This window comes from Chloroflexota bacterium (assembly GCA_020161265.1).
GTDB lineage: Bacteria > Chloroflexota > Chloroflexia > Chloroflexales > Herpetosiphonaceae > Herpetosiphon.
This window is the reverse complement of sequence record JAIUOC010000005.1, coordinates 1-57,671: the sequence shown is the minus strand read 5'-3', so window position 1 is coordinate 57,671 and position 57,671 is coordinate 1. Positions and strand designations below refer to the sequence as shown.

Annotated in this window: 48 protein-coding genes (1 of these 48 running past the window's edge); 31 read left to right on the top strand and 17 right to left on the bottom strand. The window is 50.5% G+C overall.

The annotated features are described in order from the left end of the window. Window positions 1–119: the final stretch of a hotdog fold thioesterase gene (locus tag LCH85_12415; GenBank protein MCA0352792.1), read on the top strand. The gene continues 301 nt to the left of window position 1, outside the view; only the last 119 of its 420 coding nucleotides appear in the window; its start codon lies beyond the left edge, outside the window; the stop codon is at window positions 117–119. Here the strand turns inward: LCH85_12415 and LCH85_12410 are convergent. Beyond that, entirely contained in the window at window positions 116–895 is a 780-nt protein-coding gene (locus LCH85_12410) for an HAD hydrolase-like protein (GenBank protein ID MCA0352791.1), read from the bottom strand. The genes LCH85_12415 and LCH85_12410 overlap by 4 nt on opposite strands. 124 nt (window positions 896–1,019) lie before the next feature. Between LCH85_12410 and LCH85_12405 the strand changes: the two genes are divergently transcribed. The 8 genes from LCH85_12405 (at window position 1,020) to fadH (ending at window position 8,462) form a co-directional block, all read left to right on the top strand. Beyond that, window positions 1,020–1,733, top strand: coding sequence for a site-2 protease family protein (locus tag LCH85_12405; protein MCA0352790.1), 714 nt, complete (start codon window positions 1,020–1,022; stop codon window positions 1,731–1,733). Between the two features lie 8 nt (window positions 1,734–1,741). Then, the gene (locus LCH85_12400; GenBank protein ID MCA0352789.1) at window positions 1,742–2,245 is read left to right on the top strand and encodes a hypothetical protein; all 504 of its coding nucleotides are present in this window, start codon (window positions 1,742–1,744) and stop codon (window positions 2,243–2,245) included. Between the two features lie 15 nt (window positions 2,246–2,260). After that, the gene (locus LCH85_12395; GenBank protein MCA0352788.1) at window positions 2,261–2,857 is read left to right on the top strand and encodes a LysE family translocator; all 597 of its coding nucleotides are present in this window, start codon (window positions 2,261–2,263) and stop codon (window positions 2,855–2,857) included. A gap of 133 nt (window positions 2,858–2,990) precedes the next feature. Further along, a complete protein-coding gene (locus tag LCH85_12390) occupies window positions 2,991–4,844 on the top strand; it encodes an SUMF1/EgtB/PvdO family nonheme iron enzyme (protein MCA0352787.1) in 1,854 nt (617 codons plus the stop codon). Continuing rightward, window positions 4,844–5,365 (top strand): cysteine hydrolase, encoded by a 522-nt coding sequence (locus LCH85_12385; protein ID MCA0352786.1) that lies wholly within the window; start codon window positions 4,844–4,846, stop codon window positions 5,363–5,365. Before LCH85_12390 ends, LCH85_12385 begins: the two co-directional genes overlap by 1 nt. Before the next feature lie 263 nt (window positions 5,366–5,628). Beyond that, window positions 5,629–6,297 (top strand): haloacid dehalogenase, encoded by a 669-nt coding sequence (locus tag LCH85_12380; protein MCA0352785.1) that lies wholly within the window; start codon window positions 5,629–5,631, stop codon window positions 6,295–6,297. Then, on the top strand, window positions 6,281–7,576 hold the full coding sequence (gene aroA, locus LCH85_12375) for a 3-phosphoshikimate 1-carboxyvinyltransferase (GenBank protein ID MCA0352784.1): 1,296 nt from the start codon (window positions 6,281–6,283) through the stop codon (window positions 7,574–7,576). Before LCH85_12380 ends, aroA begins: the two co-directional genes overlap by 17 nt. Window positions 7,577–7,607: 31 nt before the next feature. Further along, a complete protein-coding gene (gene fadH / locus LCH85_12370) occupies window positions 7,608–8,462 on the top strand; it encodes a 2,4-dienoyl-CoA reductase (GenBank protein ID MCA0352783.1) in 855 nt (284 codons plus the stop codon). Window positions 8,463–8,668: 206 nt separating this feature from the next. On the opposite strand, the gene sfsA is transcribed toward fadH, so the two are convergent. Continuing rightward, window positions 8,669–9,415, bottom strand: coding sequence for a DNA/RNA nuclease SfsA (gene sfsA, locus LCH85_12365; protein ID MCA0352782.1), 747 nt, complete (start codon window positions 9,413–9,415; stop codon window positions 8,669–8,671). Between the two features lie 115 nt (window positions 9,416–9,530). Here sfsA and LCH85_12360 point away from each other — a divergent pair, with 115 nt between their 5' ends. From LCH85_12360 to LCH85_12345, 4 genes are read left to right on the top strand one after another with little or no spacing between them, the layout of a single operon-like run. Further along, a complete protein-coding gene (locus tag LCH85_12360) occupies window positions 9,531–10,073 on the top strand; it encodes a dual specificity protein phosphatase family protein (GenBank protein ID MCA0352781.1) in 543 nt (180 codons plus the stop codon). After that, the gene (locus tag LCH85_12355; GenBank protein MCA0352780.1) at window positions 10,070–10,846 is read left to right on the top strand and encodes an SDR family oxidoreductase; all 777 of its coding nucleotides are present in this window, start codon (window positions 10,070–10,072) and stop codon (window positions 10,844–10,846) included. Before LCH85_12360 ends, LCH85_12355 begins: the two co-directional genes overlap by 4 nt. A 21-nt stretch (window positions 10,847–10,867) precedes the next feature. Further along, on the top strand, window positions 10,868–11,863 hold the full coding sequence (locus LCH85_12350) for a PfkB family carbohydrate kinase (GenBank protein MCA0352779.1): 996 nt from the start codon (window positions 10,868–10,870) through the stop codon (window positions 11,861–11,863). A 7-nt stretch (window positions 11,864–11,870) separates the two neighbouring features. Further along, window positions 11,871–12,365: an adenylyltransferase/cytidyltransferase family protein gene (locus tag LCH85_12345; GenBank protein ID MCA0352778.1), complete on the top strand. Its 495-nt coding sequence runs from the start codon at window positions 11,871–11,873 to the stop codon at window positions 12,363–12,365. A gap of 55 nt (window positions 12,366–12,420) precedes the next feature. On the opposite strand, the gene LCH85_12340 is transcribed toward LCH85_12345, so the two are convergent. The 5 genes from LCH85_12340 to LCH85_12320 form a co-directional block, all read right to left on the bottom strand. Next, on the bottom strand, window positions 12,421–14,157 hold the full coding sequence (locus LCH85_12340) for a hypothetical protein (GenBank protein ID MCA0352777.1): 1,737 nt from the start codon (window positions 14,155–14,157) through the stop codon (window positions 12,421–12,423). Window positions 14,158–14,795: 638 nt separating this feature from the next. Beyond that, the gene (locus tag LCH85_12335) at window positions 14,796–16,862 is read right to left on the bottom strand and encodes a hypothetical protein (protein ID MCA0352776.1); all 2,067 of its coding nucleotides are present in this window, start codon (window positions 16,860–16,862) and stop codon (window positions 14,796–14,798) included. Window positions 16,863–17,097: 235 nt separating this feature from the next. Further along, on the bottom strand, window positions 17,098–19,254 hold the full coding sequence (locus LCH85_12330; protein ID MCA0352775.1) for a hypothetical protein: 2,157 nt from the start codon (window positions 19,252–19,254) through the stop codon (window positions 17,098–17,100). Window positions 19,255–19,509: 255 nt separating this feature from the next. Beyond that, entirely contained in the window at window positions 19,510–21,387 is a 1,878-nt protein-coding gene (locus LCH85_12325) for an ABC transporter ATP-binding protein/permease (protein MCA0352774.1), read from the bottom strand. A 4-nt stretch (window positions 21,388–21,391) separates the two neighbouring features. Next, on the bottom strand, window positions 21,392–23,308 hold the full coding sequence (locus tag LCH85_12320; protein ID MCA0352773.1) for an ABC transporter ATP-binding protein/permease: 1,917 nt from the start codon (window positions 23,306–23,308) through the stop codon (window positions 21,392–21,394). 378 nt (window positions 23,309–23,686) lie between these two features. Between LCH85_12320 and LCH85_12315 the strand changes: the two genes are divergently transcribed. From LCH85_12315 to LCH85_12285, 7 genes are all read left to right on the top strand, one after another. Continuing rightward, window positions 23,687–26,086, top strand: a complete 2,400-nt coding sequence (locus LCH85_12315) for a tetratricopeptide repeat protein (protein ID MCA0352772.1) — start codon at window positions 23,687–23,689, stop codon at window positions 26,084–26,086. 77 nt (window positions 26,087–26,163) lie between these two features. Next, window positions 26,164–27,426: a phosphoribosylamine--glycine ligase gene (gene purD, locus LCH85_12310; GenBank protein ID MCA0352771.1), complete on the top strand. Its 1,263-nt coding sequence runs from the start codon at window positions 26,164–26,166 to the stop codon at window positions 27,424–27,426. Next, entirely contained in the window at window positions 27,423–28,043 is a 621-nt protein-coding gene (locus tag LCH85_12305) for a phosphoribosylglycinamide formyltransferase (GenBank protein MCA0352770.1), read from the top strand. The genes purD and LCH85_12305 overlap by 4 nt, the downstream gene beginning before the upstream one ends. A gap of 77 nt (window positions 28,044–28,120) precedes the next feature. Beyond that, complete coding sequence (locus LCH85_12300) at window positions 28,121–29,671, top strand: acyl-CoA carboxylase subunit beta (protein ID MCA0352769.1); 1,551 nt, start codon at window positions 28,121–28,123, stop codon at window positions 29,669–29,671. Window positions 29,672–30,095: 424 nt separating this feature from the next. After that, window positions 30,096–30,752, top strand: a complete 657-nt coding sequence (locus LCH85_12295; GenBank protein ID MCA0352768.1) for a TetR/AcrR family transcriptional regulator — start codon at window positions 30,096–30,098, stop codon at window positions 30,750–30,752. Window positions 30,753–30,782: 30 nt separating this feature from the next. Continuing rightward, window positions 30,783–32,021, top strand: coding sequence for a cytochrome P450 (locus tag LCH85_12290; GenBank protein ID MCA0352767.1), 1,239 nt, complete (start codon window positions 30,783–30,785; stop codon window positions 32,019–32,021). Between the two features lie 46 nt (window positions 32,022–32,067). After that, window positions 32,068–32,832, top strand: coding sequence for an SDR family oxidoreductase (locus LCH85_12285; protein ID MCA0352766.1), 765 nt, complete (start codon window positions 32,068–32,070; stop codon window positions 32,830–32,832). Between the two features lie 124 nt (window positions 32,833–32,956). Here LCH85_12285 and hppD read toward each other — a convergent pair whose 3' ends face one another. Together hppD and LCH85_12275 are read right to left on the bottom strand one after the other, a co-directional pair. Further along, window positions 32,957–34,078 (bottom strand): 4-hydroxyphenylpyruvate dioxygenase, encoded by a 1,122-nt coding sequence (gene hppD / locus LCH85_12280; protein MCA0352765.1) that lies wholly within the window; start codon window positions 34,076–34,078, stop codon window positions 32,957–32,959. A gap of 34 nt (window positions 34,079–34,112) precedes the next feature. Then, window positions 34,113–34,922 carry a TrmB family transcriptional regulator gene (locus tag LCH85_12275; GenBank protein ID MCA0352764.1) on the bottom strand — a complete coding sequence of 270 codons (810 nt, stop codon included), beginning with the start codon at window positions 34,920–34,922 and terminating at the stop codon, window positions 34,113–34,115. A gap of 287 nt (window positions 34,923–35,209) precedes the next feature. Here LCH85_12275 and LCH85_12270 point away from each other — a divergent pair, with 287 nt between their 5' ends. Continuing rightward, window positions 35,210–35,704 carry a hypothetical protein gene (locus LCH85_12270; GenBank protein ID MCA0352763.1) on the top strand — a complete coding sequence of 165 codons (495 nt, stop codon included), beginning with the start codon at window positions 35,210–35,212 and terminating at the stop codon, window positions 35,702–35,704. Here LCH85_12270 and LCH85_12265 read toward each other — a convergent pair. The 7 genes from LCH85_12265 to LCH85_12235 all read right to left on the bottom strand — a co-directional run bounded on the left by LCH85_12265 (window position 35,701) and on the right by LCH85_12235 (window position 44,421). Next, on the bottom strand, window positions 35,701–36,060 hold the full coding sequence (locus tag LCH85_12265; GenBank protein ID MCA0352762.1) for a response regulator: 360 nt from the start codon (window positions 36,058–36,060) through the stop codon (window positions 35,701–35,703). The two genes, LCH85_12270 and LCH85_12265, sit on opposite strands and share 4 nt — an antisense overlap. 126 nt (window positions 36,061–36,186) lie before the next feature. Next, the gene (locus LCH85_12260) at window positions 36,187–37,656 is read right to left on the bottom strand and encodes a PAS domain-containing protein (GenBank protein MCA0352761.1); all 1,470 of its coding nucleotides are present in this window, start codon (window positions 37,654–37,656) and stop codon (window positions 36,187–36,189) included. 45 nt (window positions 37,657–37,701) lie between these two features. Next, window positions 37,702–38,607: an NAD(P)-dependent oxidoreductase gene (locus tag LCH85_12255; GenBank protein ID MCA0352760.1), complete on the bottom strand. Its 906-nt coding sequence runs from the start codon at window positions 38,605–38,607 to the stop codon at window positions 37,702–37,704. Between the two features lie 25 nt (window positions 38,608–38,632). After that, window positions 38,633–39,175 (bottom strand): peroxidase-related enzyme, encoded by a 543-nt coding sequence (locus LCH85_12250; protein MCA0352759.1) that lies wholly within the window; start codon window positions 39,173–39,175, stop codon window positions 38,633–38,635. A gap of 118 nt (window positions 39,176–39,293) precedes the next feature. Then, a complete protein-coding gene (locus LCH85_12245; GenBank protein MCA0352758.1) occupies window positions 39,294–40,607 on the bottom strand; it encodes a hypothetical protein in 1,314 nt (437 codons plus the stop codon). A 10-nt stretch (window positions 40,608–40,617) separates the two neighbouring features. Continuing rightward, window positions 40,618–41,731, bottom strand: a protein-coding gene (gene prfB / locus LCH85_12240) for a peptide chain release factor 2 (GenBank protein ID MCA0352757.1) whose coding sequence is annotated in 2 segments (ribosomal slippage) — window positions 40,618–41,655 and window positions 41,657–41,731 — 1,113 coding nt in all. Because the reading frame shifts where the segments join, the coding sequence is not laid out codon by codon here. Between the two features lie 92 nt (window positions 41,732–41,823). Beyond that, window positions 41,824–44,421, bottom strand: a complete 2,598-nt coding sequence (locus LCH85_12235) for a right-handed parallel beta-helix repeat-containing protein (protein MCA0352756.1) — start codon at window positions 44,419–44,421, stop codon at window positions 41,824–41,826. A gap of 890 nt (window positions 44,422–45,311) precedes the next feature. On the opposite strand from LCH85_12235, the gene LCH85_12230 reads away from it, so the two are divergent. The 8 genes from LCH85_12230 (at window position 45,312) to LCH85_12195 (ending at window position 54,293) form a co-directional block, all read left to right on the top strand. Then, window positions 45,312–45,662, top strand: coding sequence for a molybdopterin oxidoreductase (locus tag LCH85_12230; GenBank protein ID MCA0352755.1), 351 nt, complete (start codon window positions 45,312–45,314; stop codon window positions 45,660–45,662). A gap of 7 nt (window positions 45,663–45,669) precedes the next feature. After that, window positions 45,670–46,605, top strand: a complete 936-nt coding sequence (locus LCH85_12225) for an AraC family transcriptional regulator (GenBank protein ID MCA0352754.1) — start codon at window positions 45,670–45,672, stop codon at window positions 46,603–46,605. After that, window positions 46,589–48,067 (top strand): ferredoxin--nitrite reductase, encoded by a 1,479-nt coding sequence (locus LCH85_12220; protein MCA0352753.1) that lies wholly within the window; start codon window positions 46,589–46,591, stop codon window positions 48,065–48,067. The genes LCH85_12225 and LCH85_12220 overlap by 17 nt, the downstream gene beginning before the upstream one ends. Window positions 48,068–48,072: 5 nt before the next feature. Then, window positions 48,073–50,223, top strand: coding sequence for a nitrate reductase (locus tag LCH85_12215; protein ID MCA0352752.1), 2,151 nt, complete (start codon window positions 48,073–48,075; stop codon window positions 50,221–50,223). Then, window positions 50,220–51,035 (top strand): uroporphyrinogen-III synthase, encoded by an 816-nt coding sequence (locus LCH85_12210; protein ID MCA0352751.1) that lies wholly within the window; start codon window positions 50,220–50,222, stop codon window positions 51,033–51,035. Before LCH85_12215 ends, LCH85_12210 begins: the two co-directional genes overlap by 4 nt. Before the next feature lie 256 nt (window positions 51,036–51,291). After that, window positions 51,292–52,515 (top strand): ABC transporter substrate-binding protein, encoded by a 1,224-nt coding sequence (locus tag LCH85_12205; protein ID MCA0352750.1) that lies wholly within the window; start codon window positions 51,292–51,294, stop codon window positions 52,513–52,515. Window positions 52,516–52,614: 99 nt separating this feature from the next. Beyond that, a complete protein-coding gene (gene ntrB / locus LCH85_12200; GenBank protein MCA0352749.1) occupies window positions 52,615–53,463 on the top strand; it encodes a nitrate ABC transporter permease in 849 nt (282 codons plus the stop codon). Continuing rightward, window positions 53,463–54,293 (top strand): ABC transporter ATP-binding protein, encoded by an 831-nt coding sequence (locus LCH85_12195; protein MCA0352748.1) that lies wholly within the window; start codon window positions 53,463–53,465, stop codon window positions 54,291–54,293. Before ntrB ends, LCH85_12195 begins: the two co-directional genes overlap by 1 nt. A 69-nt stretch (window positions 54,294–54,362) precedes the next feature. Here LCH85_12195 and LCH85_12190 read toward each other — a convergent pair whose 3' ends face one another. Continuing rightward, the gene (locus LCH85_12190; protein ID MCA0352747.1) at window positions 54,363–55,529 is read right to left on the bottom strand and encodes an FAD-dependent monooxygenase; all 1,167 of its coding nucleotides are present in this window, start codon (window positions 55,527–55,529) and stop codon (window positions 54,363–54,365) included. A 158-nt stretch (window positions 55,530–55,687) separates the two neighbouring features. Here LCH85_12190 and LCH85_12185 point away from each other — a divergent pair, with 158 nt between their 5' ends. Then, window positions 55,688–56,641, top strand: coding sequence for a ring-cleaving dioxygenase (locus LCH85_12185; protein ID MCA0352746.1), 954 nt, complete (start codon window positions 55,688–55,690; stop codon window positions 56,639–56,641). 115 nt (window positions 56,642–56,756) lie between these two features. Next, on the top strand, window positions 56,757–57,437 hold the full coding sequence (locus LCH85_12180; protein MCA0352745.1) for a pentapeptide repeat-containing protein: 681 nt from the start codon (window positions 56,757–56,759) through the stop codon (window positions 57,435–57,437). The last annotated feature ends 234 nt before the right edge of the window (window positions 57,438–57,671 follow it).

Sequence of the window (57,671 nt, the reverse complement as noted above, 5' to 3'; positions counted from 1 at the left end):
CCACACCACTGCATCGTGGGCGGCGCACCCAAGTTTGGGAAGTACGCATTAGCGATGAGCAAGATCGCTTGATCTGTGTGTCGCGCTGCACGGTGGCCGTGGTTGACGCTGAGGCTTAGCGATTAACTTCTGCCAAAAGTGCTGGTAATTCGGCAATACTCGCTAAAGTCCAGGTTGGTTGCGCCATGCTGGGGGTTAAGATTTGATCCTGACCCTTGCCTGTGCGCAACCATACACTTGCCATACCACTGTTTGCTGCCCCGACAATATCAGTCGTTAAGTCATCGCCGACCACCACAACTTCATCTGCCGACAGATTCAAGGCTTGCATGGCCTGCTCAAAAAAAGTTTTAGTGGGTTTGCCCAAAATTGTTGGTGCTATTTGGCTGGCATATTCCAGCAAGGCCGCAAACGCCCCAGTATCAAGGTTCAAACCCGTGTTGCTTAAATAATTGCGCCCAGGCTGACTGACTAAAAATTCTGCTCCCTGCAACAGATGCCGAAAGGCCACGTTGAGGCTTGCATAGCCATCGACCTCGCCACAATGCGCCAACACCACATGGCTCACAGGTTGATCAGGTTTGGCTGGATAGTGCTGTTCGAGCCATGTTTTAACGGTTTGCGGAGCCAAAATGTACAAATTAGGGTCGGCATCGGCCAAATAGGTGGCAATCGCTTGGAGCGGATTCATAATTTCATGGGCTTGGATCGGGATTTGGCGGGCTTGGAGTTTGGCAGCCAAAGTTTCGGGCAATTGGGAATCGGTGTTGGTTAAAAATAACAATTGATAGCCAGCTGCCCGTAACTGCTCGATTGCCGCCACCGCCCCCTCGATAAGCGTGCCAGCACTATAAATCGTGCCATCAAGATCAATTAAACATCCACGAATTGGCATTGTGCATTCCTTCGTTTCAAATAAATCTGACAGCAATTGTATCAGCATACCCAATCACATAGCTGAGGCCAATTCGTGGTAGGATACAGCCTGATAATGCTGTTGCTCGTGGGGAGAGCCTTGTATGCAGATTGATTTGAATACGTTTGTGATGCGCTTGGTGGCGATTGTTTTAGGCGTAACCATCCATGAATTTGCCCATGCCTTTGTGGCTTTTCGCTTAGGCGACCCAACTGCCGCCCAAGAAGGGCGAGTTTCACTCAATCCGGTGGTGCATTTTGATCCGCTGGGCGCATTTATGATGCTTTTTGTGATGCTGGGCTATGCCCCGATGGCCTGGGGTCGGCCTGTGCCGATCAATGTTTTTCGCATTCGCTGGGGGCGGCGAGGTTTTGCGCTTTCCTCACTAGCAGGCCCAACCAGCAACTTACTCTTAGCCTCAATCTTTGCCATCCCGCTCTATATTAATGGTGGTATGTGGCTTTCTGAGCAACTTTATACATTTCTCTATTATGTGATTATAACCAATATTGGCTTGGCGGCCTTTAATATGCTGCCCTTGCCACCACTTGATGGCTTTAATACCTTTGCTGGCTTGTTGCCACAAGGTTGGGCTACGCCAATGGAGCGTTTACGGCGGCCAGCTAATATTATTTTGATGATCTTAATTCTCTTGCCATGGATGATCAATCGGCTTAATCTTGGTCAGCTTGATCTTGACCCACGGATTTTAGATGCCATGATTGCCCCAATCTATCAATTATTTCAACGGATCGTTTTGCCATTTGCTGGTTGTTGCCATGCAGTTGGCCATAATCATGATCATGCTGAAGCCTAGGAGTTTTCATGAGTGCGTTGATGCGCTTAGGCCAACTCTGGGCGGCTTTACGCGCCAAGGTAACGCCCGCCGAACGTGCCTTAGTGCAACAACTTTTAGCCAGCCACGAGTATCCACTTTTTGAACGTATGCCACTGTATGATCAACGCCATTGCCTTGATGTATATACGACCTTGGTGACTGCGGGCGAGCAGGATGCCGAATTGCTACGGCTGGCGTTGTATCACGATACTGGTAAGGTTGATCGTCAAGGTCGGCCCGTATCGTTGATTTGGTATGGGATTGCGGTGGTGTGGAAGCAGCTCGCGCCACGATTCTATGCTTGGGCTGCGCAACAGCCGCGCTGGTGGTGTCGTTCAATTTATCGCTATGCCCATCATGGGCCGCTGGGAGCCGAGTTAGCGGCTGAGGCTGGCTGTTCGACCACAATTGTGGCCACAATTCGCCATTATCATGATGATGCACCAACTGGTTTGGCCGCCCGTTTGCGTTGGGCCGACGATCAGCATTAATTCAAGGAATCGGCTGTGATTGAATATCTGCTACAGGCGTTGGGCTTGGGACTAGCTGCTGGCCTCTTGCCTGGGCCAATGTTGGGCTTGGTGATTCGCGAAACCTTGGAGCATGGTCGCCGCGCCGGCTATTTGGTGGCCTGTGCCCCATTATTGACCGATGCGCCAATTATCTTGATCGCGCTGTTTGTAGCCAATGCCTTGCCAGCCAGCATTAATCGTTGGTTAGGTTTGGCTGGTGGGCTATTTTTGATTTGGATGGGTATTGATGCCTGGCGAGCCAAGCCCCCAGCCGAGGCAAGTGGCGCACCATGGGCTAGTTTATGGCGGGCACTAATCACCAACTGGCTTAACCCGCATCCATGGTTATTTTGGCTGCCAGTTGGCGGGCCATTGCTGATTAGCATTCAACGTCAGCATAGTTGGTTGGCGACTGTCAGTTTTTTGCTGGTGTTTTATCTTTTGTTGATTGGCAGCAAAATTTTCCTGTGCGAGATCGTCGCCCGTTCGCGGCGCTTTTTGCAAGGCGCGGCCTATCGTTGGGTTATGCGCGGCTGTAGTGTTTTATTGATTGGCTTGGGCATAGTACTTATAGCTGAATATCTAGGCTGATCGGCAATTGATCAGGTTAGGCATTATCCCCCATTCAGGTGGCAATAAAGCTTGACCTTGGTACACTCTTTGCTTGAGAGCATAATGCTATAATCGAACGAACCCAAGCTTTTAACCATAGATGAGTACTGTTATGAACGCATTAGCGTGTACAAATTGTCAGATGTTGCTAGCACCAGGTGCACGATTCTGCTCGCATTGTGGAACGGTTGCGCCAACGCCACAAGCTATCAACCTTCCACGCGAAGCAAGCGGCACGCTGCGGCGTGGGGTGATTCTCCAAGAGCGTTATAAAATTATGACCTTTATTGGAGCTGGTGGTTTTAGTCGGGTTTATGGTGCAATCGATTTGCGGCTCAAAACGCCCTGCGCCATCAAAGAAAACAATGAATTTGATCAATCGGCTCATGCCCAGTTTTTGGCCGAAGCTCAATTGCTGGCGCGTTTGCGTCACCCCAGCATGACCAAAGTCACCGATTATTTTACTGATCCCAGCGGGGCACAGTTTTTGGTGATGGAATATGCGCCTGGTAAAGATCTCGAAAAGATGATGGATGAAGCCGAAGAGATGGTTTCATGGCGCAAGGTGGCTGAATGGGGCCAAATTGTCTGTGATGTGTTGACCTATTTGCACACCCAAGAGCCGCCAATTATTCACCGCGACATTAAACCCGCTAATTTGCGTTTGACTCCCCACGGCGACTTGATGGTCATCGACTTGGGGATTGCCAAAGAATATCGCGATGGCTCAGCCACAACTCGCGCCGCCCAAGCCTATTCGGGTGGCTACTCACCAATTGAGCAATATTTGGGGCAAGGCACCGACCCACGTTCAGATTTATATGCCTTGGGTGCGACGTTGTATCATTTATTGGTTGGCAAGATGCCACCCGAAGCACCCAACCGCTTGCGCGGCATTTCGATGCAAACCGTTGAGCAAGCCCGCCCCGATATTCCAGTCTTGTTAGCGCGGGCAATCGATCGCGCGATGGCGATTGAGCCTGATCATCGCCCGCCGAGCGCTGCGGCCTTGCATATGGTCTTCGAACGGGTGCTTGAGCAAGATCAAGCGGTCAGCATCAGCCAACCTGCGGTGATTGCTCAAGCGGCAACAGCCCGAACTCTGCAAGCTGCGGCGCATGCAGTTGCTACGCCTGTGGCAATCAGCCAACCACGCATCGGCACGCAACCACGCTCAACCACCAATGCTGGCCAACCCAGTCGCCCATTGCATGTGCCAAGCGAACTGCGTGCTGAACGCTTGCCACATGGCATTATTTGGGAAGGCGATCGGCGCGAAATGGTGCGGGTTATGGCGGGGTCAATGCCAATGGGCAGCGAGGGCAATGATCCCGATGAAGTTCCAGTGCATCGGCTTGATCTCAAAACGTTTTTGATCGACCGCTTTCCGGTGACATGCGCCGATTATGCGCGTTTTGTACAAGAAACTGGAGCACCACCGCCACGTTATTGGGGTGGCCCATTGCCGCCGCATATGATCGAAGATCATCCAGTCGTCGAAATAACGCACGACGAAGCGCGAGCTTATGCACGTTGGGCGGGCAAACGCTTGCCAACCGAAGCCGAATGGGAAAAAGCTGCAACATGGGATGCCACAACTGGGCATAAGCGGGTTTATCCTTGGGGCGACCAATGGGATGAGCATCGCGCCAATGCGCGGGAAGGCGGAGCAGGCGGAACCGTGCCAATTGGCGCTTATTCACCACAAGGCGATAGCCCGTGTGGCGCAGCAGAAATGGCTGGCAATATTTGGGAGTGGACAGATACGGCCTATAAGCGCTATCCTTATGACCCAAGTGATGGCCGCGATTTCCCCAAGAATGCTGGCTTGCGCGTCACCCGTGGTGGGTCGTGGTCGTGTTCGCCGGATGCATTACGCGGAGCGAATCGCAACATAGCTGCTGCCAACGATGCTGATTTTGAGGTAGGCTTCCGTTGTGCCGCTGATGTACGCGAGGATTGGTGATGACACAAACGGCCTTAGTGTTGCTGGATGTTCAAGTCAATATGTTCGCACCCGAGGCAACGGTCTATGCTGGTGAACGTGTGTTGGAAGCAATTGCCAGATTAATTAGTGCTGCGCGGGAAAATAACGCAGCGGTAGTATATGTGCAGCATAATGGCGGCCCCGATGATCCTGATGCGCCAGGCAGCGCTGGTTGGCAATTGCATGAGGTTTGTAAGCTCCAAGCAGGCGATTTGGTTGTGCAAAAAGAAACACCTAATGCCTTTTTGCACACCGATTTGGCCGAAATGCTGCGCCAGCGCGAGATTAAACAGCTGGTTTTAGCGGGCTTTCAAACTGAATTGTGCATTGATACCACCTGTCGGGCAGCCTGGTCGCGCGGATTTCGCGTAAGCCTCGCCGCCGATGCTCATAGCACTTTCGATGGCGAAACCCTCAAAGCAGCCCAAATTATTGCCCACCATAATAGCGTGCTGCGCAATTTCGCCAAAGTCTATTCAACCACCAACATCACTTTTTAATCAGCAATGCCGATCGTTGGGTTTCCAGCGTGGGTGTGGCGGCTGGCCCTGATTCAGCCTGCCATCCCCCGCTGTCTAGACTATCCTCGTCCGTCTATGAGCCTCGTAAGCCCCTGCCCCTAAACTTAGCTTATCAAGTATCTTCACCCGTGGATACTAGCTCAATGGTTAGTTTTTGTAGCATTTGCGGCTTTGACTAATTGCGTCATGCCAAGTATGCTATGCGCAGTTTTACACCCAGAGAGTCTAACAAGGACAACGCTGTGAGTATTGAAACCACCAGCCTCATTAGCGAGTTAGAGGCGATTCATGCCACCCGCGAAATCGCGCTCAAATCGGCTCGCGAACTGATTCGCCAATGTGCCAACACGATTCGGGCGGTGCATCGCCACGAATGGGCTTTGGCCGAACCACTCTTGCAAGCAACGGCGGCAGCAGCTCAAAGCCTACGCGAACGCCTTCAGGATTATCCAGCCTTGCTCTATGCTGGCTATACCCAAGATGCTTTCAAAGAATATGCCGAAGCGGCTTTGACCTTGGCCTTGGTGCGCGGCGAAACCCTGCCAACCCATCATGCCTTGGGCGTTGAAGCAGCAGCCTATTTAAATGGTTTAGCTGAGGCCGCCAGCGAATTGCGGCGCTATATTCTCGATGGCCTGCGCCATGGCAAGGTCGATAGCGGCGAGCGTTTGCTCGATCAGATGGATGAGATCTATAGCTTCTTGGTGACTGTCGATTTCCCCGATGCGGTAACCAGTGGCTTACGCCGCACAACCGACGCACTGCGAGCTGTGCTTGAACGTACCCGTGGCGATCTAACCAGCGCTGTGCGCCAAGAACAATTGGTTGCCGCCCTCGCCCGCTTTGAACAGCATATGGGACTGCCCCCCGCTGCGCTACAGGAGTCAACGCCCGATGAAACAGACAGTTAGTCATGCCAAGCGCCTGCGCGGAGCAATTAGCGTCCCAGGTGACAAATCAATCTCGCATCGTTCGGTGTTGTTCAATGCTTTGGCTGAGGGCAATGCCGAAATTACGGGCTTCTTACCGGGCGCTGATTGTCTTTCGTCGATCGCCTGTTTGCGCCAAATGGGCGTTGAAATTGAACACAGCGACGATAAGGTGCGAGTGTTCGGGCGGGGTTTGCGTGGCCTGCGCGAGCCAAGCGACGTTTTAGATTGTGGTAATTCGGGCACAACCCTCCGATTGTTAGCAGGTTTGTTGGCTGGCCAGCCATTTTTGAGCGTGCTGACTGGCGATGCATCGTTGCGTTCACGCCCTCAGCGTCGCATCACCGAACCATTACGCCAACTAGGAGCCAAGCTCGATGGCCGCGATAACGGCAATCGTGCACCCTTGGTGATTCGTGGCACAACCATTCATGGTGGCAACTACGAATTGCCGATCGCCAGTGCCCAAGTTAAATCGGCCTTGCTTTTGGCTGGTTTAACTGGCGATGCGCCAATGCGTTTATCGGGCAAGATCGTTAGTCGCGACCATACTGAGCGCATGCTAATCGCGATGGGAGTTGATCTTACCGTTAAAGATGATGAGATTGTGCTCTATCCACCCAGTCATCCGGTTTTCCCCTATCCACTTTCGTTGCATGTTCCAGGCGATCCTTCGTCGGCAACCTTTTGGTGGGTAGCCGCAGCGATTCACCCTGATGCCGAAATTACCACCTTGGGCGTTGGATTAAACACGAGCCGCAGCGGAGCGCTCGATGTGCTCAAGGCCATGGGCGCTGATATTACGATCAGCAATGAGCGCAATGAAGGCGCAGAGCCTGTTGGCGATGTAACCGTGCGTGGCGGTGGATTACGAGGCACCCGCATCGATGGTGATTTAATTCCCCGTTTGATCGATGAAATTCCAGTGCTGGCGGTGGCGGCAGCCTGCGCAGTTGGCGAAACCGTGGTTGCCGATGCCGAAGAACTACGGGCCAAAGAAACCGATCGGGTAGCCACCGTGGTTAGCGAATTAACAGCCATGGGGGCGACCCTCGAAGCCACACCCGATGGCATGATCATCGCTGGTGGTGGTGAACTCCAAGGCGCTAACGTTCAATCGCATGGTGATCATCGTATCGCGATGGCCTTGGCGGTGGCTGGCTTAGTGGCCGAAGGCGAAACGATTATCGACGAAGCTGAAGCCGTGACCGTCTCGTACCCAACATTCTGGCACCATTACGCGCAGATCAAAGAAGCCTGATCGCGCCGATAGCCCAACAAGGAGGTTGTGCATGTTTCGTTCAGATCTGCTCAAAGACAAAGTGATCATCATCACTGGCGGGGGTTCGGGATTGGGGCGCTCAATGGGTGAGCGCTTCCTTGAGTTGGGGGCAAAGTTGGCAATTACCAGCCGCAATGCCGAGAAATTGAGCACTGCGGCCAGCGAAATGATGGCAGCCAAAGGCGGCGAAGTTTTTACCGTGCCCTGCGATGTGCGCGACCCCGAAGCGGTTGACCAGATGATCGAGGCCGTTTGGAACCATTTCGGCACAGTCGATATTTTGGTAAACAACGCTGCTGGCAACTTTATCAGCCCAACCGAGAAGCTTTCGCACCGCGCAGTTGATGCGGTTTTGGGGATTGTGCTGCATGGCACCTTCTACTGCACCTTGGCTTTAGGCAAAAAGTGGATCGAAGCTGGACGCGGTGGCCAATGTTTGAACATCGTTACAACCTATGCCTGGTCGGGCAGTGGCTTTGTTGTGCCATCGGCAGCAGCCAAAGCTGGGGTTTTGGCCCTGACCCGTTCGTTAGCGGTCGAATGGGCACGCTATGGCATTCGCATGAATGCGATCGCGCCTGGTCCGTTCCCAACTCAAGGCGCGTGGGAACGGCTTGCCCCAACACCCGAACTAGCTGAACAAGCGCTCAATCGTGTGCCATTACGCCGCGTTGGCGAACATATCGAACTGGCCAATTTAGCTGCCTATATGTTGGCCGACGAAGCCGGCTATATCAACGGCGAATGCATCACGATTGATGGCGGCGAGTGGCTGTATGGCGCTGGCCAATTCTCAGGGCTTGATCGCTTGCCCAACGAAATGTGGGATATGCTCTCCAAAATGACTAAGAAAAGTGGCAGCTAAGAACATAGAACATAGGGCAGGGATCAGGGGCTAGTTGTCAGGGGTCAGGTATTAAGCCAAAACATAATCAGTCAAATGCATGGCGAAACTGACCCCTAGGTCTTGATAACTTTCCATTGGTTCATGTCAGCTCTATAGATCGTCATCAAATACCAAACTCAAAACTTGGCCCTGATCCCTAGCCCCTGCCATCTGATCCCCAACTTCTACAATTCAACGGGCAATTGCTCGGCCAAGCGAATGCCAGCAAGGCTCAAGGGGCAACGATAGGCATAAATTTCAACACCACGGGTAGCTACTGCGGCTAAAGTTTCAGCAAAGGCTGGATCAATTTGGCGGTTGACGGCAACCCGCTGGGCATCGCCACGTTGCACAATAAAAACCACAGCGGTGCGCCGCCCTTGTTCATGCAATTCGGCCAATTCGAGCAAATGCCGTCGCCCACGCACGGTCGGCGCATCCGGAAATAACGCCAAACCATGCTCAGCATCGCCAACGCTTTTTACCTCGACCAACCATGGGCAATCGCCGCCATGACGTTTGGCTTTGCTTGGCGGAGCTGGAGCCAGCCCAAAATCAAAACGGCTTGCCCCAAGTTTGACTTCACGCTCAACATGGCGATATTCGGCAAACGGCGCTAGGGCTTGCGCTCGCAATGCCGCCTCAACCAAACGATTTGGCAAGCCTGTATCCAATGAAACCAGCTCGTTGGCCTGATACACTCCGGCCACTTGATAGGCGGTTTTGCGGCCTTCGGCTGGTTTGTGGCCGAGCACGAGTTGCGCTCCTGGCACGAGTTTGGTCAACAAACGGCCTCGATCAGCTAAATGTGCCTGCACAATCGAACCATCGGCCAATTGAGCCAGCACCAAAAAGCGATTTGGCCGCTCCAAAAAAGTGGCTTGCACCAACGGCGCACCACCAACTAAGCCAATTTGAATCGTTGTTTCCACAATCGCCCTTATCGCTAAAAAACGAAAGCCATTATAGCCTTAATCAGCTTGGTACAGCGTGGTACAATGGCTTGCGGTCGTTAATCACCGATAAAAACTGATAAAGGATTGAGGTATGCTGGCAGTTTTGCAGCATTGGTTTTATGTTTTGCGCTCACATTTAGTCATGGGAACTCGCCGACTCTATCGGCGGCTTGGTGGCAAGGTTAAGCCGCGAGTCAACCAAATTACCGAGCAACTGTACCTCGGCGGTTTTTTTGATCTCCACGATTGGCAGATTTTACACGCCCAAGGTGTGCGGGTTGTAGTCAATCTCCAATCCGAGCGCCAAGATCGTTTCGGCGATTTAGGCAACGAAGGCTACTTATGGCTACCAACCATGGATCGCCAAGCACCGAGTGCTGAGGCGCTGCAACAAGGCGTGGCTTTCGTGCAACAAGCCATCCAAACTGACCACAAAGTGTTGATCCATTGCCACGCAGGGATGAGCCGTTCGGCCACCTTATGTACAGCCGTGCTGATCGCCCAAGGCATGGATTTGGAAAGCGCATGGAATTTAGTTAAGGCGCGTCGCCCAATTGTTCACTTGCATCCCTGGCAACGCCGAGCTTTAGAGCAATTTGCCCGCGATTGGGCACAGCAAGGAGCAGAATTATGAGTTTTGCGGGCAAAACCGCCATTATCACCGGAGCATCATCGGGCATTGGCAAGTTGATCGCTGAAGGTTTGGCGCGTGGCGGGGCCAATGTGGTGCTGGCTGCCCGTTCCGCCGAGCAATTAAACGAGCTGGCGGCAGCTATCAACCAAACCGGAGCCAAAGCACTGGCGGTTGCTACCGATGTAAGTGATGCGCAGGCAGTGCAAGCCTTGGTCGAGCAAGCAATTGCTACGTTTGGTCGGGTCGATTTACTAATCAACAATGCTGGCTATGGGGTCTTCGATTCGATTGAGCAAATCGAATGGAAACATATCGAAGGCATGATCACGGTAAATTATTTTGGGGCAATGCATTGTATTCGGGCGGTCTTGCCTGTTATGCGCAAGCAAAATAGTGGCCATATTGTCAATGTGGCTTCGGTGGCAGGCTTGGTTTCAACCCACAACATGGGCAGTTATTCAGCCTCAAAACATGCCTTGATGGCGGCCTCAGAAGCCTTGCAAATTGAATTGCGTGGCACGCCGATCAAATGTTCGTTGGTTTGCCCCGCGCCGATCGCCACGCCCTTTTTTGAATCAGCCGACTTTAATAAGATGTCGCGTTTTGCTTCAATCTTTGGCATGCTCAAGCCCCACGATGTCACCGAGATCGTGCTGCATGTGGCGGCCAACCCCACCACCCAGCGGGTTATTCCGCGGATTTATCATGTGTTTGGGGTAGCATATCGGATCTTTCCAGCCTTCACTCGTTGGTTGGTGAAAATGGTTGGCTAATTTTGAATACTGAGAATGTGCATGATCACGGTTGAACATGTGGCCCAACTCGCCAATCGCCGCGTACTGGTGGTTGGCGATGTTGTGCTCGATGAATATTTGTATGGCAAGCCCGAACGGCTATCGCGCGAGGCGGCAATTCCAGTTTTAGAATTTGAGCAGCGGCGGATTATCCCTGGTGGTGCGGCCAATCCCGCTGCCAACATCACAGCGCTCGGCAGCAACGCTGGCATTGTGGCATTAATCGGCGCTGATCAGGCTGGCCAAGAATTAGCCAATGCCTTGCATAAACGCAAGGTAAGCACCGCTGGATTGCTGCGCGATGAGCAACGCCCAACTACCACCAAAACCCGTATTTTGGCCTCGGTGCAATTGACCGTAGCCCAACAAGTCGCACGGCTTGATAAAATTGATCGGCGGCCTGTTGATCCAGCTTTTGAAGATCAGGCGATCGAATTATTAGGCCAATTAATTCCCCAAGTCGATGCTGTATTATGCTCAGATTATCGGGTGGGCTGGCTTAGTGAGCGGCTTATTCAACACATCCAACAATTATGTCAACAATATCAAACCTTGCTCACAGTTGATAGCCAAGGTCGCTTTGAACCCTACGCCGGAGCTGATTTCCTTAAGTGTAATTTGGGCGAAGCTGAGGCCTGGCTTGGCCAGCGTTTAACCAATGATCAACAAGTTGAACAGGGCTTAGAACGCTTGCGTGATCAACTCAAATTGGCGGCGGTGGTGATTACCAGAGGCGGGGCGGGCTTTTCGCTACTCGATCCAGCAGGCATTCATCATATTCCAGCAGTGCCAATTGGCGAAGTTTTTGATGCAACCGGGGCAGGCGATACCTTTATTGCTACCGCAACCCTCAGTTTGTGTGCTGGTCATAGCCCACTAATTGCCGCCCAACTTGCTAATACTGCGGCAGCCTTGGTAGTACGACGAATTGGCGTGGCCACGGTTAGCCCCAACGAACTGCAAAGCGCATTAATTCAATTTGGCCAGATTGTATGAGGCTTTGATGAATTCACCATTTACTGATTTAGCCGATTTAGTGGCGCTCCGCCAGCAGTGGCGCGCACAGGGCTTGACTATGGTTTTTACCAATGGCGCGTTCGATTTAGTCCATGCTGGTCATGTAAACTACTTGCAAGCAGCCCGATCCTTGGGTGATCGGTTGATTGTTGGCTTGAATAGCGATGCTTCAGTCCGTGGCTACAAAGGCCCAACCCGCCCAATTGTGCCTGAACTTCAGCGCGGAATTGTGCTAGCAGCATTACGCTCGGTCGATTATGTCACGCTATTCGAATCGCTGACCGCTGAGCCATTAGTCAGTGCCTTACAACCGGATGTTTATGTTAAAGGCGGCGATTACGCCCATCCTGAGCAAGCTAGTGATGGCAAAGATTTACCTGAGGCACGTATTGTTTTAGCCTATGGCGGCAAGGTTGAACTGATTCAGTATCAAGCAGGATTATCGACCAGCAACCTGATTGCCAAAATTCGCAGCGAGTAAATCAAGCACAAACGAGCCTAGACGCTTGATGCAGAGCTAGGCTCGTCAAGTAGGCTTACTTATTCACAAATGGCAGATGATTCTTATAGGGATAATTTCTAACCCATCCCCCAAACCCAACCGCCGCTACATCGCCAGTTTGGCTAAACCATCCATGCATATATAAGCGCCTGCCAGAGAGAGACAAACTTTCAATCAGACCATTGGTACCGCCATCGACTGGTTGCCATGCACTACCATTCCAATAGCCAAGGTTATAGCAAACACAGCCAGGCAACTGATTGAACAGGCCGCCCACATACACATTATTGCCTTCAGCAGCAACCGAAGTAATCAGTACGGTTTGCGTATCAATAAACTGAAGCTGGGTTCCATCCCATTTAACCAAGTGATAAACCTGATCATTGTGATAAAACTGACCAGCGATATATAAACCATTGGCATTTGCCGAACTATCACTCAAGTAGCCTTCTAACACAATATTTTGGTTAATCCATTGGTTTCCATCACGGCGAAAAATTCGTAATAACGGTCGATTGTCAAGGCTACGCCCAGCCTCTGTTAATAGATGTAATTGTTGGTTATAGATAAATGGGTCAATCCAATGCCTGTAAGGATTTTGATAGGGTAAAGTAGTCTCAAAAACCCATTGTGTTCCATTCCATTTATAGATTGAATTTATAATAATCGCATAGAGTGTATTGCCATTGAGTACAAATAATTTAAGTATTTCACTTAAGCCTATTTCAATATCTGGCAAAATATTAACCCCATTTTGTCCTTGCTTATAATAATAGATATCATAATATTCGGTTGAATCATTCTGAATCAACAAATATACGCCTATATCAGTGGCTTTCATATCGATAAGCGTGTGGGTATTTGAAATTTGATAAACTACTTTCCACGTATTATCTTCCCAACTTCGTACATAATTGACTTCTTTATAAACATCATTGATTAACACTTTCTGAATTGAAGCAATATACACATCATCTTGATAGGTAACAATCTTCGCTGTATAGGGATAAGCCGATTTAACCACGAATTCTTGCCATTGATTATTGCTATAGTTCAATAGCGGTTTATGTTGCTCACTGGTCATAAATAATTGATTATTGACTAAATATAATGTATGTTCAGCATTACAATTACAAGTGGTTAGCGGTTGCCATTGTTGGTTATCATAGCGATAAAGGGCAAAACTTGCTCCATTTTGAGCTTCAGCATAAAATTGATCAGCATCAAAGGCAAAGTTATTGATAACAAACGGAATCGTATCGATCACAACACTCCAGGCTGATCCATCCCAGCGGACGAGGGCCGAACTATTCGCACTCAGTTTGCGGATTCCATACAACTGATTATCAATGATCTTAAGGCTATACGGGGATATCTCTGCTGATGCAATTGTTTGAAAATTCGTACCATCCCAAACTTGCACGGTATCAACTAATGACTCATTCACCCAGCGTTTACCAGCAATATACAAATTGGTTGAGCTAGCTTGCATAAACTCTATTTCATGGATATTCGTAGAAAGTTGGTTGATATTTGTGCCATCCCAACGCGCAAACGATCGGACAGCAACTCCGTTGAACTGTTCGAAGCTGCCAGCAAAAAACAATTCGTCATTGAATACCGCAATCTTGCTCACTGTGCCATATTGATCAAAACCACTGCCAGCCTGATGCCAAGTGCTACCATCCCAATACGCTAAATCAACATAGTCCAACCCACCGATACTCAGATTAGCTCCGCCCACATAGAGATCATCACCCCAAAAGGCCATTGTTGAAACTCGATAGTTCCAATTGGCCCAATCAGCTGCAACGGTTGATAGCGCCGACCAGGTTGTGCCATCCCAACGGGCAATATTGTTAACCGCAACCCCATCAACTTGGTTGAAATAGCCACCAACATACCAATTACCAGCAGTATCAGTAATTGCTGAGGTAATTGTGCCATTCGCAAATGAGAGATCGTTGAAGCCAGATTGCCAGGTACCGCTGATCAGACTAGTGGCACTGAGATTTCCTGATTGGTCTAGGATGGAAGGAACCTGTGCTTGCTCAGCAACCCTGAGTGATTGAGGCAATAGCGGTTGTGCGGCTTGAACAGGATTCACTGCCCGATTAAGCACGATTCCACTAACTAAAAACCATACAAGTAGAAAAATCCCAACGTTACTCCATCGTTGCATAGAGTCCTCCTTAGATCAAATCAATGCTCTCGAGCGTATTTAGCTAGCTATCGATTAAATGGGACTGATGCAGCCATCATCTCACATTTAATACCTAGGTTCTGCTAGGCTAAAAGTACTAAATTCCTGAAAGTGATCTGAGGCGAGGAACATCATTAGCTTAGGGCGAGGCTTGGATCTAAAAAGTGGCTCAGGATCAAAAGTGATCCTGAGCCACTGCAATTGAGTTACTTACGGGTGAACGGGAGATAGACGGTATAGGTGCTAGTAGGATTCCAAATCGCTAAACCCAAGGCGGTCGCATTGCCTGTTTGGCTGAACGAGCCATGCACAAACAGTTGCTGATTGGATAAAGCCAGATCTTCAACCCGACCATTCGTGCCACCGCCAACTGCTTGCCAAGTACTACCATTCCAATAGCCAAGGTTATAGCAAGCACAATCGCCAAGTTGGCTAAACCAGCCACCAACATACACCCCATCAGCAGTCGCAGCAACCTGATCAATAACCTTATTCGAGCTACTGATGAAGTTAAACTGATTGCCATCCCAATTGATTAATTGATAATCCTCTCCAGCATGTTCAAACTGTCCAGCCAAATACAGTCCATCAGCATTTGCATCAAGATCAACGGCAAATCCATCCACTGGCGCTGTTGGCTCAACCCAAGCCGTCCCATTCCAACGATAGATAACACTAGTAAAGCGCCCATCATTGATCGAAGCCACCAAGGCATACAATTGTTGATTGTAGCCAAACAGATCAATTCCAGGATTGAAATTATGTGGCGGCAAGGCCAAACTATCCCAACTCGTGCCATTCCAGCGATAAATCCCGGTATTTGTCCGCACCAACGGAGTTTGCCCATTGATCACGAAGAGTTCGCTGAGTGGGGTCGCTGGAATCGTGGGCAGCATTGTTACCTCAGCCGCGCCCTGCACATAGCGATACACAATCTGCTCATTTGCTTGATTATTGGCAATTACATACAACGAACGATCGTCGGCTGCTTGCATATCGTCTACAAGTGGATGGCTGGTTGGCTGGGGAATCGCCCGCCAAGTGTTATTTTCCCAACTTAATAGTTGATTACCAAGGATATAAGCAGCATCAGCACCAGTGGTTAAAGCTAAATCTGGGGCACGATACAGCGGAATCGCTTGCCATTGATTATTCACATAGGTCAACAATGAGCGATCGGTTGCGCTCGTCATAAAAAGCCGATTATGCGCCAAATAGAGGCGATAGGCATCAGTACATTCACAATCAGTTAAGGGCTGTAAAGCATTGCCTACATAACTGTACAGTTGGATTTGACCATTAACCTGTGCTTCCACATAGATCTGATCCGAATCAAGCGCATAATCCAAAATAATTCCAGGCACAGCATCCACCACTGTTACCCAAGCCGTCCCATTCCAGCGCTTCAAAACCGAGGTTTGATTATTAGATTGAGCGCCATATAGTTGATCGTTGAAAACCCTGATTGAACTGGCCTCAACCTCTAGCGGCAGGCTGGTAAAGCTTGTACCATCCCAATGCAACACGTGGTCAACAAGTAGATCATTTTGAAGATTGAAACCGCTGATATAGACCCCTGCCGAGGTAGCAACCATAACGTTCATCTGTTCAAGGATGGTGGTCATGGTGGTAACAGTCGTCCCATTCCAGCGCACAAGATCAGATGCACGAACCCCATTAAAGCTGGTAAAACTACCTAAGATATACAATTCATCAGCATATTGAGCAAGCTGCTCAATCCCACCTATCGAGCCCACGCCACTGCCAGTTGCATGCCAGGTTGCGCCATCCCAACGCGCAAGATCAAGCCCGGTATGACCACCAATGTTGGTCTTAGCGCTGCCAGCATAAAGATTGTCGTCAACAAATGCTAGCGATTGAAACGAAGGAAACCATGTCGTCCAATCAAATTGGGTCGAAGGCAATGCCGACCAAGTTGTGCCATCCCAGCGCACAATCCCATTCACATTGACCCCAGCAATTTGGGTAAAATTGCCCGCAAAATATAAATCACCATTTGGCCCAAGCGTTGCGGTCTTAATAAATCCATCATGCGGTTGAATATTGGCAACTTCAGTCTGCCATGTGCCAGTTAGCGCTTGGGTTTGCGCTAGTCCAGTGGGATGGATGGCCGTCGCTTGACTTTGAGACCGATCCCAATTCTGAAGATCAAGAGTTTGCGCTTGAACCGATGGATTTGCTGCTGGAATTCCAGCCCAAACGACCAACCCCGCCAATAACCAGCCTCGCCAACGGAAATTCGATTTCGCCATAAACATCACTCCCAGACCAAAACACCACACAACCTCTACCTAGCAATTCAGCTCCTTGGTTGAAGCCTGCTAAATCATCAATTTAACGATAATCTATGCATAGCTATAGATACCATATGAATTATCTAGTGATCAATAGGTAAAAAGTACTAGCAGGTCAGTAAGGAAGTTAACAAATATTAAATTAGCAGCAGGCCATGCCTTTAAAGTCGAAAGCACGGCCTGCAAGGCAGGTTTATTTATGTACAAATGCGAGATAGGTGCTGTTGTTATAGCCATGTTGACCCACGCGCAAGCCAATCCCAACCGCAGCGACAGTACCAGTTTGGCTAAACCAGCCTGTCAGATAAAGCTGTTCGCCCGTCAACAGCATACTTTTAATCCGGCCATTCGTGCCACCATTAACTGGCTGCCATAAAACGCCATTCCAATAGCCAAGGTTATAACAGACGCAACCAGGTAAGCGATTGAATAAACCCCCAACATACAAATTATTACCCTCAGCTGCCACCGCATCAACCACTGCCCCAAGTGTATTAATAAACCGCAGCTGCGTCCCATCCCAATGAACCAACCGATAAACTTGATTATTGTGATAAAACTCCCCAGTAATATACAAACCATTCAGATTTGCAGCGCTATCACTCAGGTAGCCTTCAAGCACAACATTTTGGTCAATCCATGCAGTACCATCGCGCCGAAAAATTCGCAATAGCGGGCGGTTATTAATGCTAAGCCCATAATTGGTTAAGAGATGTAATTGTTGCTGATAGCTAAATGGGTCAAGCCAATACCCTTCAGCATTTGGATATGGCAAGCCGCTACTCACCGCCCACTCCGTGCCATTCCAACGATAAATTGCACCAGGAATAATCGCATAGAGCTGATTTCCATTTAGCACAAATAATTTATAAATTTCACTAAACCCAATCCGTGGTAAAGTTATAACCGCATTTTGTCCCTGTTGATAATAATAGGTATCGTAATAGCCTAAAAATGTATCAAGTAACACAAAATACAATCCATTATCATTGGTGGCTTTCATATCAATAACTGATTGGCTAGCTGATAGCTGATAAATCGTTTTCCAAGCATTATTTTCCCAACTTCTCAAATGACGAAATTCTGTATAGGTGTTATTGATTACCCGTTTTTCTTTCGAGAAGAGATAGAGATCATCTTGATAGGCAGCAATTTTTGAAATATATGGATCAATCGCGATCTTAACCACAATTTCTTGCCATTGATTACCGACCAAGCTTAATAGGGGTTTATGTGCAGTACTTGCAATAAAGAGTCGATTAGCTGCCAAATAAACGGTATGGCTAGCATTGCTGCAACCACAATTGGTTAATGGCTGCCAAATTTGGTTGCTATAGCGATGCAGAGTTGTGTTTGTGCCATTCCATGATTCAGCATAAAATTGATCAGCATCAAAGGCAAAGCTGGTTATAACAAACGGAATCGCATTGATCTCAACAACCCATGTCGAGCCATTCCAGCGCATCAACGCTGAACTGGTAGCACTCAGTTTTTTAACTCCATATAGTTGATCATTAATTACTTTCAGGCTAAGCGGGTTAATCTCTCCCGATGCAATAATCTGAAAGGTAGTCCCATCCCAAGCTGCCACCGTGTCAACTTTAGATTCATTGACCCAACGCTTCCCACCAATATAGATCGTTTTGGATGCGGCTTGCATAAATTGCATTTCAACAATATTGGACGAAACTTGGCGGGTCGTTGTGCCATCCCAGCGGGCAAAACGCGTTACATTAACTCCATTGAATTGGCTAAATTCGCCAAACACAAATAACTCGTTGTTGAGCGCGGCAATATGACTGACAGTGCCAGCCTGATCAAAGCCGCTACCAGCCTGATGCCATATCGAGCCATCCCAATAGGCCAGATCAGCATAGTTGAGGCCGCCGATACTCATGTTGACTCCGCCAACATAGAGCTTATCGCCCCAAAAGGCCATCGTTGAAACTTGATAGTTCCAATTGGCCCAATCGGGTGTGCTGGTTGATAGCGCCGACCAGGTAGTGCCATCCCAACGGGCGATATTATTAACCGCAACCCCGCCAATTTGGCTGAAGTCGCCGCCAAAATACCAATTACCAGCCGTATCGCTAATCACTGTGGTAATTCTGCCATTCGAAAACGCGAGATCGTTAAAGCCTGTTTGCCACGTCCCAGTCAGTGCACGAGTTGTAGTCAAGTTTGTTGGCAGCCCAAGGCTCGAATTGACCTGCGCTTGCAATCCACCAGTTCCAGGTTGAAAAGCAGTTGGTTGAGCAGCCTGAGTTATCGTTGGAGCATCATTAAGCCACATACCACTGATCAATAGCCAAACGATCATGCCAACCCAAGCCTTACGAAATGGTTGCATACAGCTCTCCTAAAATCAGTTCAATGCGCTCGAGCAGGTTTAGCTAGCTATAGATTAATGGTTTCTTGCCATGATGATCTCACATTTAATACCTAGTCTCTGATAGTCTAAAAGTACTAACTATTTTAAAAGGGATCAGGTTTAAATAGGCTAAAAGCGCAAGCCGTGCCTCTCAATAGAAAGACACGACCTGCGCCATAGGTTTATTTAATTACAAAACGGAAGGAGCCAAAACGAAGATCGGCTATGGTTTTGCTAGGCCGCTACTTCCTCTTCGCGACGGAATTGGCTCATATACAAATCGTAGTACGCGCCGCGTTGCGCCAAGAGTTCGGTATGCGTGCCGCGCTCGATCACTGCGCCATCTTTGAGCATCAACACCAAATCGGCGTTGCGAATTGTACTCAAACGGTGGGCAATCACAAAGCTGGTTCGGCCTTGCAACAAGCTATCAAAGGCCTGCTGAATCAAGCGCTCGGTACGGGTATCAACACTCGAAGTCGCTTCATCCAAAATCAAAATACGTGGATTGGCCAGTGCAGCACGGGCAATCGCGATTAATTGACGTTGGCCTTGGCTCAAACCACCACCACGTTCGCCCAGCACAGTTTGGTAACCATCGCTTAAACGCTCGATAAAATCGTGAGCCGAGGCTAATTTTGCAGCTGCAATCACTTCTTCATCGCTGGCATCGAGCCTCCCATAGCGAATATTGTTGATCACCGTATCGGAGAACAAGAACGAATCTTGTAGCACGATGCCAATTTGGCGGCGCAAGCTAGCAGCTGTTACATCGCGCACATCAATTCCATCAATCTTGACTGCACCACCAGTGACATCATAAAAACGTGGCAGCAAGTTGATAATTGTGGTTTTGCCAGCTCCAGTCGGCCCAACAATCGCAATCGTTTGGCCTGGCTCAGCCGTAAAACTCACGCCACGCAACACTGGTTCGCCCTTTTTGTACTCAGCTTTAGCATCAACCAACTCAACTTTGCCCACAATCGCCGGCATTTCGCGGGCATCAGGCTTGTCGGTCACATCGGGAACTTCATCAAGCAAATTGAAAATCCGTTCGCCGCCAGCAATCGCATTTTGCACGTTTGTCCACATCACGGCAATTTGCTGAATTGGTTGGTTGAAGCGTTGGACATATTGCAAGAAAGCAAATACTAAGCCCAAGGAAATCGCAGTCGAGCCAAATAATGGTTGATCGCGCAAGACTGAAAGCCCACCAACCACCACCACAATTGCAATCGCCACATAGCCCAAGGCTTCAAGCACTGGATTGAGCGCACTAGTGAAGGTTGCAGCCCGCACGTTGGCATCGCGATTAGCGGCGTTGGTACGCACAAATTGGGCGATGCTTTCTTCTTCGCGATTGAACGCTTGTACTTCCCGCGCTCCCGCGATGCTTTCTTGCAAGCCAGCATTGACGCTACCCATTTGTTGACGGGTTTTACGGAAAGCTTTACGAGCTTGACTCGAAAAATAGAAGGTTGCAATCGCCATAAATGGCACAACGCTCAAGCTCAGCAAGGCATAGGGCACATTTTCTTGCAACATCTTGATCGCAACCCAGCCGATCAGCAAAATACCGCCAAGCACGTTGAGCAAGGCAAAGCCCAGCATCTGCTGAATCGTATCGGTATCGCTAGTGATGCGGCTCATAATGTTGCCAGCTTCGTTGCGTGAGTAAAAACCCAACGACAAGCGATGAATCTGGGCAAACAGATCTTCACGCATTTGGCGCAGAGCATGCTGGCCCGACCAGTTCATGGCATAAAAGGCCAAGCCCTGCAAAATCGATGTGCCGATGAACAAGCCACACAACAACAGCACCAACGAGCCAAGTCCGCTCAAACGATCAGCGTTGCTAATCTCGCTGTTGATCGTATCAAACCAGCAGGCGCTGGGGTTGGGCAGCAAATAGCAATCGATCGATTGGCCGATCAAATCGGGAGTCACAACTTGGCCCCACGTGCCGATAACAATTAATAGAATGGCAAAGGCAAAGCCAAACCATTTTTTGCGAAAGTAAAAGCCAAAGCGAGCCAGCGTCGCACCTAAGCGTTGGGGCTTCTGAGCTTCGGCTTCGAGTAAGTGGCGGGGACCGCCTAATCCACCCATCATAGCGCTAAGCCTCCTCAACGCTTGAGCTTTCAAGCGCTGCAATGTCGGCATCGCCGACCAGTTGTGAATTGTAAATTTCGGCGTAGATGGCGCTACTTTCCATTAATTCTTCATGGTTGCCACGCGCCACAACTTGGCCTTTTTCGAGCACCAAAATTTGGTCGGCATTCAAAACGGTACTAATCCGTTGGGCAATTACCACACTGGTGCGGCCTTGCATCAATTGATCAAGCGCCTTCTGAATCCGATATTCAGTCATCAAGTCCACGCTGCTGGTCGAATCATCCAAAATCAGCAGCCGTGGATTGAGCAACAACGCGCGGGCAATTGCGATCCGTTGCTTTTGACCACCAGACAAGGTTGCACCACGTTCGCCAACCGAGGTATCGTAGCCTTGCGGGAAAGTCATAATAAAATCGTGGGCAGATGCAGCTTTAGCGGCTGCCTCAACCTCTTCAAACGTCGCCTCAGGCCGCCCGAAAGCGATGTTATCGCGAATTGAGCCGCTAAACAGATTGGTTTCTTGCAGCACAATCCCAATCTGCGAGCGCAAGCTATCAAGTTTGACATCGCGCAAATCATGACCATCGATCAAGACTGCGCCTTCGCTGACATCGTAAAAGCGTGGCAGCAAGTTGATGATTGTCGATTTGCCGCTACCAGTTGCGCCGAGCAAGGCGATGGTTTGGCCTGGTTTGGCCTCGAAACTCACATCACGCAAAACTGGATCGCTGCTGCCAAAGTAGCGGAAGGTTACATTGCGAAATTCAACCTTACCTTGGATGGCTGGCAATTCTTGAGCATCAGGTTTGTCGGTAATTTCGCTCTTGGCATCGAGAATTTCGAAAATCCGTGAGGCCGAAGCACCAGCCTGAGCCATCAGCGAGATAATAAAACCAAGCTGACCCAAGGGAAAAAACACATAGACCAAGTACAAGCTGAATTTTTGATATTCACCTAAATCAAGCGTGCCACCCAAAATTTGGCGACCGCCGAAATAGAGAATTCCAGCTTGACCAAGTTGGGCCACCAAAAAGATTACCGGAAACAAAAACGAAAAGACTTTGCTAATTCGCAGTTGTTGGGCCATCAAATCGGTTGCGGCCAGATCAAAACGTTGTGATTCATATGGCTCGCGGGTAAACGCCTTGACAACTTTGATCCCCGCCAGGTTTTCTTGCAAAATCGTGTTAAGCGCCGAAAGTTTGCGTTGCACCACCCCAAACAAAGGCTGGCTGACCTTGCCAAAGATCATAAACATGACCATAGCGACGGGCAGCAAGGGCACAACCACCAATGAAAGTTTCCAATTGGTGAAGAACAAAATCACCAATGCGCCAACCAAGAGCAACAACGCTTGAGCAGTTAAAATCAAACCTTGGGCGATGAACGTTCGCACTTTTTCCACATCATCGGTCGCGCGAATCATCAATTGGCCAGTTTGATTTTGATCGTAATAGGAGAATGAAAGGCGTTGTACCCGCGCAAAAATCTGGTTACGCAGATCAAACGCCACACCTTGCGAGGTTTTTTCAGCCATATAGGCTTGCACAAACGAGAAAATTCCGCGCATAAACGCAAAAGCCACAATAATCAACGCCGCATTAATCAACAACGATTCAGCATTGGTTTGATCAAGCCGCAATTGTTCGATAGTCGTGCCCGCTTGTTGGGCGGCGGCAGCTTGCATAGGCTCAGGCACTTGCTTGAAAATAATTCGCGCAATTGAGCCGCTGGTTACCGCATCGATCATGTTTTGCACCAATTGCGGCACTGCCAATTGGGCTAAGGTTGCGAGTGCCAAGGCCACATAGGCCAGAATCGCCGATTTACGCTGTGCACCAAGGTAGGCGATCGCACGACCAAGCCCCCCCGATCCACCGCCAGCTTTCTGACCACGCTGTGCTTGGGGTTTTCCCATTTGTGCTTGCACGTTGCACATCCTTACAATTTCAATTAGTTAGCTGAACTAACTAATTGTACGCCTAGTTTCAAAAAGATCAATCATACTCTAGTACGAGAAAGTGGTATGGATGTGTTGATCCACGAAGGACACGAAGAGCACGAAGATGAGGCTATAGGCTATAGGCTTTTGGCGATCAGGAATTATTGACATACCACAAAATGTTCCGATAACTAAGATCCTTTCACCTTATATTCTGCTCCGCGCCCCCTGACCCCTTATTTCATCCCTCATCCCTCATCCCTCATCCCTTACTCGATCCTCTATGTTCTGCGGCAGGCTTGCACTATAATAGAGTTGTGAGGTGTGTTGTGCATCACTGATAGGATTACGCCGATGGGAATTCCACGCCATATTCCATTACCAGTTACACCGCTGCTTGGTCGCATCCAAGAAATGGCTCAACTTGAGCAGCTTTTGCCCGATCCCACAATTCGTCTTGTTACCTTGGTTGGGCCTGGTGGCGCGGGCAAGACGCGCTTAGCACTCGAAGCAGGCCGCACAGTCTGCGAGCAATTTGCCGATGGCGCGTTATTTGTCAGTTTGGCCCATGTCTATGATGTTGATCTGGTGCTACCAACCCTGGCCCAAGCCTTCAACCTCAGTCGGCTGGGCAATCAATCGCTCTTGGCCAGCGTTGGGGCGTGGCTAGCCGACCAAGAATTATTGCTGATTTTAGATAATTTGGAGCAGGTGATCGATGTTGCAGCTCTCTTGGTGCAGCTTTTAGCCTTGGCTCCCAAATTAACGTTGTTGGTCACCAGCCGCGAAGTATTAAATGTGCAAGGCGAATATCGCTTGCCAGTGCCGCCGCTCAGTTTGCCACCAAGCAGCCAACCCATGGCAATCGAGCAATTAAGTGAATTTAGCGCAACCCGCTTATTTATTGAACGAGCCAAAGCTGCCCGCCCCCACATTCCGCTGAATGCCAATGATGCCCAAAGTATCGCCACGATTTGTCAACGTCTCGATGGCTTGCCCTTGGCGATTGAGTTGGTTGCGGCCTATACCAAGGTTTTTACCCCACAAGAGTTATTAACCCGCTTCAGTTATAGCCTCGATGTACCTGTTGGCGGCGCACGCGATTTGCCCAACCGCCAGCAAACGTTGCGCCAATGCATCGATTGGAGCTACCAACGCTTGACCCCTGAGGAACAAACGGTTTTTTGCTATCTCAGCGTACTGGTCAGTAGTTGGACAATGGCCGCCGTTGAGCAGATTTGTGCAGGTCAGGCCAATGTGGTGGCAACCGTTTTGGCCTTAGTTAATAAAAGTTTGGTAGTCGAGCAAACGACCCACGATGGCCAAACTCGCTTTACCATGTTGCAAACCATTGCTGAATTTGCCCGTGAACAAGCTGTACTGCGCGAGGATTTCCAAACAATCTGTCAACACCATGCCAGCTATTATTTGCAGATGGTTGCCCAAGCCGCACCGCATTTGCGCGATCAGCAACAAGCGCTTTGGTTACGCCAACTTGATGCCGAGCAGGGCAATATTTACGCTGCTTTACAATGGACGCTTGATCATGCTGTGGTTGAATCGATTGAACTCTTTCCATCAATTAATCTGTGGATCACCTATCGTCGTCGTCATGGCGATGTTTGGTGGATCGAGCGCATGCTTGAGGCTAGCAGCAACATCCGCTCAGGCGCACGGGTCGAAACGCTTTCCACGGCGGGCTGGTTTATTCTCAATCAAGGCTTATTTGCCCAAGCTGAAACAATTTTCGAGCAAGCGTTGAGCCTCGCCCGCGATTTGCAAATTCCTATGAGCATTGGCTTGGCGCTGCATGGCGTTGGCGAAATTGCCTATCATCGCGGCGATTATGCCCAAGCAATCACGCTCTACGAGGAAAGTGTGCAAATTTTCGAGCAGCTTGATGATCATAATGAATTGGCTTGGTCGCTTGATCATTTGGGGCGGGCTTGTATTCAGCAAGGCCAATGGAAACGCGCTGCGCTGTTGTTTGCTCGTGCTCATCAGCTTTTTGCCCGCTTGGGTCATTTGTGGGGCGATGCCTTTGCGCTCAATCATTGTGGCATCGTCGCCGCCGCCCAACAAGATTACGATCAAGCTCAGCATTTTATCGAGGCCAGCATTGCCATCGCTGAGCAATTGCACGACCCATGGCATCGTGCCGAGGGCTTGCACCAATTAGGTTTGATTGCCCTAGCACGCCAGCAGCACGATCAAGCATTAACTGCCTTGTACGAAAGCTTCAGTCTGCGCCGCCAACACCAACTCTTACCGATGATCGCGAGTTCTCTCGAAGCCTTGGCCCGCGTCGCCCAAGCCCAACACCATTGGTCGTGGGCGGTGCAATTGAGTAGTCGTGCTGATAGTTTACGCTTGCAAAGTGGCGAGCCAATGCCAGCCACCGAACAGCGCATTCAACAACATGTCTTGGATGAAGCCAAAAAATTGTTGGGCGAGCCGCAATATCAACACGATTGGGAGCAAGGCCAACAGCTAGAATTGGATATGGTAACGTTACGCCAACCAACCCCGCAAACCCCAACCCCGCTGTTGACCAAACGCGAACATGAATTATTGACCTTGATTGCCCAAGGCAAAAGCAATAGCGAAATTGCCCTAGAATTGGTACTTAGCCCATTTACCGTCAACAATCATTTGCGGGCAATTTATCGTAAATTGGGCGTTTCGACGCGGAGTGCAGCGGCCTATATTGCCCGCGAACGTGGCTTGCTCGAAAGCCTCGAACAGCGTGTTTAGGCCTGATCCGCAACTGGCTGTTCTCGGATTATAATAGGGCTTGAACCCGTTACGAGCCTATTGAGGATAGCAACGCAATGCGAGTATTACTTGTTGGAGCCGGCGGGCGTGAACATGCCCTAGCATGGAAAATCGCCCAATCGCCATTATGCGAACACCTGTGGATCGTCCCTGGCAATCCCGGCACGGCAACGCTTGGTACAAACGTCGATTTAGCCGCAGACGATGCTGCTGGCATTGTGGGTTTAGCCACCCGCGAACAGATAGATTTGGTGGTTGTCGGGCCAGAAGCGCCCTTGGTTGCAGGCTTAGGCGAGGTCTGCGAGGCTGTTGATTTGGCCATGTTTGGGCCTTCGTCTGAGGCCGCCCAACTTGAGGGCAGCAAAGCCTTTGCCAAAATGATTATGCTTGAGGCGGGCGTGCCAACCGCAGCTGCCCATACCTTTGATGACTCCGCCGCTGCGATCGCCTTTGTTGAAGCCGATCAACAGGCTTGGGTGGTTAAAGCTGATGGTTTGGCCGCTGGCAAGGGTGTGATCGTGCCCGAAGATGGCGATGTTGCCGCCACGATCAGCGCCATTCGCGAATTGGCCGCGACCAATGCTGGCACGCGCTTGGTGCTCGAAGAAAAATTGACTGGCCCCGAAGTTTCGTTATTAGCCTTATGCGATGGCGAACGGGCGATTCCGCTGATCACCGCCCAAGACCACAAGCGTATCGGCGATAACGACACTGGCGGTAATACCGGCGGCATGGGATCATATGCGCCAGCCCCAATTTTGCCCTATGCCGAAGCGCAAGCCTTGGTTGATGTGATTTTCACGCCAGTGCTGCGCACCATGGCCGCTCGCCAAATTCCCTATCGTGGGGTGTTGTATGCGGGCTTGATGCTCACGTCCAACGGCGTAAAAGTTATCGAATTTAATGCCCGTTTTGGTGACCCCGAAACTCAAGCTTTGCTGCCCTTACTCAAAAGCGATTTGCTCGAACTGCTGCACAAGGTTGCCACCAGCAATTTGGCCGATGTCACAATCGAATGGCACGACGGCGCGGCGGTATGTGTAGTGCTGTCAGCGGCAGGCTACCCCGCCAAACCCCGCACTGGCGACGTAATCACCGGTTTAGATCGCTTGCCTAGCGATGTGTTGGCGTTCCAAGCGGGCACGGCAACCAATGCTCAAGGTGAGTTGGTGACCGCAGGCGGGCGGGTTTTGGGCATCACCGCAGTTGCGCCAACATTGCGCGAAGCCCGCGATAAAGCCTACGCAGCAACAGCATTAGTCGAATTTGCAGGCAAATATCAACGCAGCGATATCGCCGCACGGGGGTTAGCAGAATGATGCGGCTTGCCGTGATGGTATCGGGCAGTGGCTCCAATTTGCAAGCCTTGATCGATGCCCAAAAAGCTCAGCAGCTTAACGCCACAATCAATGTGGTGATTTGTGACCAACCCAAAGCCCAAGCAATCAGCCGCACCTTGGCGGCCCGCATTCCAGTCATTTGCGTGCCATTGGCCAAAAAAGCCAGCCGCGAGCAATGGGCCGCCCAAATTAGCGAATTACTGGCAGCCTTCAAGCCCGACTTAGTTGTGATGGCGGGCTGGATGCGGGTGATGCCGGCCTCGTTTGTTGAGCGCTGGACCCCGAATATTATCAATCAGCACCCAGCTTTGTTGCCCCACGATGGCGGCGAATGTTATACCCTCAGCGATGGCCGCCAAATTCCGGCGATTCGCGGGGCGCATGCTGTGCGCGATGCCTTGGCGCTAGGCGTGCCAGTTACTGGTTGCACTGTGCATCAAATTACGCCAATCGTTGATGTTGGCCCCGTTTTGGCGCAAGTTGAAGTTGTGGTCTTGCCCGACGATGATCAAGCCAGTTTGCACGAACGAATCAAACAAGCTGAACGACGGATTTTAGTTGAAGTAATTAACAATTTAGCCCAAACAGTTGCCTAAATTCCGCCCTAGCCGTAGTAATTTGCGCTGACACTCTTGCCTGCTACGGCTAGCGCTATTCTGTGGGAGATATGTCAATGACGACAACAGCAGAAAAAATCGCTGAGTTGCGGCGACGGCGTGAACAAGCAGCAACCACCGATCCCAAGGCCGCCGAAAAGCAACATGCCCGTGGCAAATTGACCGCGCGTGAGCGGATCGAACGCTTGCTTGACCCCGATTCGTTTGTCGAACTCGATGCCTTGGCCGTTCACCGCTCAACCGCTTTTGGCTTAGAGCACAAACGGATTCTTGGCGATGGCGTAATTACTGGCCATGGCACGATTGATGGTCGCCAAGTTTGTGTGTTTTCACAAGATTTCACCGTGCTTGGTGGTTCGTTGGGCGAAGTATTTGCCGAAAAAATCGTCAAAGTGATGGATTTGGCGATGCGTATGGGCGTGCCGCTGATTGGCATCAACGATAGTGGCGGCGCTCGCATTCAAGAGGGCGTGGTGGCGCTGGGTGGTTACGCCGAAATTTTCTATCGCAACGTCGTGGCTTCGGGCGTAATTCCCCAACTTTCGATTATTGCTGGGCCATGTGCTGGCGGTGCGGTCTACTCACCTGCCATGACCGACTTCATTCTCATGGTCAAAGGCACATCGCAAATGTTTATCACCGGACCAGATGTGATTAAAACCGTGACTGGCGAGGAAGTGACCCAAGAACAATTGGGCGGTGCGATGACCCACAACAGCAAATCGGGCGTGGCGCATTTTGCTGCCGACGATGAGGATGAATGTTTCGAGCAATTGCGCACGCTGCTTTCGTTCCTGCCGCTGAATAATATGGATGATGCGCCGATCAGCGAGCCAACCGACGATCCCAACCGTATGGATGATGCCTTGCAAAGCATTATTCCCGATCAGCCCAAAAAGCCCTACGATATGAAAGCCGTGATCGAATTGATCGTTGATGATGGCTTTTTCTTCGAAGTTCAGCCGCATTATGCTCCCAATTTGGTAATTGGTTTTGCGCGGCTTGATGGCATGCCGGTGGGCATTGTGGGCAATCAGCCTGCCGCCTTGGCCGGAACTTTAGATATTGATTCATCGGTGAAGGGTGCACGCTTTGTGCGTTTCTGCGATGCCTTCAATATTCCGTTGATCACCTTTGTTGATGTCCCAGGTTTCTTGCCAGGCACGCATCAGGAGTATGGTGGCATTATTCGCCACGGCGCAAAATTGCTGTATGCCTATTGTGAAGCGACTGTACCAAAACTAACCGTAATCACGCGCAAGGCCTATGGTGGAGCCTACGACGTGATGGCCTCGAAGCATATTCGCGCCGATTTCAACTTTGCTTGGCCCACCGCCGAAATCGCCGTGATGGGCGCAAGCGGCGCGGTGTCGATCATCTTCCGCAAAGAAATTGCTGAATCGACTGATCCTGTGGCAACCAACGCTGAACTGATTCACAATTACGAAGAGCGTTTTGCCAACCCCTATATTGCTGCCGAACGTGGCTATATTGATTCAGTGATCGAGCCACGCGAAACCCGCCCAGCCTTGATCAAAGCGCTGCATTTATCGCGTACCAAACGCCAAAGCCTGCCACCACGCAAACATGGCAATATGCCGTTGTAAGCTAGGGTCCAGGGGCTAGGAATCAGGGGTCAGAGTTTTTGACTATTGACTATTGGCTCTAGGCTTTTGGGATTGGGATCAGTAAATTGACCACTAAGAGCACGAAGGACACGAAGATCATGCTTCGCGTCCTTTGTGCTTTTAATGTTTAGCCACAGATTTACTTAACGATGGTTTATCGCTATTCATCCCTCATAATTCATCCTTCATCCCTTCATTCTCTGCGCCTCTACGTTAAAACTAAGTCCCTATGTTCTATGCTCTCTGCTCTATACGCTCAAATTCATCCCTCATAATTCATCCTTCATCCTTCGCTTTCCCCTCTTGACATTTTCTGAATCACTAGTATATTTATGACTAATGAGTCATTAAAATACTGGTTAGTCTAAAGGCTATCAGTAGAATGGTTAGAAGCAGGCAAGCTATGGCAGCGAATCAACCAAGCGATCATGCTAGTCCGGTGGTACGTCCATTGAAAGAACGCCAGCGTGAGCAACGCGAGGCCATGATTTTGGCCGCAGCCCATACGGTGTTCATTGCCAAGGGCTATCACGACGCTTCGATTGACGAGATTGCAGGCCAAGTTGGCATCTCCAAAGGCGCGATCTATCAACATTTTGCCAGTAAAGAGGATTTAGTTGAGGCCTTGATTGCCCAACAGATCAGCGATTTTCTGGGCATCTTGGATCGCTTGCTCGCAGAAACAACTTCGGTTTGCACTCGGCTTGAACATATTCTGTCCCACGCTTATGGTGGCTTGCAGGGCAAACACAGCGGTGTGCTGCTCGAATTGCACCATCGAATCGGCTTACCCAATGCCGTGATTGAAAAACGTCCTCAGCTTCAATCGCGAGTTGAACAAGCCATGAGCCGCCTCAGTCGCTTATTTGATGAGGGCAAAGTGACTGGCGAACTCAATTCATCCATTCCAACACCAATTATGGTGGCCACATTTATTGGTTTATTGTCGTTGCGTGGTTACGAGCAATTAATCGCGAGCGCCCAATTCAGCCCTGCCGACTTGATTCCCCATATTAGCCAGATCTTCTTTCGCGGCATTGTCGCACCAACTGGAAGTTAACGTTAATTGATAGCAAGGAATCATAGAACAATGACACAATCACAAGCGCACATATATGCCGATGATCCAACGGCCCAAATTTTTCAGCCCGACGCAATTGAAAATCCTTATCCATTGTTTGCTCAAATGCGGGCCAAAGCCGCAGTTCTGGCAGTTCCCTCGCCCTATGAATTTGTCAAAGCTGATGCTTGGCTGGTAACCCGCTATGCCGAAGCAGTGCAAGTATTAAAGGATAGCCGCTTCACAGTCGATGCGACAATCCTCAACCCTGAGGCTGGCGTATTTGGTCAAACTGCCTCGGAAGGAGCTGAAGATCGCAGCTTCTTGGGCGCAAAATCGATGGTTAGCGCCGATGGAGCCGAGCATTCGCGCTTGCGTAGTTTGGTGGCCAAAGCCTTTACCCCGCGCTATATCGAACAGCTGCGCCCACGCATCCAAGAGCTTGCCGACGAATTGCTTGATCAGGTTCAGGCTCAAGGCACGATGGATTTGGTGCAAGATTATGCCTATCCTTTGCCAATTAATGTAATCTCCGAAATGCTGGGCGTACCAGCTCATGAACGCGACCAGATGCGCCAGTGGTCGGATGCATTGACCAGCCATAGCCCCGAAAGCCAAGGCCAGTTGCGCGAATTTGCCATGTATGTGCAAAAACTGATCACTGATAAACGCCGCAAGCCGCAAGCCGATCTGATTAGCAAATTGGTCGAGTTAGAAGCGACTGGCGATGCCCTCAGCGAATCAGAATTATTGGCAACCGCAGGCTTGTTAATTTTTGCAGGCCACGAAACCACCTCGAATTTAATCAGCATTGGCTCGTTGATGTTGCTTGATCATCCTGAGCAACGCGCTCGCTTGCAAGCCGATCCAAGCCTCATTCCAACAGCTGTTGAAGAATTATTGCGCTTCAATGGGCCGATCTTCAGCCCTGCCCCACGTTTTGCACTCGAAGATGTGGAAATTGCTGGGCAGCCGATTCGCCGTGGCGATTTGGTGTTGGTGGCGCTTGGCTCGGCCAATCACGATCAAAGCGTTTTCAATGATCCTGAATCGTTGGATGTGGCACGTGAAATTAGCCGCCAACTCGCTTTTGGCCATGGCGTGCACTTCTGTTTGGGTGCGCCGCTCGCTCGCTTAGAAGCTGAAATCGCTTTCACCAGCTTATTGAAACGCATGCCCAACTTACAGCTAGCCGTACCACGCGAACACATCCAATGGCGCGATAACGTGAATTTACGGGGTCTCAAAGCCCTCCCTGTGATCTTCTAGATCACTTTTTCGATCAACCATTTTTTCTTACCACAGGAGTCGATCGATGCGTTTACACGACAACGTTGTCATTATTACTGGAGCCGCCTCAGGTATGGGTCTCGCGATGGCTACCCGCTTCGCTGCCGAAGGAGCTAAGTTGGTACTTGGCGATTGGAATGCGCAGCGGCTCGAAGCAGCAGTTGCCACGATTCAAGCCAGCGGAGCCGCCGTGGTTGGCGCACAGGGGAACATTGCCGATCAAGCGACTGCCGAAGCCTTGGTTGATTTAGCCATCAGTACCTACGGCCAACTTGATGTGCTCTGCAACAACGCCGGGGTGATGGATTCAATGCAAGGAGTTGCCGAAGTTTCTGATGACATGTGGCGGCGGGTTTTGGGCATCAATCTCGAAGGCCCGATGTTCACCAGTCGGCGGGCGCTCAAATATATGTTGGAGCGTGGCAGTGGCGTGATTGTCAATGTTGCTTCGACGGCGGGGATTCATGGTGGTTCAGCTGGAGCAGCCTATACCGCCTCGAAACATGCCTTGGTTGGGTTAACGCGTAACACCGCTTGGATTTACGCCAAACGCAACATTCGCTGTAACGCGATTTGCCCAGGCGGCACAATCACCAACATCGTCGAATCGATGGATCGCAACGCGATTACTCCAGCCGATGCAGCCCGCGTTGGTGAATTTACTGCCTTGGCTCCGGCCTACCTCGAACCCTCGGATATTGCCAATTTGGCCTTGTTTTTGGCTTCGGATGAGTCGCGGCATATCAATGGGGCGATTATTCCAGCTGATGCTGGCTGGGCTGCGGTTTAGTTGGATTGTGGCTTCGGCATCCATAAGCGCACTTCAGTAGCCTTTTGGTTGCTGCAAACATAAAAAAGGTCAAGCCCGTAGTGCCGAGTAGGGGCAGCACTGCGGGCTTGACGCTGGCGATTAATTACAAATTGCCACGTTTGGCTTGTTCGCGCTCAATCGCTTCAAATAGGGCTTTGAAATTTCCAGCACCAAAGCCACGGCTGCCTTTGCGTTGAATAATCTCGTAGAACACGGTTGGACGATCGCCAACTGGTTTGGTAAAGATTTGCAAGAGGTAGCCTTCATCGTCACGATCGACCAAAATCCCCAATTGTTGCAGGGTATTGTAGTCTTCGTCGATATGGCCAACTCGACCAGCCAAGGCCGAGTAGTAGGTATCCGGCGTGCGCAAAAATTCCACGCCATTATCACGCAGTTGTTGCACAGTTTTGATAATGTCAGGCGTGATCAAGGCGATATGTTGCGCCCCTGGGCCACGGTAATAGTCGAGATATTCATCAATCTGCGATTTTTTGCGGCCTTCGGCTGGCTCGTTGATTGGAAACTTGATCCGGCCTGTGCCGTTTTGCACAACTTTCGACATCAACGCGCTATATTCGGTTGAAATATCGTCGTCGGTAAATTGTTGCAATTGGCTAAAGCCAAGAATGCGGGCATAGAAATTGACCCATTCATCCATCTTGCCCAGCTCAACATTGCCCACAATATGATCAACGGCGGCCAAACCAGTTGGCTCAGCTTTGGCGGGATTTTTAACTTTGTTGTAGCCTGGCATAAACGTGCCAGTATAGCCGTCGCGCTCAACAAAGGTATGAACCGTATCGCCATAGGTGCGAATGGTCGCCTTGACCACTTTGCCCCACTTGCTTTCCAGCACGGTTGGCTCAAGCACAGCAGTTGCGCCGCGAGCAAGCGCAGCCTCAAACGCAGCAGTGGCGTTTTCAACTTCGAGCGCAATATCCTTAACCCCATCGCCATGCAATTTAACATGCTCAGCAATTGGCGAATCAGGATTGAGTGCCCCAGTCAAAACCAAGCGAATGTTGCGTTGTTGCATCACAAACGAAACGCGGTCGCGTGTGCCAGTTTCCAAGCCAGCATAGGCGACTGGCGTAAAACCAAAGGCCGTCCGATAGTAATGAGCTGCTTGGCGGGCATTACCAACATACATTTCGACATAATCGATGCCACGTAATGCTAAAGGATCATGGGCATTCGTGGTTTCTTGTTCTGCCATCGTCATTGATAGCCTCCTTTTGATGAAAACGCCGCAACGATTAATCGCTATAGGGCTGAGCTTGCGCCCAGAATGCCTCGAACGCCACCCGTAAGGTTTGCGCTAGCGATGGATGATTCATACATAACGCGGTAATTGAAGGCCGCCCCGTGATGGGATCTTGCAACGAAAGCAAGGCCACCCGACCATCAAACAAATTCATTTTGATTGGCAATTGTGGCACAAAGCGCAACTCTTGGCCTAAACTGCGAAACTGCGCCAACACTGGCCGCAATTGGTCATCTTCCAAGGCGCTTAGTTCATATAAAGCCCGATACTGCACGCCGCGCGAGCGTGGTTCGCGAACTTCAGCCACATTTTCTTCGAGGCTCGAAACTAACGGGCGTTTGAAACAGGCTAAAATTTCATGTTCAGCTTGTTGAGCCAACGTCCAAGCCCGAGCGCTAATCTGGCGTGGGTCAAGCAACACATCGATGTAATCCAATGGATTATCTTCGTTGCTGCCTTCGGTATAGATTGGCTGCATCGTGGCAACGAGGCCTTGAGCAATCGTCTGAGCTTCGCTTAATTCGCGTTCCATCACACTGCGCCGTTCGGCTAAGAGTGCCGGCAAAGCTTGTTCAGGTGCGACCGCCACAAAGGTACGCCGTGGCCCCATGCGCTCATGGGCAAGGCCTTTGCTAGCCAACGATTGCAACACATCGTAGATCCGCTGGCGCGGAATGCTGGTATGGGTTGCTAATTGCGCTGCCGAAAACGATTGCCGACCGAGTAGCCCCAAATAGGCGGTTGCTTCGTAGCGACTTAAGCCTAAATCGCTCAGTTGATCAATCAAAGATTCATCGTGCATTGGTGTCACCACTGCCTAGTGGTGCTATTGTAGCGAGTTGTCGAATGCTTGTCAATCATGCGAGCAAAGGCCACGCGCAGCACCGAAATCGAATATATTCCGTTAATGGGTCCGATCAAAAATGGGAGCGTTACCAAAACTAGCTGTAGCTTTGGTTCGCGAAGCCAAATTGTACTACGAAGTGGCAGCCACAGTTAAAATCAATTAACCACCTAGATTGCCTGTTGGTATCTTTTTTGCTATAGTGGCGGGTAATTTCTAAAAACTTGGTTAATTGAGGCAGGTATATGCGTACATTTGTGGTCTATTTATTGCTGATTATGCTAGCCGGTTGTGGTCAGCCCGATCAAGTTGCGACGACTCAACCAACTTTAGGGCTAATTCTGAGCAATCCAACGGCAACGCCCTTGGCAATTAGCCCAAGTGTGGCTCCTGCCAGCGGTGCAGTCAATCCAACTCAAATAGTGGCTAGCACACCAAGTATTGCTGCTGATGATTGGCAAAGCCAATATCGGGCTTGGATTGAAGAAGCTCGTCAGACCCATCCTTATAGCGAAAGCAGCGAGGTTATGTGGAATGTAATGATCTGCGAATCCAGCGGTAATCCCACGATTCAAGGCCCAGGCGAGCTGATTGGGCTATTTCAATATCAGCCAAGCACTTGGGCTGGAGCCTGGAACCCCTATCGTGATCAACCAATTACCGATGCCCGCGCCCAGATTTTTGCCACTGCCAAAGCTTGGCACGATGGTAACCAACAATGGTGGGGCGTGTGTCTCTAGTTCTGCATAATCGTTTCAATTGTGTCAAACAGAATATCCAAGGTAAAGGGTTTAAACAAAAATTGCCCATACAACTGGGTCTGATCACGGCAATCAACAGCACTCATAAACACAAATGGCGGCGAGGTTGCGCCAAATTCGCGCTGCACCAATTCGGCCATTTTGATTCCATCCATAAACGGCATCATCACATCGGTCAACACTAAGGCTGGCTGAATGCGCTGGGCCAATTCGAGGCCACGTCGCCCATCATAAGCCACATCGACCGTATAACCTTCATCTCGCAGCGCATCGGCGATCATGTCTGCGATTGAATCTTCATCATCAACGATTAATATATGTTTTCCAGCAACCACACAAAGACTCCTTTTATCGCCGTGGGACATTGCAACGCCAATGATCGCAGATCATCAGCGTTTGCTCCTCGGAACACTTTAAATACATAAACCAGACCACGCAGCAAGATCTAGGCCAATATCTATTTAGCGTAATTCGTTTGATTCAAGCGGAAGACTTAACGTAAAGCAACTGCCATGGCCTAGGCCTTCCGATTCAACGACAATACTGCCGCCATGCGCTCGCACAACAGCCCGAACAGTATACAAACCAAGACCTGTGCCACCAACCCGTTGGGTATGCCGACCACGAGTAAAGCGCTCGAAAATTCGCTCAAGATCTTGCGGATCGATACCTAAACCAGCATCGCGAATGCTTAACAGTGCTTGATCTTGCTCAAGCTCTAAGCGCACATCAATAGCTGTATCATCGCCACTATATTTCAAGGCATTATCGAGCAAATTCCAAATCACTCGCTCCATCCAAATTGGGTCAACGCGTACCAACGGCGCGGCAAGAAGCTCCAAGTTGATTCGTGGATTGGCCAAACCACCATTGATCGTGGTAATTAATTGACCAACCAACTCACCAAAATCCAATAAGCATGGGCTGATCAAGGTTTCGCCAGCGTTGATTCGGGCAACATCAACCAACAACGAAAGATAATCACGCATGCGATCGGATTGGGCGATAATTGATTGCAAACGATTTAACTCGCGTTCGCTGCGATTTTCAGTTTTAGCCCGCCGCAACAGCAAATCAGCACTGCCACGAATCGTCGTCAGTGGATTCTTCAAATCGTGCACGATAGTAGCAATGGCATTATCGCGATCACTTTCTTGCAATTTCCAGCCAGTGATATCTTGAAAGACGGCGACCGCACCGATCAAATTACCACGATTATCGTGAATCGGCGAGGTATTGGCCAAAATTGGAATTTCGCTGCCATCAGGGCGACGCAAAATCAACTCATGTTTGAGAAATGGCTCACCAGTGTTAATCACGCGGGCAATCCCCGAATCGCCAGCCGGCAAGCGCGTGCCATCAGGTTTATACAAACCAAAATGGCTATAGCCCGCAACTGGTACTGAGTGGAGCGGGTGTTGCCACAATTGCTCGGCCTGGCGATTGGCCAAAATCAACTGGCCATCAGGCGCTAAACCAACCACCACGCCTTCGGGTAACACATCGATAATGCTTTGCAACAACGATTGATGCAGATCGCCAAGATTTTCGTGTTCATGCGGCTCGACATAACTGGTCCGCAAACGCCCGATCCAGCCTTCCAGCAAGGCCTGAATAATCATCACTTGAGCTGGGCTGAAATTGTGCGCAGGATTAAATTTGGCGGCGTAAAACGCTTCATAGACAAAAATCAAGGTAGCTTTTTCAACGTTTAATGCCTGCTCTGCGCTCATCATCAGGCCTTCGGGCTGGCCTGTGCTTGGTGTAACACAATGATATTCGCCAGAGGCAGTGCGGCTCCAAATCGTTACGTCAACTTGAAAGGCCGCACTAAGTGATTGAGCCAAGGCAACCAACGATTGTGGCGCTTCGGTTGTGATCCGGCGCGAAAAGTCTTCAATCATAGCCCATTCGCGACTGGTTATGTTCATTCAGGGTTCCTTCCACATATCGTCTGGTTGCAAGGCAGGTTTGGTTTATTCCGAGTTTGGTTTGATCGTGCGTCCGATAATTGCTTCGTAGCGTTGGGCTAGGGCGGTGTAATCTGAGCGTGGGTCAAGCGCTTTTTGGGCAATCCACATTTGGTGGGCAAGGCCGCCAGCCCACAATGGCACACCACTGGCACGGGCGGTATCGAGCACGGCATTTAAATCTTTGGCCAATAATTCAGCCGCAAAACCTTTGTTGTAATCGCCGCTCAACACGGTTTCGGGCAGCCAACGCTCTAATAAATAGTTTGAAGCGGTGGCATTCAACAACACATTGCGAATTGTTTCGGCTTCAACCCCATTGGCCACACCAAACGCTAAGGCTTCGATATTGGCCATGGCAATAATGCTGATCGCCAGATTATTGCAAAGCTTGACGACTGAGCCAGAACCACTAGCGCCAATGTAGCTGACTGCACCGCCCAGTACCTCTAAAACCGCTTGACAGCGCTCGAATGTGCTGGGTTCGCCACCCACCATAATCGCCAATTCGCCAGTTTTAGCACGGGCTGGGCCACCACTAACAGGCGCATCGAGCATGGCAATTTGACGCTCAGCAAGTTTGGCGGCAATCGCCCGACTGGCGGTGGGAGCAATTGTGCTCATATCAATACAAATACTGCCCGCCGCCATGCCATATGCAGCACCATTCGTGCCAAGCAATGCGGCCTCAACTTGGGGAGCATCAGGCACCATCGTAATCACAATATCGCTGTTTTCGCCCAACGCTTGGTAGTTTTCGGCGATGATTGCCCCTTGCAAGGCCAACTGTTCAGCAGCTTCGCGCCGTTGATGCACGCCAACCGTCAATTGATAGCCAGCTTGGAGCAAATTTGCCGCCATCGGCGCACCCATCGCACCCAAGCCAATCAGGCCAATTCGTGGTTTTTGCATGATTATTCCTCAATACCCAAGCCAATTATGCTTCCGGCCAACCTGGCTCAGTAATCGCCATATCCAAGGCATCGTTGAAGCGATTAAACATCGAAAAAAGACTGGTCGTGGCGGTTAATTCCACAATTTCGCCTTCATCAAAATGCTCACGCAGACTGGCCCATAGTTCGTCGCTGATACCTTTGGCATTCACGGTTACTTGCTCGGCATAGCGCAAGGCCACCCGTTCGCGCTCAGTCCAACGCGTATCATCGGGCGATTGTAAGGCATCGATATTTTCTTGCGAAAGCCCAAGGTTGCGCAAAATCGTCGAGTGCGAGGTTAGACAATAGGAGCATTCGTTTAATTGCGATGTGCGGACCACCACCATCTCTTTTAAGCGTAAATCGAGCGTGCCAGTGCTCAATACCGCGCTCATCAAATTGCTGGCGGCAATCATCATTTCAGGGCGACGGGCAAACGTTCGAAACATATTGGGCACATTGCCGCGCTTGGCAAAAAAGCCCTCGAATACTTTCAGCGATTCAGGATCAACTTCGTTAGGAGCAAGTGGTTTCAATCGGGGCATTGCAGTAAACCTCCACTAGTTTGAATGCGTATGACTCACCAAATTATAAACAAACCCGCCCGATTGCAAGCACAATCATACAGGCGGGTTGCTGCCTTGGAATCAGCCAAATCCAGCTTTAGTAGCGTGGTTGGCGACTGCTGCGAATAATCCAAATCGTACCAAAAACGATCAAGAGCAAGCCCCCAATCCCTGCTAGCCAAATCCACAAGGGCACTGATGGGGTTGTTACTGGGTTATTGGGCGAGCTTGGGTTGCTGGGAGCCGAGGATCGTGGTTGTTCGCTAAATCGATCAGCTGGAGCGGTATCGTCGGGCAAGATTTGAGCTGGACCAGAGCCTTGGGCTTCGGGCAAGGTGCTGCGCCATTCGCTATCCAACGTATCAAGGCTGCGATTCAAGACAGTTTGCACCGCCACATCATCGGTTACGCCACTTTTAAATTGGGCGACGAGTTTGGTAATCGCCTCGATGCCATAGGTTGATTCGATATAGCGCACCACACTTTCGCTTTGGGCATATGAAAGCAAGGCCTTTTCAGGGTCGGAAGGAAAATTTGAAGCCAGAGCACGTAACGGAATCAACTCGCCATTTTTGGCAGCCTGCTCAACCATTTGGCTAAACCCAGCGTCGGGCGAATCTTGGTTGGCGACCGCCAAACCTTCATCAAACCAAACTGGCATACCACCATAATTATTGTTGGTTGCTTGATGCAGCACCAAATGGCTTAATTCATGCGGCACTAAACGACCCAATTCAGCGTCATCGCCAGCATCAATCGACCCAATGATCAAGCCAAGGTCTGGCCGGGCTTGACCGCCGATCCAATCGGCAGAGTTGGGTGGCAAAGCGCCGCGCATATCGCGAGTATTGCTGTAGATCGAGATTGTCATGGGATCTTCGACTGAGCCACCGATCCGCTGCTCAAGCCGATCAAGCCCACCAAGAGCGCTATCGAGCAAATCTTGGCCCCATTGCTCATCGCCATCATACCAGCGCACAGTGATCCCACGCGAGCTTTTTTCTTGCCAATTGAAACGGGTATCTTGATATTGGACTGATTGCTCAGGTGTTTCGGTAATTGTGCCATCTTCAGCAACCAGCTGCCATTTATAGCGCACAGTCACGCCAACTGGCAAAAATTCAATGCTGGTATCGCGGGTAAAACTGGCCTCGATTGAGCTACCAGGTTGCCATTTGGCCTCGGCCTCGGTATAAGCTGGCACATCGCCAGGCTGCACACCTAAGGCATATAAAAATGTCACTTCGCGAATTGGCGAACTTGATTCAGCTTCAAGCTCAAAAACCACATTTTCGCCAAAGCTGCTGGTTGCTTGGTTACGCGAGATTTTGGCTGGCTCAGCCGCCTGAGCCGTAGCCTGAAACCCCAGCACAAACAAACATCCTAGCATCCACAACACTACTCGTCGCATATAAACCTCACTACTCTGTGCCTTCGGTTCTCCAGCGCAAGAAGGCATCGATAAATAAATCAATCTCGCCATCGAGCACTGCTTGGGTATTCGATGTTTCGACGTTGGTACGATGATCTTTAACTCGCCGATCATCAAGCACATACGAACGAATTTGATTACCCCAAGCGGCATCGCGATGTTCGCCCTTGAGTTTGGCTCGTTCAGCAGCTTGACGGGCTAGCTCACGCTCCAACAAACGCGCCCGCAACACATTCATCGCGGTCTCTTTATTTTGCAATTGCGAACGTTCATTTTGACAGGTTACGATAATTTCATCGGGCGTACCACCACGATAGACCAAGCGCACGGCTGAGTCAGTTGTATTAACGCCTTGCCCACCATGACCACCAGCCCGATAGACATCAACCCGCAGATCTTCGGGATTAATTTTAACTTCGGCAGCATCATCGACTTCGGGCAACACTTCAACCCGCGCAAACGAGGTATGGCGGCGATGGTTGGCATCGAAGGGCGAAAGCCGAACTAAGCGATGAATACCCGCCTCAGCCTTAGCATAACCATAGGCATAGGGGCCGCGCAATTCTAAGGTAGCACTTTTGATGCCTGCCTCTTCGCCGTCCATCATATCCACAATCGTGGTACGAAACCCCTGGCTTTCGCCCCAACGGCTATACATACGCAACAACATCTGGGCCCAATCCTGCGATTCGACCCCGCCAGCGCCCGATTGAATTGAGATAAAAGCATTGGTGCTATCGTATTTTTCGCCCAGCAAAATGCTCAATTCAAGCTGATCGACCGATTTGGTCAAGCCGTTGACCTCACGCTCAATTTGGCTGAGCGAATCAGCATCATCAGCCGAAAGTTGCAAGAGATCGCGCAGAGTTGCCAAATCGACCGCCAAACTATCCCACATTTTCAATTCTTCTTGCATGCGGGCCAGTCGTTGCAAAATGCTTTGGGCCTGTTGTGGGTTATCCCACAAACTTGGTTCGGCAGCTTGATGCTCTAAGTCATGCAATTCGGCTTGTTTGGCAGCCCAGTCAAAGCCGCCCCCTTAGCGCATCGAATCGCGCTTGCAACGAGTTTAGGGCCGCCCGAAGATCAATAAACTCTGTCATGAACGGTAGTTCCTCTAGGTAGTTAAACACAAGATCGAGTGGGTTTAGCACTCGATCTCATGATACTCGAAAGCGTTAATTTTGCGAAGGGTTTAGTTGGTAACCCACGGCGCATAGATATGATGGGTTGACGGCACTGGAGTCGTAACCGTGGTTGTCGCCGTGGGCGTGTTGCTTGGCGTAACACTTGGCTCAAGCGTCGCCGTAGGTGTTTCAGTTACCGTCGCGGTTGGGGTATTGGTCGGTGTGTTCGTTGGGGTTTCGGTTGCTGTTGCTGTAATCGTCGCAGTGATCGTGGCAATTTCTGTTGCCGTTATCGTCGCGGTTTCAGTCGCGGTCGCGGTGATCGTGGCAATTTCTGTTGGTGTATTGGTTGGTGTTTCAATCACTGTCGCCGTTGCGGTATTGGTTGGTACTTCGGTTGCAGTCGCCGTTGCGGTATTGGTTGGCGTATTCGTCGGCGTATTCGTCGGCGTATTGGTTGGTGTGTTGGTCGGTGTATTCGTAGCAGTTGCCGTGGCGGTTGGTACAGTTGGTACAGGGGTATTAGTATTGGTTGGGATTGGTGTAGCCGTGGCATTGCTATCAACAATATTAATCACAATTTGATAGGGTGTGCCTTGCGTGCCAGTTCCACCCGAACCAGTAAAGGTTGCAGCTTTGATCACATGGGTTCCATGAGCCAAGGCTGGACTCATCGGCAAGAAATCTGTGCCATTGGTTTGATCGCCAGCGATTGAATAAGGCCGACCGCTTTCGGTACGATAGACCACGCTATCAACCCAAAAGCGCACGCTGCCAATCCCACTCGACGGCGCGGTTGGAGCCACAATACTGATATTACGGGTGCCTAAGGTCGCATAATTGATCGTCACACCATTGGGAATTGGATCATACATAACTTGATCGGTATCAGCGTTGTACATGATCAGGCGTGGCACATACGAGCCAGTTGGAGTTGGGGTGTTGGTTGGCACGGTTGTAGCAGTCGCAGTTGGTTGAATGTTGGTTGGGGTTGGCGTGATCACCGCGCCTGGTGCAGTAAAAATATTACCAGTGGCGACGGTGTTAGGGCCAATCACTACCAAATTATTGCTTGGGTGATTATAAATTGTGTTATTGGTAATGGTGTTGAAATCGGTCAGGTAATCAACAGGGGTGGTGGGTGGCACAGCCAAGTTGACCTCACGAATCCCAAAGAGTTGGTTACTGCCCGCTGTGTTTTCAACAATATTATCTTGGATGATATAGCGTTGGGCTGGGCCGCGCTTGGAAAGCAAGTTGATGCCGGCATAATCTTGATTGCCAGTGTTGTTATTGCGAATCACGTTACGGCGAATGATGTTATTGGCCGTGTTACCGCCACCATTAACCTCAATCCCAGCGCGGAAATTGCCTTCCATAATGCTATCTTCAATGATGTTATCGGTATCGCGCGAGGAATTATCGGTATCGCCACCGCCTAAATCGCCAACGCCAGAACCAGCGTTATTACGAAACACGCTTTGGCGAATATTAACCCGTTGGTTGGCCCAACAATAGTACAAACCATCGCCAGCAGTGCCGCGGGCGGCATAGCCCAAATTGCCAATCCCTTGAATTTTGAAAAATTCAATATCGCGTGAAGCCGTGCCTGGATGGAAACCATGGCCACGATTAGCAGTTGCCAGACTATTGCTGACCGTGCTTTGATCACACGATTGCAAGCTCACGCCATCGCTATGCCAATAGCGCACCGTGATGTTATCGATCGTCACGAAACGGCAATAGACAAAGTTAATCGCACCAATATAAAATTCATAGAAGGCAGGCTTTTGGTTAGTATTCCAGCCCTCAATCGTTAAATCGCGCACACCCATATTTTGCAAACGATTGTTGAAATTGGTTCCAAGCGCGAAAATCGCTGAATAAGCGTGCGATACGACTGAATTATTGGGGACTGAAAGCGTCAAAGGCTTCTTGAGAGTCAGCGTGTTGTTGCTGGTGTTGATCGAATCGACCATATTTTGCTCAACACCCCAATTGCCAATGCCTGTGCCTTCAGTACCTTTAATAATGATACCTTCGCCTGGCTTGAACACGCTCGTATCGGCCACGCTGATCACATTAGTTCCTTGGGTGGCAGCAGCGGTCAATTTGGTGTACAAGCCATACGACACTTGCGAAACATTAGCAGTCAGTGGGTAATTGACCGCTCGATCAAGCGTAATCGTTTGATTAGCACTATTGATGCTCATAATTTCATACGAGCCCGGCAAGAAGCGCAATTCAGTCGAGCGCCAAACATAGACGATCATGCCAACATTAAATGGTGTAGTACTAGCAACTTTAATTGTCGAAAGATTATTGCCAGTTTGGGTGACAAAAACCCGTTGCTCGTTGCGGCCAGCCTTTAAAATCGTCTCAGCCCCGACCCCTTGCAAAGTCACGCCAGTTTTAAGATCGAGATAGGTTTCGAGGGTAAAGCTACCAGCAGGCAAGCGCACCGTGCCGCCCCCCTGAGCAGCCGCAGCATCAATCGCCGCCTGAATGCCAAAATCGGGCGCTAATGGATTTAAGTACGGCGTTGCATCAATCGTATTGGCAAACGCCGATTGTAACAGCCAACTAAATGAACCAAGACTAAACGTTAAAATGATAAGAGCACTAACTACTGACCTGAATCGTTGTTGCACAAAGCTTGGCTGCATAGTCCCTCCGCGCGTGAACCTTGGTGCTGAACAATAAAAAAGGAGCCTTTCAATAGCCCCCATGCACCGAGTTCTCTGAGCCTTTAATCAAACTGGGAAGTATTCAAAATGAGTTTGATCTTCTGACTCTTATTGTACTATGGCATACCATAGCGCATATTGGCCTTTTTTCCTACAGGACTTTAGGCCTACTTGACACGCTATCCCACTTTTAACCCGCTTTACGCTACCCCTTGCGAGTGATTCGCTCTAGCCCAATTTAGCTATATAGCTTGATCAACAGCAAAAACACCTAAAGCAACACTGCCTTAGGTGTTTAGCATTTAATGGTTAACATGTTAGGAAACCTATTCAAATAGCGGTAACTGCTAAGCACCATCATTGGGCTTAAACCAGCGTTTTACTATTTGAGCAACTCAGTCAACGTCGGGATGAATGTGTGCGTTTGAAGCCTCGCTTACGCTCACCGTTGGTCGCCTGCTTGGGCAGTAGTATAGAGCAATTTGGCCTATTGTCGAGTACCGTACTTTAGTTTATGCCCTTTTTACTAGTGATTAATAAACGATTATTATGGCTTTGTTAAGCCCTAAATAGCTTGTTCCATACTTTCATGCTCATGTCGTTTTTTCTATAGTACCCAGCAGTACCCAGCTAACTAGCTTGTACAACCTGCACAAAAACCCAACAAGTAGCACTGGTAGAATTGCCCGATAGCCACAAACCAGCGCTATGGTATTGTATATGCGAAGCCTCTGCTACACTCCTTGTACCAATACCTCACCTCGCCTGCCCATGCTCTCAACGTTGCGAGCGTAGGCAGCAGCGATGCTCATTTTCGGCAATGACTGCCCCCAAACGTCGATCCTCTACATCAACGAAAGGACGGGGTCATGGGCATGTTTATGGGTGAGGGCACTCCAGTGCTCCTGCATACAATCATCGAATTCGAAGGCAAGGGTTTTTTCAACCCACAAATGCTCGATCTGCGCTATGTTGTGCCAGCAGATCGCACCACGGGCATGCTCTACTTTCGAGCTGGCAGCACCGTGAGCAGCCTGGTCAATGTTTCGATTTTGCGCAATGGTCAAGTTCTGCGCTACTTTCCGGTAGCCGCCGATTCAGCAATTCATGTGTCACTTGCCATCGTTGAGGAACACCCCGCCGGAACCGTGCTCGACGTGTGCGTCGCCGGTGAAGGTAGTGGCCTGTTGATCCTCGACATTGGTTACCTAGAAGTGTAGGCCGACCATGAATGGATTGGTGCGTTTTCGGAATAACTTGCAATGGGCGACAACGCTGCCGCTCTTTCGCCGCCCAGGCCTGACTATCGAACGTCGGCGCTTTACCGACCAACGCCCGCTGATGCCGCAAATCGAACGTTGGCGCAGTTGGTCGATGCAATTGACCTTGAGTGGCACGCGTTATGTCAGCTATGGCGACCGCAGCTTTTGTCAAGCCCCAACCTCATTGGTCTTGACCAGCCCACAAATCGACCCGATGCGGATTCGCTACTTGCCTGGTGCAACGACCGATTGGCTCAACCTGACTTGGACGAGCGATGGTTGGCAGCATTTTCTGAACCAACATCCACAATTCAATCAGCGCCATGCCTATTTGATCAAAGATGCAGTTCGTTCGCCCTTGTTGGCAGTTCGCTACGTGCCACCGCCAGCGCTCCATGCAGCCCGTCAATTAATCACGATCGCAGCCCTGCCCGAAGCTCCACCAGCGACGTTGGAAAACGCGGCCACAACCTTTTTGGCGCTGTTAAGTGCGCTCGATTTCCAAACAACCTTAAATGGTTATGCACCAACCCAAGCTCAGTCGGTCGAAAAAGCCCAAGCTTTGATGATGAAAAACTTAGAGCGGCCACCAAGCATTAGCCAATTGGCTTCAACCTTGCACATCAGCCCGCGCCAATTGCAACGTGATTTTCTGGCTTGTACTGGGCTTAGCCCACTCAGTTATTTACAAATGCTGCGGCTCAGCGAGGCCAATATGCTGCTTGCCAGCACCAATTTGCCGATTGGAACGATCGCCAGCCGCTTGGGCTACGCCAGCGCCGCCCACTTTAGCGCCGCCTTCCGCCGTTTATACGATTGCACGCCGCGCCAAATTCGCGAATACGACGACGACTTGATGCTTGATGCTGTTATGGAGGAAGCTCATGGCTGTTCAAATTGAAACCATCAAGAAGGTCAAAAATGGGCTTGATGTCTTGCCCGATCTGTATCGCTATGCTCGCTTAGGCTTCGATGCGATTCCCGAAGATGAGATTGAGCGCTTGAAATGGTATGGATTGTTGCATCGCAAGCAAACCCCTGGCTTCTTTATGCAACGCCTGCGGATTCCCAATGGCATTCTGAGCACGCGCCAAATGCGGGCAATCGTCAGTATCTCCCGCGATTTTGGCCGCAACACCATGGATTTGACCACCCGCGAAAATATTCAATTGCGCTGGCTACGGATCGAAGATGTGCCAGAAGTGTTCCAACGGTTGCAAAATGTTGGCCTGACCTCACAACAAACTGGGCTTGATAATTATCGTAATGTGATGGGCTGCCCCTTGGCTGGCCTGCACCACGCAGAAATTTTCAACGCTGCCCCAATTGCGCAAAGCGTTTCGTTGGCCTTGCTTGGCCGCGAGTTCAGCGATTTGCCGCGCAAATTCAACATTACGATTAGTGGTTGCTCGCACGATTGTGCCCATAGCCGCGCCAACGATATTGGCATGACTCCTGCCGCTAAGGAAATTAATGGCTATCGTGTGCTTGGTTTCCACGTCGCACTGGGCGGAGCCTTGGGTGGCACATCGCCGCAACTGGGCCAAGATGCAGGCATCTTCTTAACCACTGAACAAGCCTTGCCTTTCTGTCGTGCGGTCTTGACGGTGTTCCGCGACAATGGCTCACGCGAAAAACGCACCGAAGCCCGTTTGAAATGGCTGATTCGCGAATGGGGCATGCCGCGCTTTATGGCCGAAGTTGAAAAGGTATTTGGTCAAGCATTCTTCAGCGCTGGCGAATCGTTGGTGATTGAGCATAGCGGCGACCATTTGGGCATTCATCAACAACAAGAGGCAGGCTTTGTAACGGTTGGTTTATTAGTGCCAGTTGGCCGAACCAATGCTGAGCAAATGGCCGAAATCGCCGATTTGGCCGATGCCTATGGCACTGGCGAACTACGCTTGACCCCCGACCAAAACATTCTGATTCCGAATGTGCACGAAACCTGCCTCGAACGCTTATTGGCTGAGCCATTGCTACAAGTGCTTCAACCGCATGCACCTGGGGCTTTGCGCGGCTTGGTCAGTTGCACAGGCCGCGATTATTGCCACTTTGCCTTGAGCGACACCAAAGAATTATCGTTGCAAGTCGCCACCGAATTGGCCAGTTTGATTCCAGCTGAACGCCGCGTCGATTTGAAAGTTTCGGGCTGCGTACACGCCTGTGGTCAGCATCACGTTGGTGAAATTGGTTTGCAAGCTCAGCGTTTGCGACTCGAAGATGGCACAATCGTCGATGCTTTCGATTTATTTGTTGGTGGCAATCATCAGCAACTGGCAACCCTCAAAGCTCGCAAAATCCCAGTTGATCAATTGGCTGGGCGGATTGCTGCTGAACTCGCCGTTATGGATGGGGAATAAGCATCATGAGTAACGTTGTGCGTTCACAATGCCCATATTGTGGCGTTGGCTGTGGAATTGAATTGACCGTCAACGATGGCAAGGTCGTGCGGGTCACTGGCGATAGCGCTCACCCCGCCAATCAAGGCAAGCTGTGCATCAAAGGCGCAACCATTGAGCAAATGCTCACGCCCACGACACGGCTAACCCATGCCCAAATTCGCAGCGATCGCAATGCAGCGCTGCACTCGGTTGGCCTCGATCAAGCCCTCGACCACGCTGCCCAACGGCTGAACGCAATTCGCCAACAACATGGCAATGAGGCGATTGGCTTTTATCTTTCGGGCCAACTAACCAACGAAACCAGCTACTTGGTGACCAAGCTTTGCAAGGGCTTGATGGGCACCAACACCATGGATGCCAACTCACGTTTGTGTATGGCCAGCGCTGTCGCCGCCTACACTCGCACCTTGGGAACCGATGGCCCACCCTGTAGCTATAGCGATATCGAACAAGCCGATTGTTTCTTGATTGTTGGCTCAAATACTGCCGAATGTCATCCTATTGTCTATCGCCGAATCGAGCAGCAAGTGCGCAAGTATGGCGCTAAATTGATTGTGGTTGATCCACGGCGCACCCAAACTTCGCGCTATGCCAGCTTACATTTGGCCGCCGCCCCAGGCAGCGACACAGCGTTACTCAACGGTTTATTACACATTCTAATTCGCGATGGTGCAGTTGATTATGAATTTATTGCCCAACACACCACCGGCTGGAGCGAAATCGCCGAAGCTGTAGCTGGTTGGACACCCGCCCAAACCGCCTTGGCCACAGGTTTGACGGTTGAGGAAATCGAAACCGCTGGGGCAATGCTGGTTGCCAGCCAACGCACCCTGAGCATGTGGAGCATGGGAGTTAATCAAAGTCGCAATGGAGTTGCCAAAGCCACTGCGATCATTAACATGCACTTGGCAACAGGCCGGATCGGCAAGCCTGGCTGTGGACCATTCTCGCTAACCGGCCAACCAAATGCCATGGGTGGTCGCGAAGTTGGCTACCTCGCGCACCAGTTGCCGGGCTATCGGCGGGTTGATGTAGCTGAGCATCGCAGCGCCATCGAGCAAGCATGGGGCATTCCGGTTGGTAGCATCAGCGCTACGCCTGGCCCCGATGCCCAAACCATGTTCAGCCAATTGGCCGAAGGCAAACTCAAAGCAATTTGGATTATCGGCACGAATCCCTTGCACTCAATGCCCAATAACAGCACCATCCGCGCTGCACTCGAAAAAGCTGAATTGGTGATTGTGCAGGATGTGTATCATACCAGCTCATGTTTGGCCTACGCCGATATTGCCTTGCCTGCTGCTCAATGGGCGGAAAGCATCGGCACCTTCACCGCCTCGGATCGCCATATTACCTTGCTGAACCCAGCTTACCCAGCGCCAGGCGATGCCATGCCCGATTGGTGGTTGGTACAAGCAGTCGCCCAGCGCATGGGCTTTGAGCTCAATTTTGCTACTGCTGAAGCGATTTGGGATGAATATCGAGGATTGACTGCTGGCCGCCACCCGCTTGATGTGAGCGGTGTGAGCTACGAACGGCTACGCAACGGCCCATTGCAATGGCCATGCCCCGCCGAAGATCATGCAGGCACTGTGCGTTTATATAGCGATGGCCGTTTTGCAACCGCCAATGGTCGCGCCAACTTTCAAGTGACGATTCCGGTTGAACCAGCCGAAGTGCCAAGCTACGAATTTCCATTTTGGCTGACGACTGGACGGGTGTTGGAGCAATGGCATACCCGCACCCGCACCGCCAACGTGGCCAAGCTCAATCAACGCCATAACGGCAGCTTTATTGAAATTCACCCCGACGATGCGAATACGCTCGGTGTGAGCGCTGGCGAAAAAATTGCCGTGATCGGGCGACGTGGCAGTTGCACCTCAATCGTGCAAATCAACCCCGAAATCATGCCAGGCTGTTTGTTTATGCCAATTCACTGGGAAGTTGGCAACCCGAATGTGCTAAGCATCAACGCCGCCGACCCAATTAGTAAGCAACCCGAACTCAAGGCATGTGCGGTACAATTACGGCCAATCGTCGAAGGTATCAATATCAAATTTGGCGAAGCCGCCACAGTTCCAGCAATGGCCGCTGGCAAACGGAGCAGCCAATGAGTAGCTTACACGGTCAACGAATTGCAATTCTCGAAGCTCGCCGCGCTTCAGAATTAGCCAACTTGCTCAGTCGCCATGGTGCGACCCCAATCCATGCCCCAGCCTTACGCGAGGTCAGCGTCGATGCGGCTCCAGTCGCTCAGGCAGTGTTGCAAGAGCTTGAAGCAGGCCAGATCGATCTGTTGATTTTGTTGACTGGGGTTGGCACGCAACAATTAATTGATGGTGCTGCTAGTGTGGGCCTTGAGCAAGCCATGTTGACTGGGTTAGCCAAAACCACCCTCGTTTGCCGTGGCCCTAAGCCAACCGCCGTATTACGTCGTTATGAATTACGCCCAAGCATCAGCGCTGCCTCACCCTACACCATCAACGATCTGATCAACAGCCTTGATTCGGTTGAGTTGGCTGAACGTGGGGTTGGTTTGTTGCACTATGGCGAACGCGATCGCAAATTAGCCGATTATTGCCTCGAACGCGGGGCAGTGCTCCATGAACATAGCGTCTACGAATGGCAATTACCTGCTGACCTCAGCCCACTGCTCGCGCTGATCGAACAAGCAATTGCTGGCCAGATCGATATTTTCACCTTTACCAGCCAAATTCAGGTACGCCATTTGTTGCAAGTTGCCGAGCAACAAGGCCAAGCCCAAGCTCTGATTGCGGCCATGCAACAGGCCTTGGTTGCAGCAGTTGGCCCATCGTGCGCCCAAGCATTACTCAATCTTGGCATTCAACAGGTGATTATGCCTGAACAGCCGTTTATGGGCCAGATGGTGCAACGAATTCTCGACCAAGTAAGCGTCAATCGTTAGTGTCCCTCACCCCCTGCCCCTCTCCTGCCCAGCGAGCGAGGGGGAAGCAAAGCTAGCTCAACTCCCTGCAATGAGTGCAGTTTCCACCAATGACGGTGCAATGACAAACCTGTTCGCCTCGCGATAGCTTCTGCAACGCCATGCAGCCTCACCAATGTGGGTGAATCGTGCCCGATTATTGATCTAACGACTAGATGAATAATTGCTATCTCCCAAGCGTTTGATGTGTGCCACAGGTTTCACGGAGGAGCTTCCAATGTCAAAAATCAGCCGTCGCGATTTTCTCAAAACCGCAGCTTCACTTGGTGCTGCCGTTGCCATGCCCAGCTTTTTGACCGCCTGTGGTGGCAGCGAAAGTGCCAGCGAAACGGGTGAGCGCCCAATCAAAATTGGCTTTATTCCGCTGACCGACTGCGCTTCGGTGGTGATGGCACATACTTTGGGCTTATACCAAAAATATGGAGTCAACGTTGAGGTGGTTAAAGAGGCTTCGTGGGCCAATGTGCGCGATAAGCTGTTGACTGGCGACCTCGATGCTGCCCATTGTTTGTTTGGCATGCCCTTCTCGGTCTACACTGGTGTCGGCGGCAAGGCCGAAAGCGAACTCAAAATTGCCATGATTTTGAACCAAAATGGCCAAGGTATTACGCTCAGCAGTGCCCTCGCCAAAGAGGTTGGGTATGGCGACCCCAGCAAACTCAAAGCGCTGATCAGCCAACGCCCAGCTGATAAACCTGCCACTTTTGCAGGCACCTTTCCAGGCGGAACCCACGATATTTGGCTGCGCTACTGGCTTGCCGCCGCTGGCATTGACCAAAATAGCGTCAAAATTATCACAATTCCACCACCACAAATGGTTGCCAATATGCGCATCGGCGAGATGGATGGCTTCTGCGTGGGCGAGCCATGGAACGGAGTCGCAGTCAAAGAGGGCATTGGTGAAACTGTGTTGGCAACCCAAGATCTGTGGGCGGGACACCCAGAGAAAGCCTTGGTGGTCAATCCAAGTTTTGCCGAAAAACGCCGCGATGACCTCAAGAACATCATGAAGGCCATCCTTGAGGCCTCGAAATGGCTCGACGATTTCAATAATCGCAGCGAAGCTGCCAAAGTTATCGGCGGTCAAGCCTATGTCAACGCTCCAGCCGATGTGATCGAAGCGCGTTTGAAGGGCCAATACAACCTTGGGGCAACTTTAGGCGAGCGCACGTTTGAGCCAAGCAAAAGCATGGTTTTTTATCAGGATGGTGCGGTCAATGCCCCACATCGCAGCCATGCAATTTGGTTTATGGCCCAATATGTGCGATTTGGCCTCTTGGCAAGCGCTCCCGACTACAATGCCATCGCCGACAAATTAATTATGCGTGATTTATATGCTGAAGTCGCCAAAGAAATGAGCCTCACGGTAGCAGGCGACGATTTACAGCCATTTACCGTCACGCTCGATCAACAAACCTTTGATCCCAAAAGCCCATCCTAGCCCGCAGGCCATCACGACACACCTTCGCGACTGAAGTAACACGGCTTCAGTCGCTGACACACCAGCCACTCGATTGCCGACCACACAAGGAGCATTTCCATGGCACAAATGATCGAAGTTATTCCACGGCGTGAGAGTTCAGCGCCAACCCTCATCCGCCGCTGGCTCAACGCAATTTGGCAAACGCTTAGCCCTGTTTTGATGGGAATGTTGATTTTGGCCGGGTTATGGCAAGTAGCTGCTTGGATTTCTGATGGCACATTGCCAACCCCGCTGGCAACCGCCAGCACCTTACGTGAGCTTTTGAGCGATCCCTTTTACGACAACGGGCCAAACGATAAAGGCATCGGAATTCAGTTGATGGCTTCGTTGGGGCGGGTCTTCACTGGCTGGGGGATTGGCATCGCGATCGCCATTCCGCTAGGTATGCTGCTTGGGAGTAGTGCCACACTGCGCAAAATGCTGGCTCCAGTGATCGAAATTTTGCGACCTGTCTCGCCGTTGGCCTGGTATCCGTTGGGGTTGGCAGTGCTGCACAATGCGCCCAAAGCTGTGGTTTTTGCGATTGTGATCACTTCGCTCTGGCCAACCTTGGTCAACACCACTATGGGCGTGCAAAATATTCCTGCCGACCTCAAGGCTGTTTCCAAGGTGTTTCGGTTTAGTCGCTGGCGCTATATCAGCAAAGTATTGTTGCCCGCAGCTTTTCCAGCCATTTTAACTGGCATGCGGCTCTCGATGGGGATTGCCTGGATGGTGATTGTGGCAGGCGAGATGTTGGCTGGAGGCACAGGTTTGGGCTTCTTCGTTTGGGATTCATGGAACGCGCTTTCGTTGGAACGGGTTATGAGTGCTATTTTGGTTATCGGGATTACGGGCTTAGCCTTGGATCGTTTGTTTAGTTTGATTGGTCAACGTATGGCCGCTTGGCAAGAAGGAGGTCACTAATGGCTCCACGTTTGTTACCGCGCACCACGCCCAACACCGCAATTTTACCGATGGAGCCGGCTCCGCTGCTTGAAATTAGCAGCGTGGGCAAAAATTACCCTAGTGGACAAGGCCAGATTAACATCCTACACGATATTGATCTGACGATTCAATCGGGCGAATTTATTAGTTTTATCGGCCACTCTGGCTGTGGCAAAAGCACCCTTTTAAATATGATCGCTGGCCTCACCAGCATCAGCACTGGCACGATGTTATTTGATGGCAAATCAATCGCTGCGCCCAGCCCTGAGCGAGCCATGGTATTTCAGCATTATTCATTGTTGCCATGGCTCTCGGTCTATCAAAATGTCTATGAAGCTGTCGATTCAGTCCAGACTGAAATGAGCAAAGCCGAGCGTAAAGCCCTGACCAACGATGTTTTGGCGCGGGTTGGTTTGAGCAACCATATGCACAAAAAACCGATGCAACTCTCCGGCGGTATGCGCCAACGGGTGGCGATTGCCCGCGCCTTTGCCGTTCACCCACGCATGCTGCTGCTTGACGAGCCATTTGGAGCGCTTGATGCTCTGACTCGTGGCAGCCTGCAAGAAGAATTATTGGGCCTCTGGAGTGGCGATGCCCGCACCGAAACCGTGGTGATGGTCACCCACGATATTGATGAAGCGATCTACCTCAGCGACCGGATTGTGGTTTTTTCCGATGGCCCTGGAGCCACGATTAAAGAAGTGATTACGGTCGATCTGCCCCGCCCTCGCGACAAGCAAAGCCTCATGAACAGCCCAACCTGGAACAACCTGCGCACCCACCTACTCCTTTCACTGCACTGCTAAATAACCAAATAATCAGTACACAGAGTCGTGTATGGTGGGCTGTCTCGATGCGGCGACAGCCTTTCGTTTTTAAAAATTCAATTCATAGATGCCATTGGTTTGGCGTTGACCTAGGCTGCGAGGCACAAGCCGCAACAGCCGATTGCGCCAAGTTTGTTGCCATGCATACGGCAAATGCACCAACGAGCCAATCCGCCACGAGGTATCAACAATTGTTTGGGCTTTTTTGATGCGGCGTTGTTGATAATGCATAAATGCCAGCTGTGGCTGTTGGTAGCGCTCCAACATTTCAGCCAAAACCCAAGCATCTTCGATGGCTTGGCAACCACCTTGACCTAAATTCGGTGTGGTGGCGTGGGCCGCATCGCCCAACAAACCAACTCGCCCATAATACCAATTTTTCAAATGCGCCAAATCGCTAATATCGGTGCGCAACAACGCCGCATCGGGTGTACGCTCAATCAAGGTTTTGACAACGGTTGGCAAATCGTGAGCTTGGGTTAGCAACAATTCACGGGCGGCAGCGGGCGAAACATCACGCTGGCCTTGAGCAGCAAGGCTGGTTGCATACCAATACATCAAATTTTCCCCAACGGGAGTATAGCCAAAACGCAGTTGAGCACCCCAAATTTCGGCAGCCACAGGCTGGGCCAATTCGTGATAATCAAACTCGACCAAGGCGCGATGCGAGGTTTGACCCGAATACCGCAAGCGTTGATTGGGGAAAATCTGCTCGCGCACGGCTGAGCGCAGGCCATCAGCCCCAACTAAGCACGCCGTTTCGATGGTTGTGCCATCAGCAAATTGTGCTTTGACCGAATCAGCCGTTTGTTGCAAGCCAACCAAGCGTTTATCGAGGTGCAAACAATCGGCAGGTAAGGCTTCGAGCAGCAGTTGATGCAAGGCAGCACGGCTGATCGTCACCAATTCTTGGCCAAAGCGCTCACGCATCACATTCAGATCAAAGCCAGCCAACAAACTTCGGCCTTGCGCATCCAAAACGCCAAATTCGCTGCCGCCCAAACTACTTAAACACAGCCCGCGCTGCCGCACAGTTTTCGCTAAGCCCCAACGTTCGAGCAAATTCATGGCATTAGGAGCGAGTAAAATGCCCGCGCCAACAGGCCGTAATGCTAGCGTAGCCTCATAGATTTGCACTGGAATTTGGCGTTGGTGTAGACCAATCGCCAAACATAAACCGCCAATTCCCCCACCGATAATCGTGATCGCTTGCATTGTATCCTCATTCGATTGAATTTAGCTACAACAAAACATACTTTATAGTATGTTTTAAGTCAAGCGTTAAATTTCAAAACTTATGTCAATTTCAAAATAGTTGTACAATACAAGTGGAAGTGAAGACGAGCTAGAATCCTGTAACGAGGCCTGCAACTATGCAATTAACCGGAATCCACCATCTTACGGCAGTAACCGCCAATGTGCGTGAAAATTATCGTTTTTATACCCAAGTTTTAGGCATGCGACTGGTCAAGCGCACCGTCAACCAAGATGATGTGAGCGCGTATCACCTGTTTTATGCTGATGGCGCAGGCACACCAGGCAGCGACATCACCTTTTTCGATTGGCCAACTCCGCCTGAAAAACGCGGCACGCATAGCATTTGCAACACCGCCTTGCGGGTCACAGGCAAAGCCAGCCTCGAATGGTGGGCTGAGCATTTGAGCCAACAAGCAGTCAAACATAGTGGCGTGATCGAGCGTGATGGCCGTTTAACCATCGATTTTGCTGATAATGAAGGCCAACGCCTGAGCTTAATTGATGATGCTGGCACTGGCGATGCCAACACCCCATGGGATGCCAGCCCAGTGCCAGCCGAGCATCAAATTCGTGGGCTTGGGCCAATTCGGCTGAGTGTGCCGCAGCTCGAATATACCGATATTGTGCTGACCAAAGCCCTGAATATGCGCCAAGTTCGGCAATATAGCCTCAACGAAGGCAACGAATATACGGTTTATGTCTATGAAATGGGTGTTGGTGGAGCCGCCGCCGAATTGCATGTTGTCGTCCAAGCTGATTTGGCTCCAGCGCAGCCTGGCGCTGGTGGCGTGCATCATGTGGCGTTTCGCACCCCCAACGAAGCAGAATATCACGGCTGGACCCAACGTTTGCGCGAATTAAGCATCCGTACCAGCGGCGAAATTGATCGTTACTATTTCCGCAGCCTCTACTTCCGTGAGCCAAATGGCATTTTGTTTGAAATTGCCACCGATGGGCCAGGCTTTGCGGTCGATGAAGATCCTGCAACACTAGGCGAATCGGTGGTATTACCGCCATTCCTTGAGCCACGCCGCGCCGCCATCGTCGCCAACCTCAAACCTCTGGTTTAATCCAAAAATCAAGGGCGCTTACCATTTAGCGTAAGCGCTCTTGATTAAGTTGCTAAATTCGCCAACTGGATTAAAATAACACATCTGTTCGTTTAGTCCTGCGAGGTTGAATTTCATGGTACGCCCACGCCGCAAACGCTATCAAGGCATCACGCCACCCCAACATTGCCCCCCAGCCGAGCTAAAAGCTGTCAGCGAACTCAGTTTGAGCGATAACAGCAACTACGCTCAATTAATTATTCAGCAGCTTAATTTCAATCAACAACGCGCCAAAGATATTTTTATGGAGCAATCGTTAGTACGTCAATGCCAATTTAATCAAGTGGTGTTGCAACAATCGCAACTGGTCGATAGTAGCTTTGAGCAATGCGATCTAAGCCACGCCAATTGGGAGAAAAGCCACCTAGAGCGGCTAGAATGGCGCAATTCTCGTTTAGGCGGCATGAAATTTGTTGAGGCTCAAGCCGAACATCTGGTGTTTAGCACCTGCCAACTTGATTATAGCGTGTGGTGGTCGGCGCGACTTGAGCATGTCCGCTTCGAAGACTGCCGCATGCTTGAAATGAGCTTTGAAGCAGCCAAACTCAGCGATGTTTGTTTTCGTAACTGCGACCTGAGTCGAGCCAATTTTCGCCAAGCAAGTCTGAGCAATGTTGATATTCGCGGCTCGCAGATTGGTGGCATGCAAATCGAGCCTAAGCAACTGCAAGGGCTGATTATTGAGCCACGCCAAGCGCTCGAAATTGCCCAATCCTTAGGCTTAACCATTCGCGAATTAGCAATAGAAGAAGACTAAATAAAAAACCGCCGTTGAACAAATAAATGTTCAACGGCGGTTTTATGGAGCGGTACGCATCCCCCTACGTTCCCACAGCGGGTGCTGCAGTAGCCTCGGTGTGTGTCGCGTTCACGGCCTGGTTCGGGATGGAGCAGCGTGGGGCACAACCACCTCGACACGTACCAATTTGGCTGCCCTCGCGCCAACCACCCATTCCTTGACGACTTCATCATTCCCATTCGCTCACATCAC

Coding starts and splice junctions, on each gene's coding strand:
- LCH85_12410 (MCA0352791.1), bottom strand. CDS start 895: ATGCCAATTCGTGGATGTTTAATTGATCTTGATGGCACGATTTATAGT.
- LCH85_12405 (MCA0352790.1), top strand. CDS start 1,020: ATGCAGATTGATTTGAATACGTTTGTGATGCGCTTGGTGGCGATTGTT.
- LCH85_12400 (MCA0352789.1), top strand. CDS start 1,742: ATGAGTGCGTTGATGCGCTTAGGCCAACTCTGGGCGGCTTTACGCGCC.
- LCH85_12390 (MCA0352787.1), top strand. CDS start 2,991: ATGAACGCATTAGCGTGTACAAATTGTCAGATGTTGCTAGCACCAGGT.
- LCH85_12385 (MCA0352786.1), top strand. CDS start 4,844: ATGACACAAACGGCCTTAGTGTTGCTGGATGTTCAAGTCAATATGTTC.
- aroA (MCA0352784.1), top strand. CDS start 6,281: ATGAAACAGACAGTTAGTCATGCCAAGCGCCTGCGCGGAGCAATTAGC.
- fadH (MCA0352783.1), top strand. CDS start 7,608: ATGTTTCGTTCAGATCTGCTCAAAGACAAAGTGATCATCATCACTGGC.
- LCH85_12360 (MCA0352781.1), top strand. CDS start 9,531: ATGCTGGCAGTTTTGCAGCATTGGTTTTATGTTTTGCGCTCACATTTA.
- LCH85_12355 (MCA0352780.1), top strand. CDS start 10,070: ATGAGTTTTGCGGGCAAAACCGCCATTATCACCGGAGCATCATCGGGC.
- LCH85_12350 (MCA0352779.1), top strand. CDS start 10,868: ATGATCACGGTTGAACATGTGGCCCAACTCGCCAATCGCCGCGTACTG.
- LCH85_12345 (MCA0352778.1), top strand. CDS start 11,871: ATGAATTCACCATTTACTGATTTAGCCGATTTAGTGGCGCTCCGCCAG.
- LCH85_12340 (MCA0352777.1), bottom strand. CDS start 14,157: ATGGCCTTTTGGGGTGATGATCTCTATGTGGGCGGAGCTAATCTGAGT.
- LCH85_12335 (MCA0352776.1), bottom strand. CDS start 16,862: ATGGCGAAATCGAATTTCCGTTGGCGAGGCTGGTTATTGGCGGGGTTG.
- LCH85_12330 (MCA0352775.1), bottom strand. CDS start 19,254: ATGCAACCATTTCGTAAGGCTTGGGTTGGCATGATCGTTTGGCTATTG.
- LCH85_12325 (MCA0352774.1), bottom strand. CDS start 21,387: ATGATGGGTGGATTAGGCGGTCCCCGCCACTTACTCGAAGCCGAAGCT.
- LCH85_12320 (MCA0352773.1), bottom strand. CDS start 23,308: ATGGGAAAACCCCAAGCACAGCGTGGTCAGAAAGCTGGCGGTGGATCG.
- LCH85_12315 (MCA0352772.1), top strand. CDS start 23,687: ATGGGAATTCCACGCCATATTCCATTACCAGTTACACCGCTGCTTGGT.
- purD (MCA0352771.1), top strand. CDS start 26,164: ATGCGAGTATTACTTGTTGGAGCCGGCGGGCGTGAACATGCCCTAGCA.
- LCH85_12305 (MCA0352770.1), top strand. CDS start 27,423: ATGATGCGGCTTGCCGTGATGGTATCGGGCAGTGGCTCCAATTTGCAA.
- LCH85_12300 (MCA0352769.1), top strand. CDS start 28,121: ATGACGACAACAGCAGAAAAAATCGCTGAGTTGCGGCGACGGCGTGAA.
- LCH85_12295 (MCA0352768.1), top strand. CDS start 30,096: ATGGCAGCGAATCAACCAAGCGATCATGCTAGTCCGGTGGTACGTCCA.
- LCH85_12290 (MCA0352767.1), top strand. CDS start 30,783: ATGACACAATCACAAGCGCACATATATGCCGATGATCCAACGGCCCAA.
- LCH85_12285 (MCA0352766.1), top strand. CDS start 32,068: ATGCGTTTACACGACAACGTTGTCATTATTACTGGAGCCGCCTCAGGT.
- hppD (MCA0352765.1), bottom strand. CDS start 34,078: ATGACGATGGCAGAACAAGAAACCACGAATGCCCATGATCCTTTAGCA.
- LCH85_12275 (MCA0352764.1), bottom strand. CDS start 34,922: ATGCACGATGAATCTTTGATTGATCAACTGAGCGATTTAGGCTTAAGT.
- LCH85_12270 (MCA0352763.1), top strand. CDS start 35,210: ATGCGTACATTTGTGGTCTATTTATTGCTGATTATGCTAGCCGGTTGT.
- LCH85_12260 (MCA0352761.1), bottom strand. CDS start 37,656: ATGAACATAACCAGTCGCGAATGGGCTATGATTGAAGACTTTTCGCGC.
- LCH85_12255 (MCA0352760.1), bottom strand. CDS start 38,607: ATGCAAAAACCACGAATTGGCCTGATTGGCTTGGGTGCGATGGGTGCG.
- LCH85_12250 (MCA0352759.1), bottom strand. CDS start 39,175: ATGCCCCGATTGAAACCACTTGCTCCTAACGAAGTTGATCCTGAATCG.
- LCH85_12245 (MCA0352758.1), bottom strand. CDS start 40,607: ATGCGACGAGTAGTGTTGTGGATGCTAGGATGTTTGTTTGTGCTGGGG.
- LCH85_12235 (MCA0352756.1), bottom strand. CDS start 44,421: ATGCAGCCAAGCTTTGTGCAACAACGATTCAGGTCAGTAGTTAGTGCT.
- LCH85_12230 (MCA0352755.1), top strand. CDS start 45,312: ATGGGCATGTTTATGGGTGAGGGCACTCCAGTGCTCCTGCATACAATC.
- LCH85_12225 (MCA0352754.1), top strand. CDS start 45,670: ATGAATGGATTGGTGCGTTTTCGGAATAACTTGCAATGGGCGACAACG.
- LCH85_12220 (MCA0352753.1), top strand. CDS start 46,589: ATGGCTGTTCAAATTGAAACCATCAAGAAGGTCAAAAATGGGCTTGAT.
- LCH85_12215 (MCA0352752.1), top strand. CDS start 48,073: ATGAGTAACGTTGTGCGTTCACAATGCCCATATTGTGGCGTTGGCTGT.
- LCH85_12210 (MCA0352751.1), top strand. CDS start 50,220: ATGAGTAGCTTACACGGTCAACGAATTGCAATTCTCGAAGCTCGCCGC.
- LCH85_12205 (MCA0352750.1), top strand. CDS start 51,292: ATGTCAAAAATCAGCCGTCGCGATTTTCTCAAAACCGCAGCTTCACTT.
- ntrB (MCA0352749.1), top strand. CDS start 52,615: ATGGCACAAATGATCGAAGTTATTCCACGGCGTGAGAGTTCAGCGCCA.
- LCH85_12195 (MCA0352748.1), top strand. CDS start 53,463: ATGGCTCCACGTTTGTTACCGCGCACCACGCCCAACACCGCAATTTTA.
- LCH85_12190 (MCA0352747.1), bottom strand. CDS start 55,529: ATGCAAGCGATCACGATTATCGGTGGGGGAATTGGCGGTTTATGTTTG.
- LCH85_12185 (MCA0352746.1), top strand. CDS start 55,688: ATGCAATTAACCGGAATCCACCATCTTACGGCAGTAACCGCCAATGTG.
- LCH85_12180 (MCA0352745.1), top strand. CDS start 56,757: ATGGTACGCCCACGCCGCAAACGCTATCAAGGCATCACGCCACCCCAA.